The following is a 43203-nucleotide window of genomic DNA, read 5'->3' as shown; positions in this document are numbered from 1 at the left end:
ATGGAGGATTAGCTCAGTTGGGAGAGCGTCTGCCTTACAAGCAGAGGGTCACAGGTTCGAGCCCTGTATCCTCCATTGAGCCGTTAGCTCAGTCGGTAGAGCATCTGACTTTTAATCAGAGGGTCGACAGTTCGAGCCTGTCACGGCTCATTTTTTCCTTTTTTCCATTAGTTTCTGATCTGCGGGTGTGGCGGAACTGGCAGACGCGCTAGATTTAGGTTCTAGTGGTTTATACCGTGGGGGTTCGAGTCCCTTCACCCGCATCACGCCGACTTAGCTCAGCTGGCAGAGCACCTGTCTTGTAAACAGGGGGTCGGAGGTTCGAACCCTCTAGTCGGCAGTAATATCAGTTTCATGCGGAAGTAGTTCAGTGGTAGAACGCCACCTTGCCATGGTGGAGGTCGCGGGTTCGAATCCCGTCTTCCGCTTTTGCGAGCCGCCGGGATGGCGAAACTGGTAGACGCACAGGACTTAAAATCCTGCGGTAAGTGATTACCGTGTCGGTTCGAACCCGACTCTCGGCATGAATATTTTGCACCCATAGCGCAATTGGATAGAGTGTCTGACTACGAATCAGAAGGTTGTAGGTTCGACTCCTACTGGGTGCATTCCGGGTCACCGGAGAGAACTATGCGGAAGTAGTTCAGTGGTAGAACGCCACCTTGCCATGGTGGAGGTCGCGGGTTCGAATCCCGTCTTCCGCTTCATCGGGAAGTAGCTCAGCTTGGTAGAGCACTACGTTCGGGACGTAGGGGTCGCAAGTTCGAATCTTGTTTTCCCGATCGTCGAACTGACGTCAATGACGTCAGTTTTTTTGATTCTCATTTGAGTGCAGCGTTATGTGAAAAACGTCTCTTGGCGAGGTTGCTGGTAATTCTGGTGATATCCAGTATAATTAAAGTCAAGATTAGTCAAAGTCAAAGGGGTGAGGCGAATGCAAGGTCAGAATATTTCTGATGTGATCGAGCATTATTTGAAAGCCATGCTGGGGTCGACGCGCCAGGTGGAAATCAGTCGCGCAGAAATTGCTCAGCAGTTCAATTGTGTGCCATCACAGATCAATTATGTGATCAAAACGCGTTTTACCCCGCAACGCGGTTATGTCGTGGAAAGCAAGCGTGGCGGCGGGGGCTACATCCGCATTTTGAAAGTGCACTTGCGCGATGATCAGGATTTGCTGGCGATGATGGTGGCCAATATGCCACCAGCCATCCGCGAGCGAGATGCGCAGGTGTTGATCCAGCAGCTGTATGATGCTGATGTGATCGACCGCCAAGAAGGCAATATGATGCTGACGGTGCTGAGCCACCACACCTTGCAGCAAGGCGATCGCCAAGCCGAAGATGAGCTGCGGTCGCGATTGCTGCTTGCTTTTCTTGCCAGTTTGCGGTATGAAAGATAGAACTTAGATGGGATTTCCCATTTTGGCCAAATGGCCGCCAAAGGAGTGTGCTTATGGACAACCTATTTACCCCAAGTGCAAAAAACGTGTTACTGATCGCGCAGGAGCAGGCGAAGTACTTCCATCACCATGCTGTGGGCACAGAACACTTGCTGATGGCGCTGGTGATCGAGCAAGAAGGCATCGCCGGGAAGACGCTGCGGCAATTGGGCATTACTGAAGAAGACATTCATGACGAAATCGAACGCTTCACCGGTTATGGTACCGTTGATGCGGGGCAGGCGGCTGATAGTTATTTGCCGTACTCGCCCAAGGGCAAAGAGATTTTGAGCTTTGCCGGTGACGAAGCCAAGCGGCTCGGCGCGCTGAAAATCGGCACCGAGCACATTTTGCTAGGGCTACTGCGCGAAGACGACATTCTGGCGGCTCGCATTTTGCAAAACCTGGAATTGAGTCTGGCCAAGGTGCGGCAGTTGGTGCTCAAGAAAATGGGGATCACCGAATCAGCGGCTAAGCATCGCAGCGGCGCCCAGCGGCAGGCCAAGCCGGCCAGCCAAGGCACGCCGACTCTGGACAACCTGGCTCGGGATTTGACCCAGCTGGCCCGGGAAAACAAAATGGATCCTGTAGTTGGCCGGGACAAGGAAGTCCGGCGGTTGATCCAGATTCTGGCTCGGCGCACCAAGAATAACCCGGTGTTAATTGGCGAACCTGGGGTGGGTAAAACCGCCATTGCTGAAGGCTTCGCCGAAAAAATCGTCGCCGGTCAAGTACCGGCCGACATGCAAAACAAGCGGCTCATGGCTTTGGATATGGGCTCCTTGGTGGCGGGGACCAAATACCGGGGTGAATTCGAAGATCGCCTGAAAAAGGTGATCGACGAAATTTACGCTGATGGCAATGTCATTCTCTTTATCGATGAATTGCACACCTTAATTGGGGCCGGTGGGGCAGAAGGTGCCATTGATGCCAGCAACATCTTGAAGCCCGCTTTGGCGCGCGGTGAGTTGCAGCTGATTGGGGCCACGACCTTGGATGAATACCAAAAGTACATCGAAAAGGACGCCGCGTTGGAACGCCGCTTTGCTACCATCCAAATCAACGAGCCAAGTCAGGCGGAAGCCGAAGAAATCTTGCGCGGGTTGCGGCCGCGGTATGAAGCCCACCATGGCGTGACGATTACTGATGAGGCGCTGCATGAGGCCGTCACCCTGTCTTCCCGGTATATTTCTAGCCGGTTCCTGCCAGATAAGGCGATTGACTTGATTGACGAAAGTGCGGCCAAGGTGCGGCTGGATGAATCGGATAAGCCAACCAAAGCTGACAAGCTGCAAAAACAGTTGCGGGAAACTGTGCAAGCGAAAGATGATGCCATCATGCATCAGGACTTCGAAGCGGCCGCGACCATCCGCGAAAAGGAGCAAAAGCTCCGGGCTAAACTCGAAGCGTCGCCAGAACCTGTGAATGAAAATGGCGTCCGCACCGATGTCAAAGTCACGCCGGAAGACGTAGCCGCAGTGGTTTCACAGTGGACTGGGGTGCCGGTCACCCAGCTGCAAAAGAAGGAAAGTGAACGCCTCGTCAACCTGGAAAAGGTGCTGCATGAACGCGTCGTGGGCCAGGAAGAAGCAGTTTCTGCCGTGTCCCGTGCCATTCGCCGGGCCCGCAGCGGGTTGAAAGATCCCACGCGGCCAATCGGCTCCTTTATGTTCCTCGGCCCTACTGGGGTCGGGAAAACCGAGCTGGCGAAGGCCTTGGCTGAGGCCATGTTCGGGTCCGAAGACGCGATGATTCGCGTGGACATGTCTGAGTACATGGAGAAATACAGCACCAGCCGCCTGATTGGGGCGGCCCCAGGTTATGTGGGCTACGATGAAGGCGGTCAGCTGACAGAAAAGGTTCGCAACAAGCCGTACTCCGTGGTGCTGCTGGATGAAGTGGAAAAGGCGCATCCGGATGTCTTCAACATTTTGCTGCAGGTGCTGGATGATGGCTTCCTGACGGATTCCAAAGGCCGCCGGGTTGATTTCCGCAACACGATTTTGATTATGACGTCGAACATCGGCGCTACGGCGCTGCGCGATGACAAGAGCGTCGGGTTCGGCGCGCAAGCCGCCAGCCAGGACTTCGCTTCGATGCAAAGTCGGATGCTGGAAGAACTTAAGCGGGCGTTCCGGCCAGAGTTCTTGAACCGAATCGACGAAACGGTGGTCTTCCACAGCTTAACGGCGCCAGAACTGCACGAAATCGTGAAGATCATGGCCAAACAGGTGCTGCACCGCCTGAGTGATCAAGACGTGACCGTCAAGATTACGCCGGCTGGCATCAACGCCGTGGCGAAAGCCGGGTTTGATCCGGAATACGGTGCCCGGCCAATTCGCCGGGCGCTGCAGCGGGACGTCGAAGATCAGCTCAGTGAACTGCTGCTGACCGGGCAAGCCGGCGCCGGCGATACCATCACCATCGGGGCCACCAAAGGCAAGCTGACGTTCCATGTGAAGAAGGCGGCCCAACCAGAGGCGCCGGTGCACGCCTAGCAGCGCTTGACATTTAAATTGAACGGCAGTATAGTTAATGCAATTGCATTTCGGTTAGGACATCAGTTGCGGCGATCTATTGTCCGTTGCAACGCATAAAAAAACGCAAAAGTAGCAGAGGGATTTAAACTTTCTACTTTTCGTTTTTTTTTGCTCAAAATGTTCGTCAACCACCGATTGTAATTTTAATTTAACCGTCGTTACGTTTTTTTTACAATCAAGATGGCCGAAAAATCCAATGAGGGGTGAACAATTTGGCAGGACACGCAGGACATTTAGTGAATTACGGTAAGCATCGCACTCGCCGTTCCTATTCCCGCATTAAAGAAGTACTCGATCTGCCTAACTTGATCGAGATTCAGACCAATTCCTATCAATGGTTCCTAGACGAAGGGCTCAAGGAAATGTTCGATGACATTATGCCAATCGAAGACTTCCAAGGGAAACTGTCACTGGAATACGTTGACTATCAGCTGCTGGAACCAAAGTACACGGTGGAGGAAGCGCGCCAGCATGACGCCAACTATTCCGCACCGCTGCACGTGACGCTGCGTTTGACCAATCACGAGACTGGTGAAATCAAGTCGCAAGACGTCTTCTTTGGTGACTTCCCACTGATGACCAAGCAAGGGACCTTTATCATCAACGGGGCCGAGCGGGTTATCGTTTCCCAACTGGTGCGCTCGCCTGGGGTTTACTACAACAGTGAAACCGATAAGAACTCCCGTGTGACCTATGGCACCACGGTGATTCCTAACCGCGGCGCTTGGCTGGAATACGAAACCGACGCCAAGGACTTGGCGTATGTCCGCATCGACCGCACCCGGAAGATTCCAATGACCGAACTGGTGCGCGCGCTGGGCTTTGGCGCGGACCAAGACATTCTCGACATTTTTGGCGACAACGATTCCTTGATGTTGACGCTGGAAAAAGACGTCCACAAGAACACTGATGACTCGCGCACCGATGAATCCTTGAAGGACATTTACGAACGGCTACGTCCTGGCGAACCGAAGACCGCTGATTCGTCGCGTTCCTTGCTGTACGCGCGGTTCTTCGATCCAAAGCGCTATGACATGGCGAATGTTGGTCGCTACAAGGTCAACAAGAAACTGAGCCTGAAGACCCGCCTGTTGGGCCAGACCCTGGCAGAAACGTTGGCTGACCCTGATACGGGTGAAGTCATCGTGCAAAAAGGCACCAAAATCGACCGGCACATCATGGAAACCTTAGGCGGCTTTTTGGACCGCGACGATTTCAAGACCGTTACCTTCCAGCCTTCTGACCAAGGCGTGGTGACCGATCCGATGACGGTGCAAGTGATCAAGGTTTACTCCCAGGTCAACCCAGAAAAGGAAATCAAGTTGATTGGCAATGGCCACATTGACAAGAAGACCAAGCACTTGACCCCAGCCGACATCATTGCGTCCATGAACTACTTCTTGAACTTGCAAGAAGGCCTGGGCGCCACTGATGATATCGACCACTTGGGCAACCGCCGGATTCGTTCCGTCGGTGAATTGCTGCAAAACCAGTTCCGGATCGGCTTGTCCCGGATGGAGCGGGTGGTGCGTGAACGGATGTCGATTCAAGACACCGCCACCATCACACCACAGCAGTTGATCAACATTCGGCCGGTGGTGGCTTCCATTAAGGAATTCTTCGGCAGTTCCCAGCTGTCACAGTTCATGGATCAGACTAACCCACTGGGCGAATTAACCCATAAGCGGCGTCTGTCTGCCCTTGGACCTGGTGGTTTGACCCGTGACCGGGCCGGTTATGAAGTGCGTGACGTGCACTACACGCATTACGGCCGGATGTGTCCGATTGAAACCCCAGAAGGCCCGAACATCGGGCTGATCAACAGTCTGGCTTCCTACGCGGTGGTTAACCCTTATGGTTTCATCGAGACCCCATATCGCCGTGTTTCTTGGACTGACCATAAAGTCACGAACAAAATCGACTATTTGACTGCCGATGAAGAAGATAACTATGTGGTTGCACAGGCCAACGCCAAGCTGAACGATGATGGCTCTTTTGCTGAAGATGCCATTTTGGCCCGGGCGAAGGATGTCAACATTGAAACCACACCAGAACACATCGACTACATGGACGTTTCGCCTAAGCAGGTAGTTGCGGTCGCAACGGCTTGCATTCCGTTCTTGGAAAACGATGACTCCAACCGGGCCCTCATGGGTGCGAACATGCAGCGTCAGGCGGTGCCTTTGATCAACCCGCATGCCCCACTGATTGGGACCGGGATGGAATACAAGGCCGCCCATGACTCTGGGATTGCCGTTTTGGCTGAACATGCAGGGACTGTTGATTACGTGGATGCGAAAACCATTCGCATTCGCCGCGACGATGGCGCCGTGGACAAGTACTCCCTGATGAAGTTCCGCCGGTCTAACGCCGGTAAGAACTACAACCAGCGGCCAATTGTCCGCATTGGCGATAAAGTCGATGAAGACGAAATCATTGCCGATGGCCCAGCTATGGAAAATGGCGAACTGGCTTTGGGGCAAAACCCAGTCATCGCCTTCATGACTTGGAACATGTACAACTACGAAGACGCGATTGTGCTTTCTGAAAAGCTGGTGCGTGATGATGCCTACACCTCGATTCATATTGAAGAATACGAATCCGAAGCGCGTGACACCAAGCTCGGACCGGAAGAAATCACCCGTGAAATTCCGAACGTCGGCGAAGACGCATTGAAGGACTTGGATGAATTCGGGATCGTGCGCATCGGGGCGGAAGTCCGCGATGGCGATATCCTGGTCGGCAAGGTCACGCCTAAAGGGGTCACCGAGCTGTCTGCTGAAGAGCGTCTGTTGCATGCCATTTTCGGGGAAAAGGCGCGTGAAGTACGTGATACCTCACTGCGGGTTCCTCATGGCGGCGGCGGGATCATTCAAGACGTCAAAATCTTCACGCGTGAAGCCGGCGATGAATTGTCCCCAGGCGTTAACATGATGGTCCGCGTTTACATCACCCAGAAGCGTAAGATTCAGGTCGGTGATAAGATGTCTGGTCGTCACGGGAACAAAGGGACCGTTTCGGTGGTTGTGCCTGAAGAAGATATGCCATTCCTGCCTGATGGGACCCCGGTTGACATTTTGCTGTCACCCATGGGTGTGCCATCACGTATGAACATCGGTCAGGTGCTGGAATTGCACTTGGGGATGGCGGCCCGCAAACTGGGTATTCACATTGCCACCCCAGTCTTTGACGGGGCCAATGATGACGACCTGTGGGCCACCATTAAAGAAGCCGGTATGGCCAGCGATGGCAAGTCCGTGCTTTATGATGGTCGCACTGGGGAACCATTTGAAAATCGTGTTTCTGTCGGGGTCATGTACTACCTGAAACTGGCTCACATGGTTGACGATAAGATCCATGCTCGTTCCATTGGACCTTACTCCTTGGTTACGCAGCAGCCACTGGGTGGTAAAGCCCAGTTCGGTGGCCAGCGCTTCGGGGAAATGGAAGTTTGGGCCCTTGAAGCTTATGGGGCGGCTTACACCTTGCAAGAAATCTTAACCTACAAGTCAGATGACGTGGTGGGCCGGGTCAAGACCTACGAAGCCATTGTCAAAGGCGAACAGATTCCACAACCAGGCGTGCCAGAATCATTCCGCGTGTTGGTCAAGGAACTGCAAGCCTTGGGTCTGGACATGAAAGTGCTCGACCAAGACAAGAACGAAATCGAACTGCGCGACATGGACGATGACGACGATGACGTTGTTTCCGTTGATGCTTTGGCGAAATTCGCCCAGCAGCAAGAAGAAAAGAAGGCGCAAGAAGCAGCCACCGCTGCCACGAACGCTAACTCGACCGACGATACTAACAAATAGGAGGTTAGCCCTTTGATTGATGTCAATAAATTTGAAAGCATGCAAATCGGCCTGGCCTCGCCTGACAAAATTCGCAGCTGGTCCTACGGGGAAGTTAAAAAGCCCGAAACGATCAACTACCGGACGCTGAAGCCAGAGCGAGATGGGCTGTTTGACGAACGCATCTTCGGGCCAACCAAGGACTGGGAATGTGCCTGCGGGAAGTACAAGCGGATCCGCTATAAAGGCATCGTTTGCGACCGCTGCGGGGTTGAAGTCACGCGCTCCAAGGTGCGCCGCGAACGCATGGGCCACATCGAATTAGCCGCGCCAGTTTCTCATATCTGGTACTTCAAAGGCATTCCAAGCCGGATGGGTCTGGTTTTGGACATGTCACCACGGGCCCTCGAAGAAGTGATCTACTTCGCTTCTTACGTTGTGATTGACCCAGGCGACACTGCCTTGGAGAAGAAGCAACTGCTGACCGAACGCGAATACCGTGAAAAGCGGGACGAATACGGCCAGGGCTTCAATGCCAAAATGGGGGCCGAAGCGGTTAAGGAATTGCTACAGCAAGTCGACCTCGCCAAAGAAGTCGCTGAGCTGAAGGAAGACCTGAAGTCCGCGCAAGGCCAAAAGCGCACGCGCGCCATTCGCCGGTTGGACATCTTGGATGCCTTCCTGGTTTCTGGCAACGACCCGGCTTGGATGGTTATGGATACTATTCCCGTCATTCCACCGGATCTGCGGCCAATGGTTCAGCTTGAAGGTGGCCGGTTTGCCACTTCTGACCTGAACGATTTGTACCGCCGCGTCATCAACCGTAACAACCGGTTGAAGCGCCTGCTTGACCTCAATGCGCCAAGCATCATTGTGCAAAACGAAAAGCGGATGCTGCAGGAAGCCGTTGACGCCTTGATCGACAACGGCCGCCGTGGCCGTCCGGTCACCGGGCCAGGCAATCGTCCTTTGAAGTCTTTGAGCCACATGCTCAAAGGGAAGCAGGGCCGGTTCCGTCAGAATTTGCTCGGTAAGCGGGTTGACTATTCCGGTCGTTCCGTTATCGACGTTATGCCGACGTTGAAGTTCTATCAATGTGGTTTGCCGCGGCCAATGGCTTTGGAATTATTCAAGCCATTTGTCATGCATGAATTGGTGGCGCGCGGGCTGGCTAGCAACATCAAGAATGCCCGCCGCAAAATTGACCGTGAAGATGAAGACATCTGGGATGTGCTCGAAGATGTCATCAAGGAACGGCCAGTGCTGCTGAACCGCGCCCCTACGCTTCACCGCCTGGGGATTCAGGCTTTTGAACCGGTGTTGGTTGATGGTAAGTCCATCCGCCTGCACCCGCTGGTTTGTGAAGCCTACAACGCCGACTTTGATGGGGACCAGATGGCGATTCACGTGCCACTGTCCGATGAAGCCCAAGCCGAAGCGCGCCTTTTGATGCTGGCGGCGCACCACATCTTGGCGCCTCGTGATGGTAAGCCAATCGTTACGCCTTCTCAGGATATCGTTTTGGGTAACTACTACCTGACGATGGAACAAAAAGGCCGCGAAGGCGAAGGCATGATCTTCAAGGATGCTAACGAAGTGCTGATGGCGCTGCAAAATGGCTATGTCCACTTGCACAGCCGCATCGGCTTGGCGGTGGCTTCCTTGCCAGAAAAGCCATTCACCGATGACCAGCGTCACCAGATCATGGTCACCACGGTTGGCCGTGTGATCTTTAACCAGATCATGCCGGCAGACTTCCCGTATCTGAACGTGGCCACGCAAGACAATATCGTCAATGGCGTGCCAGATCGCTTCTTCTTGAAGCCAGGTGAGGATATCCATGCTTACCTGCAAGATGCCCCAATTAACGAACCGTTCAAGAAGGGCTTCTTGTCTGACATCATTGCTGAAGTCTTCAAGACGTACAAAGTGCAGCGGACCTCTGATCTGCTGGATGACATGAAGACCTTGGGTTACACCCAGGCCACGAACTCCGGGATCACCGTTGGGGTGGCCGACGTGCCTGAACTGGCCGAAAAGCCAGCCATCGTTGATGCGGCCCACAAGAAGGTTGCCACTGTGTCCAAGCAGTTCCGCCGTGGGTTGATTACCGACCAGGAACGCCATGATCGGGTCATCTCGATTTGGAACGACGCCAAAGACGAAATTCAGCAAAAGCTGATCGACGCCTTTGACCCGAATAACCCAATCTCCATGATGAGTGATTCCGGGGCGCGTGGTAACATCTCAAACTTTACTCAGCTTGCCGGGATGCGTGGCCTGATGGCGGCGCCAAACGGTGGGATGATGGAAGTGCCAGTGCTGTCGAACTTCCGTGAAGGCTTGTCCGTTATGGAAATGTTCATGTCCACTCACGGGGCCCGTAAAGGGATGACCGATACCGCCCTGAAGACGGCCGATTCAGGTTACCTGACCCGGCGGCTGGTGGATGTGGCGCAGGATGTCATTGTCCGCGAAGAAGACTGTGGCACCGATCGCGGTTTGGTCGTTTCGGCCATTCGCGAAGGGAACGAAATGATTGAACCGCTGTACGACCGCTTAGTTGGCCGTTACGCGCAAAAGTCAGTTGTTAACCCTGAAACCGGTGACGTCATTGTCAAGAAGAACGAAATGATCGATGAAGATAAGGCGCAAGCTGTCGTTGATGCCGGCGTCCAAACTGTCACCATCCGCTCCATCTTCACCTGCAACACCCGTCATGGGGTTTGCCAAAAGTGCTACGGCCGCAACTTGGCCACTGGCGAACAGGTTGAAGTCGGCGAAGCCGTTGGGACCGTGGCTGCGCAGTCAATCGGCGAACCTGGTACCCAGCTGACCATGCGTAACTTCCATACCGGCGGTGTTGCCGGCGGCGAAGATATCACGCAAGGGCTGCCTCGTGTTCAGGAAATCTTTGAAGCCCGTAATCCTAAAGGGCTGGCGGTCATCAGTGAAGTTGACGGGACGATTTCGGCCATCGATGAAAATCCGGCTGAACACAGCCGTGAAATCACCGTTGAAGGCCAAACCGATACCCGGACTTACAGCGTGCCATACGCTTCATCGGTTGCCGTTGCTGAAGGCGACCATGTTGATCGCGGCGGCCGTTTGACCGGGGGCTCAATTGATCCTAAGCAGTTGATCAAGGTGCAAGACGTCTTGACCACCGAAAACTATCTGCTGGCGGAAGTCCAGAAAGTTTATCGGATGCAGGGGGTTGAAATCGGCGATAAGCATATCGAAGTGATGGTTCGGCAGATGCTGCGCAAGATCCGCGTCATGGATCCAGGCGACACTGACATTTTGCCAGGGACCTTGCTGGACATTGCGGACTTCAAGGATCGCAACCAGCAGACCTTGATTGCCGGTGGGATTCCTGCTACTGGTCGCCCAGTACTGCTGGGGATCACCAAGGCATCGCTGGAAACCAACAGTTTCTTGTCGGCCGCTTCCTTCCAGGAAACCACTCGGGTCCTCACGGATGCTTCCATCCGCGGGAAGAACGATCCGCTGGTCGGCTTGAAGGAAAATGTCATCATCGGGAAGATCATTCCTGCTGGGACTGGGATGGCCACCTACCGTCACATGGAACCCAAGACGGTCGGCACCGTTTCCGACAGCGTCTACTCCATCTCTGATCTTGAAAAGAAGATGAAGGAAGAAGACGCCGCTAACGCAGAGCCAAAGCAAGATTAAGCACGAAAAGGAGCCGGTTGGGCATTTTGCCCAGCCGGCTTTTTTGATTCAGGCTGTGGAGGTAAGCCGTACTTAGCCGGACAGATAGCTTAGCATCAGGCATTGCCGCTGAAAGCGGCGATGCCTGATGTGTAGCTAGCTGCTCCGGCGTTGGCTTACCGCAACGCAACTACAACAGGCTGCGAAGGTCGGTGGTTTTTGCTCGATGAGTAGCCTAGCTCTGAGCATTGCCGGCGTTTTTTGCCGGTGACGCTCAGAGCGTAGCTACTCGCTCGAGCGTTGCCGACCTGAGCGCAATTATAACAGGCAGCGGAGGGTGGCCAACCGTAGCGCATCTGCGCTGGCTGTGAGGGCTGGTAACCACACGTAATGCACCGATCAACTCACAATCACCATCAGCAAATACGCTAGCTGCAGATCCACCAGAAAGGGGATGGTTCCTGGCCGCACTAGCCCGTGTCCTACCCCAATCACGCAAGCCATCAGCACGAACACCAAACTCGCCAGCGCCGGCATGCCTAAAGTCAGCGCACTAATGGCGAGGACATCGGCGCTGCCAAGCCCCTGGGTAACAATGCTCAAGCCAGATAAAGCGACTAGCCAGCCAAGCCCCACCAACCAATGCGACGGGGTGGTTAAAGCGACAAGCAAACACCAGCCGTCAAACCCAAGGGCCGGGACGGTTTGACTTTGCCAATCGCTCAAGGCAAAATACGCGAGCCCCGCCAGCGCTAACAGCTGCGAAGGGGCCAGTAGCACTGCTGCCGCCAGCAGGCCCAGTTGATACAGTAATTGCCAGCGCGTCGGCCGCAAACTGATTAGGCCCAGCACAGCCACCGCCACTATGATAGAATGAACCACATGCCATCACCTCTATCACCAGATTTCGCCAAGGCGTGAAAATACTGGTGCAAACGCCGGAAAGACGCTTGACAGAGGCGGGCAGCGGATAGTACACTGTTTAAGGTTGTTTTTTCCAGTTAATTCGGGTTTGCCCGGACGTCGAACTGGTTAAATACCATTTCGCCGCCGGGCCGGCCATTTTTTATTCGCAAAAAAGAACCGCCTGGATGTGTGGACTTAGAAGATGAATTACCCAAGTATCAGGAAGGAGGAACCTTAGAATGCCAACCATTAACCAATTGGTACGCCAAGGTCGTAAAAGTAATGTAACGAAGTCCGATTCACCTGCTTTGAACTTCGGTTACAACAGTAAGAAGAAGTCACTGACGAACAATCCCGCTCCTCAAAAGCGTGGGGTTGCCACTCGTGTCGGCACCATGACCCCAAAGAAGCCTAACTCCGCGCTGCGTAAGTACGCTCGTGTTCGCTTGTCGAACCTGATCGAAGTTACCGCTTATATCCCTGGGATCGGCCACAACTTGCAGGAACACTCGGTTGTTTTGATCCGTGGGGGCCGTGTTAAGGACTTACCTGGTGTGCGTTATCACATCATCCGTGGGACCCTCGATACCGCCGGTGTTGACGGCCGGATGCAAAGCCGCTCCAAGTACGGTACAAAGCGTCCTAAGAAGTAGTCAGATAATCCCCGCTTTGTGCGGTATTTAGGAATAAGGAGGCAATCAGCATGCCACGTAAAGGCAATGTTTCAAAACGCGATGTTTTACCTGATCCAGTTTACAACTCTAAGCTGGTTACCCGCTTGATCAACCACCTGATGGTTGATGGTAAGCGCGGTAAGGCTCAAACCATTTTGTATGATGCATTCGACATCATCAAGAAGGAAACCGGCAACGAACCTTTGGAAGTCTTCGAACAGGCCATGAAGAACGTTATGCCTGTCCTCGAAGTTAAGGCTCGTCGGATCGGTGGGTCGAACTACCAAGTGCCAATCGAAGTCCGGCCAGACCGGCGGACGACGTTGGGCCTTCGTTGGATCGTTCAGTATTCCCGTCAACGCGGTGAACACAAGATGGACGATCGCTTGGCTCGTGAAATCATGGATGCTGCCAACAACACTGGTGCAGCTGTGAAGAAGCGCGAAGATACGCACAAGATGGCAGATGCCAACCGTGCGTTCGCACACTATCGTTGGTAAGAAGGTTGGCTATTATATCCGTCACTTGGCATATAGTAGCCAATTGTTTTACCTAAAACTTTTAGATAATCGATCAACAATGAGAGGAGTTATTTTTTCACATGGCCAACAAGCGTGAATTTCCGCTGGACCGGACCCGCAACATCGGGATCATGGCCCACATCGATGCTGGTAAGACCACGACGACTGAGCGGATTCTTTACTACACCGGTAAAATCCACAAGATCGGCGAAACCCATGATGGGGCTTCCCAAATGGACTGGATGGCGCAGGAACAAGAACGTGGGATTACCATCACGTCCGCTGCGACGACTGCCTTTTGGAAGGACAACCGGATTAACATCATCGATACCCCAGGGCACGTGGACTTCACTATGGAAGTTGAACGTTCCCTGCGTGTCCTTGATGGTGCCATCACCGTCTTAGATGCTCAGTCTGGGGTGGAACCTCAGACCGAAAACGTTTGGCGTCAGGCATCCACTTACAGCGTGCCGCGGATCGTTTTTGTTAACAAAATGGACAAGATCGGGGCCGACTTCAAGTACTCCGTGAAGACCCTGCATGATCGTTTGGGTGCTAACGCCCATGCGGTTCAGCTGCCAATCGGTGCTGAAGACAACTTCGAAGGCATTATCGACCTGATCGAAATGAAGGCCGACTTGTACGACGAAGATGACTTGGGGACGAAGTGGGATGTCGTTGACATTCCCGACGACTACAAGGAAGAAGCCGAAGCAGCTCGTGCTGACCTGATCGAAGCCGTGGCTGACGTCGATGACGGCATCATGGACAAGTACCTTGAAGGCGAAGAAATCAGCAACGATGAAATCAAGGCGGCCATCCGTAAGGCGACCATCGCCCTTGAATTCTTCCCAGTGCTGGCTGGTTCTGCGTTCAAGAACAAAGGGGTTCAGATGCTGCTGGATGCGGTGGTTGACTACCTGCCATCACCACTGGACGTTAAGCCATACAACGCCCAAGATCCAGAAACTGGCGAAGCGGTTGAACTGCGCGCCGGCGACGATCAAGACTTCGCTGCCTTGGCCTTCAAGATCGCTACCGACCCCTTTGTCGGTCGTTTGACCTACATCCGGGTTTACAGTGGGACTTTGGAAGCTGGTTCATACGTCTTGAACGCTTCCAAGGACAACCGTGAACGTGTCGGCCGGCTGCTGCAAATGCACTCCAATCACCGTGAAGAAATCCCAGAAGTCTTTTCTGGTGATATCGCTGCGGCGATCGGGCTCAAGAACACCACGACTGGGGATTCACTCACAGCCGTTAACCACCCATTGATTCTTGAATCCCTCGAAGTGCCAGAACCGGTTATCCAGGTTTCCATCGAGCCAGACTCCAAGGAAGACCAGGACAAGCTGGATATCGCTTTGCAGAAGCTGTCTGAAGAAGACCCAACCTTCCAAGCTGAAACCAACCCTGAAACTGGCGAAACTTTGATCGCCGGCATGGGCGAATTGCACTTGGATATCATGGTTGACCGGATGAAGCGTGAATTTAAGGTTGCCGCTAAGATTGGTGAACCTCAAGTGGCTTACCGTGAAACCTTCACCAAGACCGCTTCCGCTGAAGGGCGCTTTGTTCGCCAGTCAGGTGGTAAAGGTCAATATGGTGACGTTTGGGTTGAATTTACCCCGAACGAAGAAGGCAAAGGCTTCGAATTCGAAGATGCCATTGTTGGTGGGGTAGTGCCACGTGAATACATCCCAGCTGTAGAACAAGGCCTGAAAGAAGCAATGGCCAATGGTGTGCTTGCGGGCTACCCATTGATCGACGTGAAGGCCAAGCTTTACGATGGTTCTTACCACGAAGTCGATTCTTCTGAAGCGGCCTTTAAGGTTGCGGCTTCCCTGGCGTTGCGCAATGCGGTTAAGGATGCCGGTGCGGTAATTCTCGAACCAATCATGCACGTTGAAGTGGTTGCCCCAGAAGAATACCTTGGCGATGTCATGGGTCAAATCAACTCTCGTCGTGGGAACGTTGAAGGCATGGAACAGCGTGGTAATGCGCAGCTGGTCAATGCTAAGGTACCGCTGGCCGAAATGTTCGGTTATGCGACGACCTTGCGTTCCGCGACCCAGGGCCGTGGGACCTTCACGATGACCTTCGATCACTACACTGCAGTGCCGAAGTCCATCCAAGCCGAGATCATCAAGAAAAACGGCGGCGAAGCTTAATTCGCTACTGGAAGCCACGCCTCGTGCGTGGCTTTTTTGTCTGCTCGTTCAAAAAGAGGGCCTGATCAGTTTTGTCTTGATCAGGCCCCCTTTTGCGTAGAGGGTTGCGCTCACTAAGCTAACGTGGCATTGAGGACAGTTTTGAAATGATTGAGTGCCCATTCCTGGCCGCCTGGCGTGAAGGTGGCCACGGCGTCTTGGTGGATGGTGAGGGGATAATTGAGGTTATACGCGTCGACAGCAGTGTGCAGCACACAGATATCGGTGCAGACCCCGACGAGATGAAGCTCATCGACCTGCCGTTCGCGCAGCCACAGATCCAGTGGCGTACCAGCGAAGCTTGAATAGCGCGTTTTATCGAACAACGTCACCTTCGCATCAGTCTGGTGGGCCGTATACCAAGGGGCCAGTGCCCCGTAAAGTTCGCGCCCCCAAGTGCCACGCACGTTATGGGGCGGGTAGAGCTTGGTTTCGGGGTGATAGGGGTCACCTGGGGTGTGCACATCGGTGGGCAGATACACAAAGTCGCCGGCCTCAGCGAACTGGTCGGCAAGCGCCACGATGCGCTGTTCAATTAGTTGGGCAGGCTTGCCGGCAGTTAAGGCGCCGGTGGCTGCGACGAAATCATTGGTGTAGTCGATAATTAGAAGGGCTTTTGCCATGAGGAACCTCCTTAGGGATTTAGGTTAACTGTAGAAGGTTCGCTGCAAGGTGTCAAGACAGTTCACTTGCCATGAAAACAAGGCGGGTGAATGTGCGGGGATGAGCGAGCAAAAGCCGTTATAGCAATCTTTGTTGCGCCAGCTTTTTTGAAAAAGCCGCCGAAAAGTCTTGTGTTAAACCGCGCTTTTTTGTATACTATCAAGAGTGCTGTGTAAACCGAAGGGGTTACTATGCACTTCTGACTCAAGCTGAGTCAGGGTAGCGTGGATGTGAGAGGTTGCGACACGCCCGGCCGCTTTGCCACGGGGGCGCGACGGGAATTTTCACGGAGCTAGTCTACTAACTGATAATGGACGAAGGAGGTTACACAATGGCAAAACAAAAGATTCGGATCCGGCTTAAGGCTTACGAACACCGGATTCTAGATCAATCAGCAGATAAGATCGTTGAAACTGCAAAGCGCACAGGTGCTGCAATTTCTGGCCCGATCCCTCTGCCAACGGAACGGACCATCTACACGGTGCTGCGTTCCCCGCATAAGTACAAGGATTCTCGGGAACAGTTCGAAATGCGCACACACAAGCGCCTGATCGATATCGTTAACCCGACCCCAAAAACTGTTGACGCTTTGATGAAGCTCGACTTGCCGAGCGGCGTCGACATTGAAATCAAATTATAATCTATAGGAAATTGGAGGTGTACCCATGGCACGTAAAGGAATCTTAGGTAAGAAAATTGGCATGACGCAGGTCTTCACCGAAAACGGCGAACTGGTCCCAGTTACCGTGATCGACGTCACCCCTAACGTTGTCCTGCAAGTTAAGACCGTTGAATCAGACGGCTACGAAGCAGTTCAACTGGGCTACGGCGACAAGCGTGAAGTACTTAGCAACAAGCCAAGCGTCGGTCACGCCAAGAAGGCGGACACGACCCCTAAGCGCTTCATTAAGGAAATCCGTGATGTAGCGCTTAGTGACTATGAAGTTGGCAAGACTGTTTCTGCTGACGAATTTGCAGCTGGCGACATCGTGGACGTCACCGGTACTTCCAAAGGGCATGGTTACCAAGGTAACATCAAGAAGGACGGTCAGTCCCGTGGCCCTATGGCTCACGGTTCTCGTTACCACCGTCGTCCTGGTTCTCTTGGGGCAATCATCAACAAAGTCTTCAAGGGTAAGAAATTGCCTGGGCGGATGGGTAACCATACGCGCACGATGCAAAACTTGACTGTTGTTTCCACCGATTTGGACCACAATGTGATCTTGATCAAGGGCAATGTCCCAGGGGCCAACAAGTCATTCGTTACAATTCGTTCCGCTGTTAAGTCAGCGGCTAAATAACACGAAGGGAGGACATTAACTAATGGCAAACGTTACTTTATTCAAGCAAGATGGCACAGAAAACGGCACCGTTGATCTGAACGATGCAATCTGGGCAATCGAACCCAACGATAACGCCGTGTTTGACGCAGTGCTGATGCAACGCGCTTCCCTTCGTCAAGGTACTCACGCCGTTAAGAACCGTTCCGCCGTTTCCGGCGGCGGTAAGAAGCCATGGCGCCAAAAGGGTACTGGTCGTGCCCGCCAAGGCTCCATCCGTAGCCCACAATGGCGCGGCGGTGGTGTGGTCTTTGGCCCAACGCCTCGTTCCTATAGCTACCGAATCAACAAGAAGGTTAGCCGCTTAGCAATCAAATCAGCGCTTTCCCAGAAAGTGCTGGACAAGGAATTAGTTGTGGTCGACGCTTTGAGCTTTGACCAACCTAAAACCAAGGACTTTGCAGCTGCGCTGGCTTCCTTGAAGATTGAAGAAAAGGCCTTGATCGTCCTTGAAGACGGCAATGACAATGCAGCTTTGGCTGCCCGCAACTTGCCGAATGTCAAGACGATCGTCGCAGATGGCATCAACGTCTTGGATGTTGTGAACTACAACAAACTGATCTTGACCCAATCTGCGCTTCAAAAGATTGAGGAGGTGCTCGCATAATGGCAGCAGCACGCGACATCATTTTACGCCCGATCGTCACCGAGCAATCAATGGCTGACATGGACAACAAGAAGTACACCTTCGAAGTTGCTCGTGATGCCGAAAAGACCGCTGTCCGTCGCGCCGTTGAAGAAATCTTCGACGTGAAGGTCGCTAAGGTCAACATTGCCAACGTTCGCGGCAAAAAGAAGCGCCAAGGTAACTACGTGGGCTACACCCGCAAGCGCCGGAAGGCCATCGTTACTTTGACCGCCGATTCAAACGAAATCAAGATTTTTGAAGACTAGCTTCAAAATTTTCAGATAGGAGGAAACAAGCGTGGGCATTATTAAATACAAACCAACGTCAAACGGCCGGCGGAACATGTCTGGTTCGGATTTCGCTGAAATCACCAAGACCAAGCCGGAAAAGACGCTCCTTGAAAGTCAAAGCCACACTGCTGGCCGTAATGCACAAGGTCACATCACTGTGCGTCACCGCGGCGGTGGTCACAAGCAGTTCTACCGCACCATCGACTTCAAGCGTCAAAAAGATGACGTGGTCGCAACGGTTAAGGCCATCGAATACGATCCTAACCGCACGGCTAACATTGCACTGCTTCACTATGAAGATGGGGTTAAGAGTTACATCTTGGCACCTAAGGGTCTGAACGTTGGCGACAAGATCGTTTCTGGCGATAGCGTCGACATCAAGCCCGGCAATGCAATGCCACTGAAGAACATTCCTGATGGGACCACCATCCACAACATCGAACTCAAGCCTGGTAAAGGCGGCCAGCTGGCTCGCTCTGCCGGTGCTTCCGCTCAACTGCTGGGTAAAAACGATGATGGCAAATACGTCACCGTTCGTCTGGCTTCCGGTGAAGTGCGCATGATCCTTTCGGTCAACCGCGCCACGATTGGTGCTGTCGGCAATGAACAACACGAACTGATCAGCATTGGTAAAGCTGGCCGCAAGCGCTGGTTGGGCTTCCGTTCAACCGTCCGTGGGTCAGTTATGAACCCTAACGATCACCCGCATGGTGGTGGTGAAGGTAAAGCCCCAATCGGTCGTCCATCACCTCTTTCTCCATGGGGTAAGAAGACCTTGGGTAAGAAGACGCGTGATCACAAGGCTAAGTCCGAGAAGTTCATCGTCCGTCACCGTAAGAACAAGTAAACTCACCATTGAATTACACCGTATAAAGGAGGTCACACAATGGGTCGCAGTCTTAAAAAAGGACCTTTCGCCGATGCTCATCTGATGAAGAAAATCGATGCTCAGGCTGACAGCGAAAAGAAGACCGTCATCAAGACATGGTCTCGTCGTTCTACCATTTTCCCTAGTTTCATTGGTTACACCATCGCCGTATACGATGGCCGCAAGCATGTCCCAGTTTTCATTTCTGAAGATATGGTCGGCCACAAGCTTGGTGAATTCGTTCCGACACGGACCTTCCGGGGTCACGCCAAGGACGACAAAAAGTCAGCAGCACGCTAAGAAAGGAGCATATAATTCATGGCTGAAGAAATTACGTCTGCAACAGCGACGGCAAAAACAGTTCGGATTACTGCTCGCAAAGCGCGTCTGGTAATCGACTTGATCCGCGGCCGCGAAGTCGCAGAAGCATTAGCAATCTTGGACTTCACGCCACGCGCGGGTTCTCCAATCATTGAAAAAGTTCTGAAGTCTGCCATTGCAAACGCAGAACATAACTTTGACTTAGATGCCCAAAACCTTTACGTCAAGGAAGCGTTCGTTAACGAAGGCCCAACCTTGAAGCGGTTCCGTCCGCGTGCTAAGGGTTCTGCATCACCAATCAACAAGCGCACCTCACACATCACCGTGACGGTCGCTGAGAAAGAAACAAAGGAGGGATAAAGCGTGGGTCAGAAAATCAATCCAATCGGTTTCCGTGTTGGCGTCATCCGTGACTGGGAATCCAAATGGTACGCTGAAAAAGACTTTGCAAGCTACCTTCACGAAGACATTGAAATCCGTAAATTCATCAACAAGAAGCTCGCGGACGCATCTGTTTCGACCATTGAGATCGAACGGGCCGCAAACCGCGTGAACATCTCCATCCACACCGCAAAACCTGGTATGGTCATCGGTAAAGGTGGCGTCCAAGTTGAAAGCTTGCGTAAGGAATTGAACGACCTGACAGGCCGCAAAGTCCACATCAACATCGTGGAAATCAAGAAGCCTGATCTCGACGCTAAGCTGGTCGGCGAAAGCATCGCCCAGCAGCTTGAACAACGTGTGGCTTTCCGCCGCGCGATGAAGCAAGCCATGCAGCGTAGCATGCGCGCTGGTGCCAAGGGGATCAAGACCCAGGCGGCTGGCCGTTTGAACGGTGCCGACATTGCGCGTCGTGAACACTATGCTGAAGGCACCGTGCCTTTGCACACCTTGCGGGCCGATATCGACTACGCATGGGAAGAAGCTCGGACCACTTACGGTCAGATCGGGATCAAGACCTGGATCTACCGCGGTGAAGTTTTGCCTGACAAGCCAAATCGTCAGAATGCGAAAGGAGGGAAATAATCCATGTTAGTACCTAAGCGTGTAAAGCACCGTCGCGAATTCCGTGGGAAGATGCGCGGCGCAGCCAAGGGCGGCAAGGAAGTTTCCTTCGGTGAATTCGGGCTGCAAGCCTTGGAATCACACTGGATCTCTAACCGTCAGATTGAAGCGGCTCGTATTGCCATGACGCGTTACATGAAGCGTGGCGGGAAAGTTTGGATCCGCATTTTCCCTCAAAAGTCTTACACATCTAAGGGCGTCGGCGTCCGGATGGGTAACGGGAAAGGTGCACCATCCGGCTGGGTCGCAGTTGTTAAACGCGAAAAAGTGATGTTTGAAGTCGGCGGCGTTCCGGAAGCAGTTGCACGCGAAGCTTTGCGCCTTGCGTCCAACAAACTCCCTGTCCGCACCAAGATCGTGACTCGCGAGGAAGTAGGTGAGCAATCTAATGAAGGCTAAGGATATTTCAGCATTAACCACAGAGGAAATGCTCGACAAAGAAAAGCAGTACAAGGAAGAGCTCTTCAACCTGCGCTTCCAACAAGCTACTGGCCAAATGGAAAACACTGCTCGCTTGAAGCAAGTGCGGAAGAACATCGCACGGATCAAAACGGTCCTTCGGCAGCAAGCGCTCAATAAATAAGCGGAAAGGAGACAATCACCTTGGAAGAACGTAATTCTCGTAAAGTTTATCAAGGTCGCGTCGTTTCAGACAAAATGGATAAGACCATTACCGTCGAAATCAACACGACAAAGACGCACCCCGTCTACGGCAAGCGTGTGAAGTACTCGAAGAAGTTCTACGCACATGACGAAGACAACGTTGCTAAAGTCGGCGATCTTGTTCAGATCATGGAAACTCGTCCAATGTCTCGCAACAAGCGTTTCCGTTTATTGAACGTTGTCGAAAAGGCAGTTCGTATTTAATCCAAATACGTGTGAAAGGAGGACCAACCCGTGATTCAACAAGAAAGTCGTCTTAAAGTAGCAGACAACTCTGGTGCCCGCGAGCTCCTGGTGATCAAAGTCCTTGGCGGTTCATACCGTAAGACTGGTAACATCGGTGACATCGTTGTGGCAACTGTCAAACAGGCTACACCAGGTGGCGTTGTCAAGGCACATGAAGTCGTTAAGGCTGTTATCGTGCGCACGAAGTCTGGTGCTCGCCGTACTGATGGTTCATACATCAAGTTTGACGAGAACGCTGCAGTCATCATCAACGCAGACAAGAGCCCTCGGGGGACTCGTATCTTTGGACCAGTCGCACGCGAACTGCGTGACGGCGATTTCATGAAGATCGTTTCCTTAGCGCCTGAAGTCCTTTAACATTCTGACCAAATAGGAGGTGCGACATGAAAATCAAAACTGGTGATAAGGTTCGGGTCATGCGTGGTAAAGACGCCGGCAAAGAAGGCACAGTAACGAAAGTCTTGCTTAAGGCAGACAAGGTTATTGTCGAAGGCGTCAACATGATCAAGAAACACCAAAAGCCGAATAACGACTACCCACAAGGTGGCGTTGTCGACAAAGAAGCAGCCATTGCCGTTTCTAACGTAATGCTGCTGGATCCAGAAACCAACAAGCCAACGCGCGTCGGCGCCGAGATCAAAGATGGCAAGAAGATTCGCATTGCCAAAAAGTCCGGCAAAGAATTAACCGCTGCGGCACCAAAAACCGACGGAAAGGAGGACTAATTCCAGATGGCTAATCGTTTACAAGAACGTTTTAACAAAGAAATCGCGCCAGCGATGGTTAAGAAGTTTGACTACAAGAGCACCATGCAGACCCCGCACGTTGAAAAAATCGTGCTGAACATGGGTGTCGGTGATGCAACGCAAAACGCCAAGAACCTGGACGAAGCCGTTGCTGAATTGGCATTGATTGCCGGTCAGCAGCCACTGATCACCAAGGCCAAGAAGAGTATCGCGAACTTCCGCCTGCGTGAAGGCATGTCCATCGGCGCCAAGGTGACCTTGCGCGGCGAACGCATGTATGACTTCCTGGACAAGCTGATCAACGTCTCCTTGCCGCGGGTGCGTGACTTCCACGGTATTTCTGCGAAGTCCTTCGACGGCCGAGGCAACTACACCTTGGGCCTTAAGGAACAGGTTATCTTCCCAGAAATCGATTATGACAAGGTTAACCGCGTGCGCGGTTTGGACATTGTTATTGTCACCACTGCAAACACGGATGAAGAAGGGCGCGAGTTGCTCAGTCAACTCGGCATGCCTTTCGCAAAATAAGGAGGGTCACACTTGGCTAAGAAGTCTATGATCGTGAAAAACAGTCGGCCTGCAAAGTACGCAGTGCAAGAATACACACGCTGCCAACGTTGTGGTCGTCCACATTCAGTTTACCGTAAGTTCAAACTCTGCCGGATTTGCCTTCGTGAATTAGCTCATGCCGGTCAAATTCCTGGTATGCGCAAAGCTAGCTGGTAAATCGAAACCCAGTCAAAGGAGGTTAAATCAATGGTCTTGACCGATCCAATCGCAGATTACTTGACCCGCATTCGTAACGCCAACATGGTGCGTCACGAATCTCTGGTCGTACCTGCATCAAAGATGAAAATCAACATTTCCGAGATTCTCAAGCGCGAAGGTTTCATTCGCGACTATGAAGTGATCGAAGACGACAAGCAAGGCGTGATCCGTCTGTTCCTGAAATACGGGAAGAACAACGAACGCGTCATTGCCGGCTTGAAGCGCATTTCCAAGCCAGGCTTGCGCTCTTACGTGAAGGCAGATGCTGTGCCGAAGGTCTTGAACGGCCTGGGCATTGCCATCCTGTCGACTCCGGAAGGTGTCATCACGGATAAAGAAGCACGCGCCAAGAACGTCGGCGGCGAAGTTCTCGCCTACGTCTGGTAATCAATTTAAACAAAAGGAGGTGCAACTGTGAGTCGTATTGGTTATAAAACAATCACCGTGCCTGCAGGTGTGACCGTCACCAAGGATGGCGACAACATCACCGTTAAGGGCCCCAAGGGCGAATTGACTCGTGCTTTTGCCCCTGAGATCGAAATGAAGCAAGAAGGTACTGAAATTTCTTTCAGCCGCCCAGATGACTCGTTCAAGGCATTGCATGGTACCATGCGCGCTAACTTGAACAACATGGTCGTTGGTGTGACCGAAGGCTACGTCAAGCAATTGAAGCTTGTCGGGGTCGGCTACCGTGCGCAAAAGCAAGGCGAAAAGCTGGTCTTGAACGTCGGCTACTCTCACCCAGTTGAGATGCAAGCACCAAAAGGCGTTTCGATTGACGTGCCAAGCAACACCGAAATCAACGTCAGCGGCATTTCCAAGCAGGTCGTCGGCCAATTCGCTGCCGAAATCCGCGCGGTCCGCAGCCCAGAACCTTATAAAGGTAAAGGGATTCGTTACGTCGACGAATACGTTCGGCGTAAGGAAGGTAAGACTGGTAAGTAGTCTTACCAAGCTGCAACTAGGTAACTGGCTGCGGCAATTGTATCTGGGCCTTTTCGGGCCCGTTAACGCAGTCTATTAAAGGAGTGAACATTGTGATTTCAAAGCCAGATAAAAACAAAACTCGGCAACGGCGTCACGCGCGCGTCCGGGGTAAGATTTCTGGTACGAGCGAGCGCCCACGCTTGAACATTTTCCGTTCTAACAAAAACATCTACGCGCAATTAATTGATGACGTAGCGGGTGTGACGCTAGCAAGTGCCTCCACTCTTGATAAAGAAGTTTCTGCTGATGACAACAAGACTGAGCAAGCAAAGGCAGTTGGCGCATTGGTTGCCAAGCGTGCCGTTGCTGCTGGTCACAAAGTAGTGGTCTTTGACCGTGGTGGTTATCTCTATCATGGTCGCGTGCAAGCTTTAGCTGAAGCCGCACGTGAAAACGGCCTTGAATTCTAATCAAAGGAGGATAACCAACACATGGCATCATACATTGATCCAAACCAACTAGACTTGGAAGACCGCGTTGTGTCGATCAACCGGGTCACCAAAGTTGTCAAAGGTGGCCGTCGTCTGCGTTTTGCAACGATTGCGATCGTCGGCGACAAGCATGGTCACGTCGGCTTTGGGACCGGTAAGGCGCAGGAAGTGCCTGAAGCGATTCGCAAAGCGGTTGAAGACGCGAAGAAGAACCTGATCGAAGTGCCGATCGTTGGCACCACGATCCCTCATGATGTGATCGGTCACTTCGGCGCTGGTGAAGTTCTGCTTAAGCCAGCCGTTGAAGGGTCCGGGGTCGCAGCCGGCGGCGCCGTTCGTGCCGTTATGGAATTGGCTGGGATTGCTGATGTGACCTCCAAGTCACTCGGCCGTAACACCCCAATCAACATGATTCGCGCAACGATGGACGGCTTGACCCAGCTCAAGACGGCTCAAGAAGTTGCTGACTTGCGCGGCGTGTCCGTTTCTCACTTACAAGAACAAGACTAGGAGGGCACATAATGGCTCAGTTAAAAATTACTCTGACTCGCAGTGCTGCTCACCGGTTGCCTAAGCAACGCAAAATTGTGAAGGAACTCGGTCTTGGTCGGGTGAACAGCTCTGTTGTAAAGCCTGACAACGCAGCCACTCGGGGTGCGATTTTCCAGATTTCTCACTTAGTTTCCGTTGAGGAAGTTAAGGACTAAAAACACTAAAGAAACGGAGGTGCCTAACGTATGAAGTTGCATGAATTAAAGCCTAACGACGGTGCACGTTCAAGCCGTAAGCGACTCGGCCGCGGAACTTCCAGCGGTCAAGGTAAGACGGCTGGTAAAGGGACGAAGGGTCAATTAGCTCGGCAAGGCGGCAAGACCCGGCTTGGGTTCGAAGGTGGCCAGATGCCACTGTTCCGGCGCATGCCAAAACGTGGGTTCAAGAACATCAACCGTAAAGTCTTTGCCGTGATCAACGTGCAAGACCTGAACCGGTTCGATGATGGGACCGAAGTAACCCCAACCGTGCTGGTTGAATCCGGCTTGGTTAAGAACGAAAAGGACGGCATCAAGTTGCTTGCGAACGGCAAGCTCGACAAGAAGCTGACCGTTAAAGTCAACAAGGCTTCCGAAGCTGCTAAGAGCGCAGTTGAAGCAGCAGGCGGTTCGCTTGAGGTGATGTAATGCTGAAAACCCTCGTTAACGCATTCAAAGTCAAAGACATCCGCAACAAGATTCTTTTTACTTTAGGCGTTTTATTGGTTTATCGTCTAGGGGCGCAAATCGCAGTACCGGGGGTCAACGCCAAAGCGTTGACACAGGTCGGCTCGACCGGCTTGATCTCCTTGCTGGACACCGTCAGTGGTGGTGGATTAGCGAACTATTCGATCTTCTCAATGGGGGTCTCACCGTACATTACGGCACAAATTGTGGTCCAGTTATTACAAATGGACATTGTGCCGAAATTCGTTGAATGGAGCAAACAAGGTGAAGTTGGTCGGCGCAAGCTGAACCAAGTCACCCGCTATTTGACCATCTTCCTCGGTTTCTTCCAAGCCGTCGGGATTACTGCTGGCTTCCAGCAGCTATCCGCGTTGGGGTTGGTGAAAAACCCAACCGTCCAGACTTACGTGGTCATCGGCATTATCTTAACCGGTGGCACGATGCTGCTCACTTGGATGGGTGAACAGATCACTGACAAAGGGATCGGTAATGGCGTGTCCATGATCATCTTTGCTGGGATCATTGCCCGCCTCCCAAGCGGCATTCAGCAATTGTGGCAAGACAACATCGCCAACAACAATGCCAGTGATCGCTGGCAAGGGGTGTTGTTCCTGGTTGCATTGGCCATCATCTTGGTGCTGGTCATCACGTTTGTTACCTGGGTCCAACAAGCGAACCGGAAGATTCCGATTCAATATACACGCCGCGTGACGGCAGCCGGTAGCAATTCCTACCTGCCGCTCAAGGTTAACGTTGCCGGGGTTATTCCGGTAATCTTCGCATCGTCCTTCATCATCACGCCGCAAACCATTTTGATGGCTTTTGCGAACAAGTTCCAAGATGCCGGGTGGTATAACGCCTTGACGAGCGTCTTCAACATGCAAAAGCCGGCCGGGACAGCCTTGTACACGATTTTGATCGTCTTGTTCACGTTCTTCTATGCTTTCGTCCAGGTTAACCCGGAAAAGGTACAGGAAAACTTGATCAAGCAAGGCAGTTACATTCCTGGGGTTTGGCCAGGGAAAGAAACCGAAAAGTATCTTTCTGGCTTGCTGATGCGCTTGTCCACAGTTGGGGCGTTGTTCCTCGGCTTCGTGGCCTTGCTACCACAGCTGGCGGCCAACATTTGGGGTCTGCCACAATCAATCGGTCTGGGCGGGACAAGTCTTCTCATCGTGGTCATGACTGCGATTGAACTGGTCCGCCAGTTGGATGGGTTGTTGATGAAGCGGGAATACGTCGGGTTTATCCGCGACGATCTCGTGAAGGACTAGTGTCATATTAATAGGAGGAAGCAACGTGAATCTCATTTTAATGGGACTTCCAGGTGCAGGTAAAGGGACCCAGGCGGAACGCATTGAAGACGCCTATCCCGTTGCCCACATCAGTACGGGGGACATGTTCCGCGCCGCGATGGCTGCTGGCACCGAAATGGGCAAGCAAGCCAAAGCATTTATCGACAAGGGTCAACTGGTACCTGACGAAGTCGTTGATGGCATCGTCAAGGACCGCCTTGGTGAGAAGGATACCGATGAAGGCTATATGCTGGATGGGTTCCCACGGACCATTGCACAAGCTGAAGCACTTGAAACCATCACCAAAACATTGGCCAAGCCGATCGACGCGGTGATCAATATTGACGTTAAGCCGGATGTCCTGGTTGAACGCTTATCTGGCCGCTACATTTGCAAAAACTGTGGCGCCACCTACCATAAGCTGTACAACCCGACCAAGGTGGCTGACACCTGTGATCGTTGTGGTCACCACGAGTTCTTCCAGCGTGATGATGACAAGCCGGAAACCGTGAAAAACCGGTTGAAGGTGAACATCGAAATGAACACGCCGCTGCTTGATTTTTACGATCAGCGGCACCTGTTGTTCAACGTCAACGGCGACCAAGACATCGATCTGGTTTTCGCCGAGATCAAAAAGATCCTGGAGACGATCGCCCAGTAATCGTCTTTTGGCCACGGCCTGACTGTTTTCAAAGTGGTCGAATTATGTTACAATATCGCGGTATGCGCTGAGGCCAGATGTGGCTTCAACGTTTTCGCGTGTGATCCAAACAATTAGGAGGAATATATTTCGTGGCAAAAGACGATGTGATCGAAATTCAGGGCACCGTGGTCGATACTTTACCGAACGCGATGTTCAAAGTCGAGCTTGAAAATGGCGCGACGATTCTTGCGCATGTGTCAGGGAAGATTCGGATGCACTACATCCGCATTTTGCCTGGGGATCGTGTGACTGTAGAACTGTCGCCATATGATCTGACTAAAGGCCGGATCACGTACCGTTTCAAGTAATTTGCCAGAGTGCATGCATTCTGCAAGCACGTTTCCAAGAGGAGGCTACTAATCATGAAAGTACGTCCATCTGTTAAAAAGATGTGCGAGCACTGCAAGGTCATCCGCCGCAAAGGCCGCGTCATGATCATCTGCTCTGCTAACCCGAAACACAAGCAACGCCAAGGTTCATAATTCACTAAAATAGGAGGTGTCATCATATGGCTCGTATCGCAGGTGTTGACTTACCACGTGGTAAGCAAATCGTCATTGCGCTGACCTACATTTTTGGGATCGGCAACACGACCGCCAAGAAGATTCTGAAAGAAGCAGGCGTTCCTGAAGACGTCCGCGAAGAAGACTTGACTCCCGACCAGGAAGACAAGATCCGTGCAGCCGTCGACAACGTTAAAGTTGAAGGCGATCTGCGCCGTGAAGTTAGCCTGAACATCAAGCGGCTTCAAGAAATCGGCTCATACCGTGGCATGCGTCACCGTCGCGGTCTGCCTGTTCGTGGTCAAAACACCAAGAACAACGCCCGGACCCGTAAAGGTAAGAAGATTACCATCGCCGGGAAGAAGAAATAATTAAAAAGGAGGTAAGTATCGATGGCTGTAAGAAAAACCACACGCAAGCGCCGTGTTCGTAAGAACATTGAAAGTGGCGTTGCGCACATCCACTCAACGTTCAACAACACGTTGGTCATGATCACAGATCCTCGCGGTAACGCGATTGCTTGGTCTTCTGCTGGTGCCCTCGGTTTCAAAGGCTCCCGTAAGTCCACGCCATTTGCTGCGCAAATGGCTGCTGAAGCGGCGGCTAAGGAATCCATGGAACATGGCATGAAGTCTGTTGAAGTTGCTGTCAAGGGCCCAGGTTCCGGTCGTGAAGCTGCGATTCGTTCGCTCCAGGCAACTGGTCTTGAAGTGACCGCGATCCGCGATGTGACCCCAGTGCCTCATAACGGTTCTCGTCCTCCGAAGCGTCGTCGTGTGTAATTGTTTACCCTATTTTGGCAACGCTTGGTCGCCAAAATTGCGGCAAACCGCACCGGTTTGCCACGTGCTGGGAAACAAGGTTCACTTCTCGTTTTGAAAGGGGTACAGACTAGATGATCGAATTTGAAAAGCCGAACATCACAAAGGTTGACGAAAGCACCAACTACGGCAAGTTTGTGGTCGAACCGCTAGAACGCGGCTACGGCACCACATTGGGCAACTCGCTGCGGCGGATTCTGCTCTCTTCTTTGCCAGGTGCTGCGGTTTCTAACATCCAAATCGATGGCGTGCTCCATGAGTTCTCCACGATTGACGGGGTGCTGGAAGACGTTACGCAGATCATCCTGAACATCAAGAAGCTTGCTTTGAAGATGCATTCGGATGAAGATAAGACCGTCGAGATCGACGTTGAAGGTCCGGCTACCGTGACCGCCGCCGATATCGTCACAGACAGTGATGTTGAGGTATTGAACCCCGAACAGTACATTTGTACCGTTGCCGAAGGGGGCCACTTCCATGTCCGCATGACCGTTCGTACGGGTCGCGGCTACGTGGCTGCAGATCAAAACAAGACCGAAAACATGCCGATCGGTGTGCTCCCAATCGACTCGATTTTTACCCCAATTAGCCGGGTCAATTATCAAGTTGAAAGCACCCGTGTCGGTCGCCGGAATGACTTCGATAAGCTGACGTTGGATGTTTGGACGAACGGTTCGATCTCTCCGCGTGAAGCCATCAGCTTGGCGGCTAAGATTTTGACCGAACACCTCGACATTTTTGTTAACTTGACTGATGAAGCCAAGAACGCCGAGATCATGGTCGAAAAAGAAGAGACCCACAAGGAAAAGATGCTCGAGATGACCATCGAAGAGCTCGACTTGTCTGTCCGTTCTTACAACTGCTTGAAGCGTGCTGGTATCAACACGGTTCAGGAGTTAACCAACAAGACCGAAGCCGATATGATGAAAGTACGGAACTTGGGCCGCAAGTCGCTTGAAGAAGTTAAAAACAAGCTGTCTGATCTGGGTCTGAGCCTACGTAAGGAAGACTAATACACAAAAGGAGGCCAATCCATGAGTTACCGGAAATTAGGGCGCACAAGCTCACAACGTAAAGCGTTGCTGCGCGACTTGACGACGGATCTGATCGTGAATGAACGTATCACCACGACCGAAGCCCGCGCCAAGGAAATTCGTTCCACCTTTGATAAGATGGTCACACTGGGCAAGCGTGGCGATCTCCATGCTCGTCGTCAGGCGGCTGCATTCCTTCGCAACAAGATTGCTGACGTGAAGGAAGACGGTGACAGTGTTGTTGTTCAGTCTGCTTTGCAGAAACTGTTCAGTGATGTTGCCCCACGTTATGCTGAACGCAACGGTGGCTACACCCGCATTTTGAAGATGGGTGCTCGCCGCGGTGATGGCGCACAACTGGTGATTATCGAAATGGTTTAAACCATTTGATGAACCGAATTTCAAAACCGAATCGACCCTAGTGGCCGATTCACTTTGATCATTTGATCGATGGAGCGTTACGATGTTGGCTACCGATGGGTATGGACATTTGTCCCAGGGGCAACCCTGCCGAGTCTAGCTTGCGAGCACCGGGCAACCGGTGTCTCCATCTCAAATGATTTTTTTGTACATAGAAAAGGCTGGGGCAGCTGCCTCAGCTTTTTTAGTGGCCGAACGTTTGCAGGCCCAGCGAGCAGCGTTAAAATATGGTATCATGATTGACAGTTGTGATTGTTTGCAAACCGCTCAAGGAGGCTGCGCTGTGGCTTTGATCGACATCGAACATCTGAATTTTGCTTATCCGGATCAAACCAAACCGGCCTTGCGCGATGTTTCGCTGCAGGTGAACGCCGGGGAGTGGGTGGCCATCATTGGCCATAACGGCTCTGGTAAAAGTACTTTAGCCAAGAATATTAATGGGCTGTTGGCGCCGGCTTCAGGGCAGGTGACGGTGGCGGGATTGCCATTAACTGAAGCCAACGTCTGGGCGATTCGCGAAAAAGTTGGCATTGTGTTCCAAAATCCCGATAATCAGTTCGTCGGGGCCACGGTCCAGGATGATGTGGCCTTTGGCTTGGAAAACCGAGCAGTGCCGCGATCAGAAATGGTCACGCGGGTTCACGATGCCCTGGCCCAAGTGAACATGTTGGACTTTGCCACGCGGGAGCCGGCGCGCCTTTCTGGTGGCCAAAAACAGCGGGTGGCGATCGCAGGCATCATTGCCCAGCGGCCCGAGATCATTATTTTGGATGAAGCCACCTCGATGCTGGATCCGGCAGGGCGGGCCGAAGTGCTGGCCTTGATTCAACAACTGCGGGCGCAAACCAATATGACCGTGCTGTCGATTACTCATGATGTCGACGAAGCGGCCTCGGCGGACCGGGTCGTGCTGTTAAACGATGGTGAAATTGTGGAGTCGGGCACGCCGGCCGAGATTTTTACCCATGGCGAGGAACTGCTCGCGTTGGGGTTAGATGTGCCTTATCCAGAGCGGCTTAAGGCCGCATTACGTCGCGCCGGCGCCACGATGCCGAAGGATTATCTTGATGAAGAAGGGCTGGTGAACTACCTGTGGACATTACATTCGACCATGTAAACTTTACCTATCAGGCAGGGACCCCCTTTGCTGGTGATGGGCTCAAGGATGTCTCGGTGACCATCAAGGATGGCAGTTACACTGCCATCATCGGCCACACTGGTAGCGGGAAAAGCACCTTGTTGCAACACCTGAATGCTTTACTCAAACCCACCAGTGGCACCGTCACGATTGGCGATTTCAAAATCACCAATGAAACCTCCAACAAAAACCTCAAGCCGTTGCGGCAAAAAGTCGGCATGGTCTTCCAATTCGCGGAAAATCAGCTGTTTGAACAAACCGTGGCCAAAGATATTGCCTTTGGGCCGAAGAACTTTGGCGTCAGTGATGAAGAAGCCTTGAAGTTAGCGGCTCAAATGGTCAAGCTGGTGGGCTTGCCGGATTCCGTGCTGGAACAGTCCCCGTTTGATTTGTCAGGCGGCCAAATGCGCCGGGTGGCGATTGCCGGCGTGCTGGCGATGCAGCCAGAGGTGTTGGTCCTGGATGAACCGACTGCCGGGCTGGATCCAGCAGGGCGCAATGAAATGATGGCGATGTTTCAAAAGCTCCATGAAACCCAAGGCCTGACCATTGTGCTGGTGACGCATTTGATGGACGATGTTGCTGACTTTGCGGACCAGGTGCTGGTGATGGACCAAGGCCAGCTGATCAAAACTGGCAGTCCCCGGACGATTTTTGCCGACCCGGCGTGGCTGACGGCGCACCAGTTGGGCTTACCGAAAACGGCCCAAATGGCGCAAGCATTAACAGCCAAAGGGTTCCAGTTTGACCCGCAGCCGCTGACCACCGAAGAACTCGCGCAGCAGCTGCTGCCGCAAATCGGAGGTGGCGCCCATGACTAAGCTGCTGCTCGGGCGCTATTTGCCTGGCGATTCCTGGGTGCACCGCTTAGACCCGCGCACCAAGTTAATGGCCAGTTTTTACTACATTGGCATTATCTTTCTGGCCAATAACTGGCAATCCTATTTGCTGATGTTCGTGGCCACGATGGTGATGGTGGCCCTGTCCAAAATCAAGCTCGGTTTCTTCTTGCGCGGCGTGCGCCCAATGATCTGGCTGATTTTGTTCACGGTCGCCTTGCAGATCTTCTTTACCAAAGGCGGCACGGTGTATTGGTCCTGGGGCTGGCTGGCGATTACCCAGTATGGCCTGACCAACGGGGCATTCATCTTCATGCGCTTCGTGCTGATTATTTTCGTGTCGACGCTGTTGACGTTGACCACCCAGCCCCTGTCCTTAGCGGATGCAGTGGAATCGCTGCTCAAGCCCTTGCGCCGAATCGGCGTGCCGGTGACTGAGCTGGCACTGGTGCTCCAGATTGCCTTGCGCTTTGTGCCGACCTTGATGGATCAAACCACCAAGATCATGAATGCGCAGCGCGCGCGAGGCGTCGATTTTGGCTCGGGCAACTTGTTCCAGCAGATGAAGGCGGTGGTGCCGCTGCTGATTCCGTTGTTCGTGGATAGCTTCGGCATTGCTGAAGATTTGGCGACGGCGATGGATGCGCGCGGGTATCAAGGCGGCGATGGTCGGACCAAGTTCCGGATTTTGCAGTATCACCAGCCCGATATTGTGGCGGGCCTGGCGATGGTGCTTCTGACCGTGGGCCTTGTGTTCTTAAGAGCTTGATCATTTCGACGTGAGGGGCAGCCCTCACGTCTTTTTAGAGGGAAAAATAATGACACATTACAAATTAACCTTGGCCTATGACGGCACCAAGTTTGCGGGCTATCAAATTCAGCCGCGCCAGCGTACGGTGCAAGGCGTCCTAGAGAAAGCATTAGGCAAAATGGCCAAGGTCGATCATATCCATGTTGATGGTTCTGGCCGCACTGATTCTGGTGTGCATGCCTTGGGGCAGGTGATTTCGTTTGATTACCCGGGTAATATTCCCGAACGCTCAATGATGCTGGCGATGAATTCCCTGATGCCGCTGGACGTGGAAATTCTGAAAGCGGAAATTGTGCCTGCGACTTTCCATGCCCGGTACAGTGCCAAGGGTAAGCGCTATGTGTACCGCGTGGCCCGGGGCCGGTTCACCGATCCCTTCAACCGCCTGTATACCGGGCACTATCCGTATCCGCTTGATTTAGACCGCATTCGTGAGGCCTTGAAAGATGTGGTGGGTACCCATGACTTTACCAGCTTTGCCGCCAGCGGTGGCGTGATTGAAGACAAGGTGCGCACCATCTATGAAGCCACGGTCCAGGATGACCCGGCGCACAATGAAATCCGCTTTGAGTTTTACGGCAATGGCTTTTTGTACAACATGGTGCGCATTCTGGTAGCGACGCTGCTGGAGATCGGCAACGGGCGGCGGGCTGTCCATGATTTTCAGCGCCTGTATCAGGTCAAAGACCGCCAGCAAGCCCGCGGCACCGCGCCGGCGTCAGGCCTTTATCTGAAGGAAGTCTATTACTAGCCAGCAGTTTGCTATTGACAAGACACCCCTCATCCGGCAAAATAAGTTCCATCAGCGCTAGTGTCTTGACACCAGCGTTTTTTGATTAAAAGGGGGATTTTTGCTGATGGAAACAACCAAACCGGCAGGGCTTATGGCCCATGCGCGTTTGATTACTGGGGTCGGGGTGGCCTGGCTGTTTGATGCCATGGATGTGGGGATGCTTTCGTTCGTGATTGCGGCAGTGCATGAAGAGTGGCAGCTGAATCCAGTGCAAATGGGCTGGATCGGCAGTATCGGTAGCGTTGGCATGGCAATCGGGGCAATCGTCTTCGGCATGTTGGCGGACCGGATCGGCCGCAAAACCGTGCTGATCGTCACGCTCTTGATTTTTTCACTGGGGTCAGCCTTATCCGCGCTGGCCACGGGGTACGCGTTTTTCATGGTGCTGCGGCTCTTGATTGGCATGGGGCTGGGCGGGGAGTTGCCAGTGGCGTCGACGCTGGTGTCGGAAAGCGTGGCGTCTGAGCACCGCGGCCGCAGTGTGGTGCTACTGGAAAGCTTTTGGGCAGCTGGGTGGCTGCTGGCGGCGCTACTGTCGTATTTCGTGATTCCGCACTGGGGCTGGCGGGTCGCCATGGTGATTACCGGCCTAGCCGCTGTCTATGCGTTTTATTTTCGGGAAGGAATTAAAGAATCGCCGGTGTACTTAGCGAAAAATGTCCAAGCTAAACCGCGCTTTTGGCCCACCTTCTTGAAGTTGTGGCGGCCACCGTATCGCCGGGCGACGCTCATGCTGTGGGTGGTGTGGTTCATGGTGGTCTTTTCCTACTATGGCATGTTCCTGTGGCTGCCCAGCGTCATGGTGCTGAAGGGCTTTTCCCTGATTAATTCTTTCGGCTATGTGCTCGTGATGACGCTGGCCCAGCTGCCGGGTTACTTCGTGGCGGCATGGCTGATTGAAAAATGGGGCCGTAAACCGGTGCTGGGCGGCTTCTTGTTCGGCACGGCGCTGGCAGCGTTAGGCTTTGGGCTGGCGACGAGTTTGCCGATGCTGCTGATTTCCGGCATGTTGCTGTCGTTCTTCAACCTTGGGGCGTGGGGCGCTTTGTACGCGTATTCGCCAGAGCAATACCCGAGTGTCATTCGCAGCAGCGGTTCTGGCTTGTCGGCTGGCATTGGTCGTATCGGGGGGATTGTCGGGCCACTGTTGGTGGGCACGATGATTGGCCACGGGGCCGCATTGCCGGTGATTTTTGGTATCTTCACAGCCGCAATTTTAATTGCGGTGGTGGCCGTCTTCGTTTTGGGCCAGGAGACCATGGGCAAACCACTCGACTAAATGGCCACTGGTGATCGGTGAAACACCTCGCTGATGCTTTTTCTGAAATCGATGCCCTTGGAAGATTGACTTTCAAGGGTATTTTTGATAGATTAGTACCTGGTATTGTTTGCCCCACATAAGCCCCGGAAACTTATAGGTGTCAAACAGCACAGAATATTGGAGGAAACAAATCGTGCGTACAACATTTATGGCTAAGCCAGATGAAATCGAACGTAAATGGGTCCTGATCGACGCGACTGATATCAGTCTTGGTCGTCTGGCCTCAGTTGTTGCGACCGTGTTACGCGGTAAGAACAAGCCAACCTACACCCCTCATACTGACGTTGGTGACAACGTGATTGTGATCAATGCAGGCAAGCTGAAGCTTACCGGCCGCAAGGCGACCGACAAGATCTACTATCACCACAGTCAACATCCAGGTGGTTTGAAGCATGAAGTTGCGGGTGACCTGCTGAAGGACAACCCAACTCGCTTGGTCGAATACGCCGTTAAGAAGATGCTGCCAACCAAGAACACGCTTGGTCACCAGCAATTCTTGAAGCTTCACGTGTATGCAGGTGAGGAACACCCACACACCGCGCAGAAGCCGGAAGTACTCGACATCACGAACCTAATTTAAGGAGGACACAACTGTGGCAGAAGTAGCATACAGCGGCACAGGTCGCCGCAAAAATTCGGTTGCCCGGGTCCGCTTGGTTCCTGGCACCGGTAAGATTACGATGAACGGCAAAGACGTTCACGATTACCTTCCATACGAAAACTTGATCCTCGATTTGACCCAGCCATTCGGTATCACCGAAACGACTGGCGCCTACGATGTTCTGGTTAACGTTAACGGCGGCGGTTTCACCGGCCAGGCCGGCGCAACCCGTCACGGCATCGCTCGTGCATTGCTCAATGTAGACCCGGACTTCCGCGGCCCACTGAAGCGTGCCGGCATGCTCACCCGTGACCCACGGATGAAGGAACGTAAGAAGTACGGTCTCAAAAAGGCCCGGAAAGCATCTCAATTTAGCAAACGCTAATATCGAGAAAGTCAAATGTTCAGAAACGCTGTTATGGCGGCGTTTCGGGCAGCTATCGCGAACAGAACGGGTACGCCTCAAATGGGGCGTACCTGTTTTTTTACCCTTCAAAATGTACGGATTGTGTCATGCTTTTTTGGAAGGTGCCTGTTGGTCCATTTTAAGATGACGGATTCAACCTTGCCTTACGTTCATATATCCGTGGGTTTCACCGGGATTGAATGAACTTGTTTTCATCAGCAATCGCCTTTTCGCGTGCCTCTGCGAGGCGAGCGGCGAACTTATCATGTACGTCCAGATCAATGATGTCTGGAGTATTTACATAAATTCTTGTGGTCTTGATATTGCCATGGGTCAGCGCTTCTGAAATCTCTTGGATTCCGGCACCACCTTGGCGAGCCAACGTTGCGAAAGTGTGCCGCAACTTGTGTGGCGTCGCCCGTACCAATCGGTCAGCATGGCGCTTGTAGATAGAATTCATGCGGTAGTTGAGATAGTCCGCATGGAGTGGTTGATTGATACCTCCTCGGAAATTTGTATAGGTGAATAGGAACTGATCGGGACCACTCTTGATCCCGACATTGCCTAATTGCTGGTCTTGCTTTTCTTGCCACTCCTTCAACATAGGAATCAGGAATGGCGGAATCACGTGCGATGTTTCCTTGCCGGTCTTTGTTGTCCCAAGCTTGCCCGACTTTTTCAGCGCCTGAATGATTAAGACATTACCCTCACGGAGATCAACGTGCTTCCATTGCAACCCATAGGATTCAGCCTTGCGATCACCGAGATTGAGCGTTATAAGGAAGAGGAGATAATCCTCGAACTTCAGCTTACCAACCTCACAGTCTACCTTAGCACAGTCTAACCATGCGATCAGTTGATCGGCGGTCAGGTACTCACCGAGCGCTTTTCGACGTTCGGCCAGACGTTTTTGCTTGGGGCTACTGATTTGTCGCAGTGGCTTCTCCATGCGGTTGACATCGATGTACTCCGCAATCTCGGCCGTGTCAAACATTTGGTTAACGTAAGACTTAACGGTGCGAATATTTGCGTACTTCTCCGACATGATAGTCAGTTCTTGCATGACGAACATCGGGTTGAGATTCAGATAATTCATCGAATACTCGCCAAACATTGGGTTCAAGTGTAGCCGGAAAATCTTCGCGGTGTTGTCTTGGGTTTCTTCAGACGGGATCGTCCGAGAGCGACCAGATGCACCAGCCACGTACAGAGGCCACCAGATCTTTTTATAGAAATCTTTGAACAGTATCTCGCCGTTCTTGCTGATCGTACCCGCATTCAGCTTACGTTCAGCATCTCTTATCTGCTTTTTGACCATCTTCTCAAGCGTTGTCGCTTCGAGCTTGGTTGAAACAGTCTTGCGGTAACGAGCTTCATCAGTACCGAGGACTGTACGAATATCTTTGGGGTAGAACACCTCCACCTTGTAACTGCCTGTGGTTGTTTTAGTAATTGCCATTATATTTGCCTCCTGTTTGAGAGCGGACTCCGAAGCAAGACGCAAAGCTACAACGACATATTACCATCTCTCCATGCGAGTTTGCACCCACTGATCGATAGCAACACGATCGTAACGGACAGTTCCACAGACGTTGATCCGTGGTAGCCCTAGGCGTAGCCACTTGTCTAGCGTGTTGTTTGAAATTTTGAGATAGGCACAAACTTCTTTCTTCATCAGATAGCGTTCCCGTTGTACCGCGTCGTTTTGAGCCTTTTCGACTGCCTCGGTGAAAAGGGTTGAAAGGGCCTGACGAATGGCGATAACGTGATTGTCATCTAATGGGAAGTCCAGACCATCATGGGTAGCTATTGCTTCGATGTTGTGTCGCTCCTTTCTGTGAGCACTGCCTTCTACATAACTTCAATGCTTCCATCATTCAGCCCGGGTCCGACCGGCTATCGAGGATCTCAATGAGAGCCTCTCTCCCTCGTTTCGTCAGGGTGACGTGCAAGTATCCGGCTCACTGGGTAAATCGCTCGCTCGTGAGAGGTCATGGCGTTGTGGAGCCTTCGTTGCTGAATGATGCTATTCAATTGTCAAAGGACTAAGAGGGCAAAAGAAAATCCCGCCTCTGCATATACAGACAGCAGAAGCGGGTCGAAATGAAACCATTTGTTGAAGAAAGTTGAAAAAATTTTATTTCGCAAATTGCAAGAACAAGTTAGCCACCTAACCCGAGCTGGAGTGTGACAGCCTGTTATCTATGAAGTTGGTGGGTTAGCCGGCGGCGGCCGCCTTGGCGGTCCGGCACCGGACCCGGACAGATTCGGCATTGAACCGTTCTGTCGGGGTCTGGTACTTCAGGATGAGGCGTGGGAGGTTGTTGATCCTGTGCGCAGCCTCCGCCACCTCCTGTGGGCTTACAGCGTCCAGCGACGTGCCTTTGGGGAAGTCCCGCCGGAGCACTCGGTTGTGGGCCTCGTTGGTTCCGCGCTCACTGGAGCGATATGGATGGGCGTAGTACACGTCGGCCACACCATCGAGTACGCGCGACAGATCTGCGAACTCTGAGCCATTGTCAGCCGTGATGGTCTTGATGACGTCACCATGGTCCTTGACGATTGCGTGCATGGCATGGTTGACCGAGTCCGCATCACGGCTATCAATCAGGCGCACAAATTGGAAGCGAGTCTTGCGCTCAATCAGCGTCATCAGCACGCTTTCCTGGCCATTGCGCTTGCCAACCACGGTGTCTAGCTCGAAATTGCCGAACTCCTTGCGATTGTCGACGCGCTTAGGCCTTTCGTCGATACTGCGCCCTGTCAGCATACGTTTGAACTTGTGATTAGCCTTGTGCTTCACGCGCTGGCCGGTCTTCTCAAGCAGATCGATGTTCCTCACTTCCAGCAGCTGCGCCTCGATGTAATTGTAAAGCGTCGCCGTACAGACCATCTCGTCGGGCAAGTACAACCCCTCAGCCTTGGCCCGGCCAACCGCCGCGTCAGGTGACCAACCGTCCTCGCGAAAGTGGGTCGTGAAGTAGGCGATGAAGTCCTGGATCTTCTCGAGTTTACGCGGGCGATGGCTGAGTTGGCGGTTCTAAGGTAAAGCGCTTATTCATAGGTTCTCTTCCTCATAGGGCTGATACTCGGTGATCAGAGCCTCCGACCGTTTGGTCTGACCGGCTAGTAGGACATCGTGGATATCGATGTCGGTCTGTAAGCCTCCTTAAGCGTTGGGAAAGATTTCGGAAACGAAGTTCTAATAAGCGGTGATAGCCAGACCCGTTTAACGGGTGCTCTCTGGTCGTTAGAATAATGGTCGTAGAAGAAAATGCTTAATGGCCTTAAATAGCGGGTCACCAAGCACCACTAGTGATCATGAGCATCAGTATAAGTACAGGTGAATGACATATTAGGCACGTACAGCCAGCTGAGCTAGTAGCTTCATCACGTCAGACCGTGGCACGGAGTTTGCACGCTATTGCGAACTTGGCCAAGAGCTAGGGCTAAAGTCGTCTTTCTCAATTTACATGTCCCACAACAGCGCAGCACCAATGGGAATATTACAGGTTTGATTCGTAAGTACTCTTTAATAAGGAACCCATTTAGACCAGTGCATAGTGCATCACCATTTTCGTTGAACAACTGAATAATCGACCACGCAAGGTTTTTACACTGGAAGACACCCTCTGAAAAAGTCGACCAAGGCAAAAAGTTGCACTTGCTAAAGTTCTTTATAGTGGTATAGCTCTATGCCATGTTGGATAGTAGTCACATGGTCGAAGCCATCCCAGTCTACGCTAAGGGCGTTGATTGAGAGCAGGCTGCACCGCCTGAACCTGATCAGCTGTGATAGTTTTGACGGATTTGCTCTTAGGAAATTACTCCCGAATAGTCCGATGACATTCTCATTAGGTCCTCACTCTCAAGACAAATATGGACGAGCGAAGAAGGTTTTGGTGTCAACTTGGCTCAAGGCGCCAAGCTCAGATTCATTATCGAATGTAATCGTCTTGAATTCCTTCGTGCCACAGTCATCAATAGCGTCTTGAAGTGCTGCGCAGCAAGTCTCCGCGCGATAGTTCGGTATCTTCATGATGATTTCGGTTCTGGAGTAACGTCCGGTGAGGGTCATTAAGACTGGCTGGCGTGTGAGCGCTTACCCTTGACGACCAGACTCTCGACCTCCTTCTCAATGCCCGGCGCCAGAACGCTTAGAACGACCTAGGACCGCTCTTCTTTCGAGTCTCCAGGCTTACGCTTGTTCATGCGAGCATGATGTTTCCCAGGATGCTTCTACTCCTCGATGCAACTTTATTGGGGGAGAGCGAAGGACAGTTACAATACGATTTAGTAAGTCTGGTTTTGAGCCATGGTGACATACAACATGAGGTTCTTGAAATTCACTTCCTGAAAAGACGGACTTAATAATGGAAATAACCTCCTTATAAAACTACTCGTCGTGCTGTTTGCCTGTCGATGAGAAGGAAGTAAAGATCCTACGGAATACGATTTTGGCATTAAATTCACTCTTTGTGAATTAATCGATGCTCAAAGCAAACGATAGTATTATAGTTCTCCTGTATACCTTTGAATGTTATAGAGCTTTCTAAATATTCTGGAGCTGGCGTTAAATATATACTAGAGTGAAATTATTGTGGAACATTATGATTCGAAATATAGTAACTATTTACTGGCAGCCGTTTATTGCACAAAATTAACTGATAGTGTTATCAGACTATTGCTACTGAACTTTATCATCTGGTTAAAGTATTCCGCCCAGGAGCCAAAACTATTGTTAACCAGCTGCTGGACAATCCGAAAGGTTTCGTTAGTAGCGGGATGAGAACCAAGGTCGTGAGTCTCTGATCGCAATCTTTTTTGCTGAAGTAGGCCCTTGGTTTCAAGAGCACGATTGGAGGCCAGGTAGTCAGCTTGCATTGATTCTTCAGTAACACCCAAAGCGCCTTCAACCATCATAGCAGCGACACCTGTGCGATCCTTGCCGGCGGTGCAGTGGATGAGAATTGCCCCATCGTCTTCAGTGCGACTCAACAGAAGGTCAAACATGTCACGGTAGGCGGCTAGGGCATGTGAATCGGTCAACATCTTCTTGTAGATATGAGCGATGGGGTCTTCTGGTTTCGCAAATCGGCGCTTGAGGCGTTGACCAAAGCTGGCGTGATCGGCGAAGGGAAAGACGGGGAGTTGATAGTAACTCATGCCATCTGCCAATTGGTCAGGGCGGCGCTTGACTTCATCGTCAGAGCGCAAGTCAATGACGGTTTTGACCTGATATTGGTCGCGAAGCTGCTCTGCCTCAGCGTGGGTGAGGTGGCTGAGATCGCCAGAGCGGAACAATTTGTTAGGCTTGATGGTGCGGCCATCAGCGGTCGGATAACCGGCAAGGCTACGCAGGTTGATGGCGTTGGGGAGTGGAACGAGTTGATTTGCTGTCATGATGACCTCCAGGACAGGATCGCGTGAGTGACAAAAAAGCGCCCCTTCCGTTCGAAGTGGCGCATGGTGGTTTAATATGCTTGGTTGGGCATGAAGATGACCTTTACCGTTCGAAACAAAATTATAATATCATTTAAGATGCTCCGGTGGGTAATGTACTGCAGGTCCAGATTGACCATCTGACTGAAGCTGAGCGCATTACGTCCAGAGACCTGCCACAGGCCGGTGCAGCCAGGCGTGACCAGCAAGCGTTGCTTGTCATAGTCACTGTATTCCACATACTCGCGCGGCAGGCAAGGCCGTGGGCCTACCAGGCTCATATCGCCGCGCAGGACATTATAGAGCTGAGGCAGCTCATCCAGGCTAGTTTTACGGATGAAGCGCCCGATACGCGTGACGCGCGGATCATGTTTCATTTTAAACATGGTGCCATCGATTTCGTTTTTATCGACAAGCTTAGCCAGCTGTTTTTCCGCGTCTACCCCCATAGAGCGGAATTTGTACATGCGAAACCTAGAACCGTCTTTACCGATCCGAATCTGTGAAAAAAAGACAGGCCCACGATCATCAACCTTGATCAAAATCGCGAGTAAAAGAAAAAGCGGCGACAGAATCACCAAAGCTAATCCACTAGCAATGAAGTCGAAGCTGCGTTTAAGAGTCAAATAAACGTGCTGGTTGGCCAGCACGTCTTGGTCGATCGTCGCGCTTCTCACCACTGCATGTTGTTTCTTCTCTGGATAATTTTCCATAGAGCCCTAGAACCCCCAAATTTTAAACAAATGGTTCAACACCCTACTTACATCTTATAAGTTTAACATAAACTTTCCTGGATGAAAGAACGTTTTGCTGAGAGTGTCAAGAATTTTGTGTAAATGAGTAACTCTTATTTGCATGATTAAATGACCAATTTCAAAACATCGATTCTAATGTATCCTGGCACTGTTTAAATCCACGATGAGACTTGCCAAAGTTCTTTTCGTTGTAGGCCAACACCTGTGTGACTAAGAAACGATCTAACGCGTCTTCATTTGGAAATTGTTCCCTCAATTTTCAAGTCAAGTGCAACGATGATAACGAATTCTTGATAGTGGTCTAGGCTGTTACGCCATGCATCGGTA

At 52.2% G+C, this 43203-nt stretch carries 48 protein-coding genes, 9 tRNA genes and 2 pseudogenes; 52 read left to right on the top strand and 7 right to left on the bottom strand.

The genetic code is table 11. From position 1 onward, the window contains the following. Window positions 1–2 precede the first annotated feature (2 nt). From JUF11_RS11400 to rpoC, 13 genes are all read left to right on the top strand, one after another. Window positions 3–75 (top strand) — tRNA-Val (locus JUF11_RS11400). Window positions 76–77: 2 nt separating this feature from the next. Then, window positions 78–150: transfer RNA gene (locus JUF11_RS11395), tRNA-Lys, on the top strand. Window positions 151–181: 31 nt separating this feature from the next. Next, window positions 182–263, top strand: a tRNA-Leu gene (locus JUF11_RS11390). Window positions 264–267: 4 nt separating this feature from the next. Then, window positions 268–340 (top strand) — tRNA-Thr (locus JUF11_RS11385). Between the two features lie 16 nt (window positions 341–356). After that, window positions 357–428: transfer RNA gene (locus tag JUF11_RS11380), tRNA-Gly, on the top strand. A gap of 10 nt (window positions 429–438) precedes the next feature. After that, window positions 439–524 (top strand) — tRNA-Leu (locus JUF11_RS11375). A gap of 10 nt (window positions 525–534) precedes the next feature. Then, window positions 535–608, top strand: a tRNA-Arg gene (locus JUF11_RS11370). Window positions 609–632: 24 nt separating this feature from the next. Continuing rightward, window positions 633–704 (top strand) — tRNA-Gly (locus JUF11_RS11365). A gap of 4 nt (window positions 705–708) precedes the next feature. After that, window positions 709–782: transfer RNA gene (locus JUF11_RS11360), tRNA-Pro, on the top strand. A gap of 152 nt (window positions 783–934) precedes the next feature. Further along, entirely contained in the window at window positions 935–1402 is a 468-nt protein-coding gene (locus tag JUF11_RS11355; RefSeq protein WP_204119682.1) for a CtsR family transcriptional regulator, read from the top strand. 53 nt (window positions 1403–1455) lie between these two features. Beyond that, window positions 1456–3939, top strand: a complete 2484-nt coding sequence (locus JUF11_RS11350) for an ATP-dependent Clp protease ATP-binding subunit (RefSeq protein WP_204119681.1) — start codon at window positions 1456–1458, stop codon at window positions 3937–3939. A 245-nt stretch (window positions 3940–4184) separates the two neighbouring features. Further along, entirely contained in the window at window positions 4185–7796 is a 3612-nt protein-coding gene (rpoB, locus tag JUF11_RS11345) for a DNA-directed RNA polymerase subunit beta (protein WP_308439943.1), read from the top strand. A 12-nt stretch (window positions 7797–7808) separates the two neighbouring features. Next, the gene (rpoC, locus tag JUF11_RS11340; protein WP_204119680.1) at window positions 7809–11471 is read left to right on the top strand and encodes a DNA-directed RNA polymerase subunit beta'; all 3663 of its coding nucleotides are present in this window, start codon (window positions 7809–7811) and stop codon (window positions 11469–11471) included. Window positions 11472–11849: 378 nt separating this feature from the next. Here the strand turns inward: rpoC and JUF11_RS11335 are convergent, their stop codons facing one another. Beyond that, window positions 11850–12332 carry a hypothetical protein gene (locus JUF11_RS11335; RefSeq protein ID WP_204119679.1) on the bottom strand — a complete coding sequence of 161 codons (483 nt, stop codon included), beginning with the start codon at window positions 12330–12332 and terminating at the stop codon, window positions 11850–11852. A 263-nt stretch (window positions 12333–12595) separates the two neighbouring features. On the opposite strand from JUF11_RS11335, the gene rpsL reads away from it, so the two are divergent. From rpsL to fusA, 3 genes are all read left to right on the top strand, one after another. Next, a complete protein-coding gene (gene rpsL / locus JUF11_RS11330) occupies window positions 12596–13009 on the top strand; it encodes a 30S ribosomal protein S12 (RefSeq protein ID WP_125582083.1) in 414 nt (137 codons plus the stop codon). Between the two features lie 50 nt (window positions 13010–13059). Beyond that, window positions 13060–13530, top strand: coding sequence for a 30S ribosomal protein S7 (gene rpsG / locus JUF11_RS11325; protein WP_125582081.1), 471 nt, complete (start codon window positions 13060–13062; stop codon window positions 13528–13530). Window positions 13531–13631: 101 nt separating this feature from the next. Then, a complete protein-coding gene (gene fusA / locus JUF11_RS11320; RefSeq protein ID WP_125582079.1) occupies window positions 13632–15722 on the top strand; it encodes an elongation factor G in 2091 nt (696 codons plus the stop codon). 113 nt (window positions 15723–15835) lie between these two features. Here fusA and JUF11_RS11315 read toward each other — a convergent pair whose 3' ends face one another. Continuing rightward, on the bottom strand, window positions 15836–16384 hold the full coding sequence (locus tag JUF11_RS11315) for a cysteine hydrolase family protein (RefSeq protein WP_204119678.1): 549 nt from the start codon (window positions 16382–16384) through the stop codon (window positions 15836–15838). A gap of 371 nt (window positions 16385–16755) precedes the next feature. On the opposite strand from JUF11_RS11315, the gene rpsJ reads away from it, so the two are divergent. The 36 genes from rpsJ (at window position 16756) to rpsI (ending at window position 36658) form a co-directional block, all read left to right on the top strand. After that, window positions 16756–17064, top strand: a complete 309-nt coding sequence (gene rpsJ / locus JUF11_RS11310; protein ID WP_125582075.1) for a 30S ribosomal protein S10 — start codon at window positions 16756–16758, stop codon at window positions 17062–17064. Window positions 17065–17089: 25 nt separating this feature from the next. Beyond that, window positions 17090–17725 carry a 50S ribosomal protein L3 gene (rplC, locus tag JUF11_RS11305; protein ID WP_125582073.1) on the top strand — a complete coding sequence of 212 codons (636 nt, stop codon included), beginning with the start codon at window positions 17090–17092 and terminating at the stop codon, window positions 17723–17725. Window positions 17726–17747: 22 nt separating this feature from the next. Further along, window positions 17748–18371 (top strand): 50S ribosomal protein L4, encoded by a 624-nt coding sequence (gene rplD, locus JUF11_RS11300; protein ID WP_125582071.1) that lies wholly within the window; start codon window positions 17748–17750, stop codon window positions 18369–18371. After that, window positions 18371–18658, top strand: coding sequence for a 50S ribosomal protein L23 (gene rplW, locus JUF11_RS11295; protein ID WP_125582069.1), 288 nt, complete (start codon window positions 18371–18373; stop codon window positions 18656–18658). Before rplD ends, rplW begins: the two co-directional genes overlap by 1 nt. 31 nt (window positions 18659–18689) lie before the next feature. Further along, a complete protein-coding gene (rplB, locus tag JUF11_RS11290; RefSeq protein WP_125582067.1) occupies window positions 18690–19529 on the top strand; it encodes a 50S ribosomal protein L2 in 840 nt (279 codons plus the stop codon). A 39-nt stretch (window positions 19530–19568) separates the two neighbouring features. Further along, window positions 19569–19850, top strand: a complete 282-nt coding sequence (rpsS, locus tag JUF11_RS11285; RefSeq protein ID WP_125582065.1) for a 30S ribosomal protein S19 — start codon at window positions 19569–19571, stop codon at window positions 19848–19850. An 18-nt stretch (window positions 19851–19868) separates the two neighbouring features. Then, window positions 19869–20231, top strand: coding sequence for a 50S ribosomal protein L22 (gene rplV, locus JUF11_RS11280; RefSeq protein ID WP_125582063.1), 363 nt, complete (start codon window positions 19869–19871; stop codon window positions 20229–20231). A gap of 3 nt (window positions 20232–20234) precedes the next feature. After that, a complete protein-coding gene (gene rpsC / locus JUF11_RS11275; protein ID WP_125582061.1) occupies window positions 20235–20897 on the top strand; it encodes a 30S ribosomal protein S3 in 663 nt (220 codons plus the stop codon). Between the two features lie 3 nt (window positions 20898–20900). Beyond that, a complete protein-coding gene (gene rplP / locus JUF11_RS11270) occupies window positions 20901–21335 on the top strand; it encodes a 50S ribosomal protein L16 (protein ID WP_125582059.1) in 435 nt (144 codons plus the stop codon). Then, a complete protein-coding gene (gene rpmC, locus JUF11_RS11265; protein ID WP_125582100.1) occupies window positions 21325–21519 on the top strand; it encodes a 50S ribosomal protein L29 in 195 nt (64 codons plus the stop codon). The genes rplP and rpmC overlap by 11 nt, the downstream gene beginning before the upstream one ends. 20 nt (window positions 21520–21539) lie before the next feature. Beyond that, a complete protein-coding gene (gene rpsQ / locus JUF11_RS11260) occupies window positions 21540–21803 on the top strand; it encodes a 30S ribosomal protein S17 (protein ID WP_125582057.1) in 264 nt (87 codons plus the stop codon). 30 nt (window positions 21804–21833) lie between these two features. After that, window positions 21834–22202, top strand: coding sequence for a 50S ribosomal protein L14 (gene rplN, locus JUF11_RS11255; RefSeq protein ID WP_125582055.1), 369 nt, complete (start codon window positions 21834–21836; stop codon window positions 22200–22202). A gap of 26 nt (window positions 22203–22228) precedes the next feature. Continuing rightward, a complete protein-coding gene (gene rplX, locus JUF11_RS11250) occupies window positions 22229–22570 on the top strand; it encodes a 50S ribosomal protein L24 (RefSeq protein WP_125582053.1) in 342 nt (113 codons plus the stop codon). Between the two features lie 6 nt (window positions 22571–22576). Continuing rightward, window positions 22577–23119 (top strand): 50S ribosomal protein L5, encoded by a 543-nt coding sequence (gene rplE, locus JUF11_RS11245; RefSeq protein ID WP_125582051.1) that lies wholly within the window; start codon window positions 22577–22579, stop codon window positions 23117–23119. A 12-nt stretch (window positions 23120–23131) separates the two neighbouring features. After that, window positions 23132–23317 carry a type Z 30S ribosomal protein S14 gene (locus tag JUF11_RS11240; protein ID WP_125582049.1) on the top strand — a complete coding sequence of 62 codons (186 nt, stop codon included), beginning with the start codon at window positions 23132–23134 and terminating at the stop codon, window positions 23315–23317. 30 nt (window positions 23318–23347) lie between these two features. Continuing rightward, on the top strand, window positions 23348–23746 hold the full coding sequence (gene rpsH, locus JUF11_RS11235; RefSeq protein WP_125582047.1) for a 30S ribosomal protein S8: 399 nt from the start codon (window positions 23348–23350) through the stop codon (window positions 23744–23746). 27 nt (window positions 23747–23773) lie between these two features. Further along, window positions 23774–24304, top strand: coding sequence for a 50S ribosomal protein L6 (gene rplF, locus JUF11_RS11230; RefSeq protein ID WP_125582045.1), 531 nt, complete (start codon window positions 23774–23776; stop codon window positions 24302–24304). A 92-nt stretch (window positions 24305–24396) separates the two neighbouring features. Then, window positions 24397–24756 carry a 50S ribosomal protein L18 gene (rplR, locus tag JUF11_RS11225; RefSeq protein WP_125582043.1) on the top strand — a complete coding sequence of 120 codons (360 nt, stop codon included), beginning with the start codon at window positions 24397–24399 and terminating at the stop codon, window positions 24754–24756. Window positions 24757–24777: 21 nt separating this feature from the next. Further along, window positions 24778–25287, top strand: a complete 510-nt coding sequence (gene rpsE, locus JUF11_RS11220) for a 30S ribosomal protein S5 (protein ID WP_125582041.1) — start codon at window positions 24778–24780, stop codon at window positions 25285–25287. 11 nt (window positions 25288–25298) lie between these two features. Next, on the top strand, window positions 25299–25484 hold the full coding sequence (gene rpmD, locus JUF11_RS11215; RefSeq protein WP_125582039.1) for a 50S ribosomal protein L30: 186 nt from the start codon (window positions 25299–25301) through the stop codon (window positions 25482–25484). Between the two features lie 30 nt (window positions 25485–25514). Further along, window positions 25515–25955, top strand: coding sequence for a 50S ribosomal protein L15 (gene rplO, locus JUF11_RS11210; RefSeq protein WP_125582037.1), 441 nt, complete (start codon window positions 25515–25517; stop codon window positions 25953–25955). Continuing rightward, entirely contained in the window at window positions 25955–27268 is a 1314-nt protein-coding gene (secY, locus tag JUF11_RS11205; RefSeq protein WP_204119677.1) for a preprotein translocase subunit SecY, read from the top strand. The genes rplO and secY overlap by 1 nt, the downstream gene beginning before the upstream one ends. A 25-nt stretch (window positions 27269–27293) precedes the next feature. After that, the gene (locus JUF11_RS11200; RefSeq protein ID WP_204119676.1) at window positions 27294–27950 is read left to right on the top strand and encodes an adenylate kinase; all 657 of its coding nucleotides are present in this window, start codon (window positions 27294–27296) and stop codon (window positions 27948–27950) included. Window positions 27951–28081: 131 nt separating this feature from the next. Continuing rightward, window positions 28082–28300 (top strand): translation initiation factor IF-1, encoded by a 219-nt coding sequence (gene infA, locus JUF11_RS11195; protein ID WP_054717703.1) that lies wholly within the window; start codon window positions 28082–28084, stop codon window positions 28298–28300. A gap of 54 nt (window positions 28301–28354) precedes the next feature. Then, window positions 28355–28474, top strand: coding sequence for a 50S ribosomal protein L36 (gene rpmJ, locus JUF11_RS11190; RefSeq protein WP_125582031.1), 120 nt, complete (start codon window positions 28355–28357; stop codon window positions 28472–28474). Window positions 28475–28500: 26 nt separating this feature from the next. Beyond that, window positions 28501–28866: a 30S ribosomal protein S13 gene (gene rpsM, locus JUF11_RS11185; RefSeq protein WP_125582029.1), complete on the top strand. Its 366-nt coding sequence runs from the start codon at window positions 28501–28503 to the stop codon at window positions 28864–28866. A gap of 21 nt (window positions 28867–28887) precedes the next feature. Beyond that, entirely contained in the window at window positions 28888–29277 is a 390-nt protein-coding gene (gene rpsK, locus JUF11_RS11180) for a 30S ribosomal protein S11 (protein WP_125582027.1), read from the top strand. A gap of 113 nt (window positions 29278–29390) precedes the next feature. Next, window positions 29391–30329: a DNA-directed RNA polymerase subunit alpha gene (locus JUF11_RS11175; protein WP_125582025.1), complete on the top strand. Its 939-nt coding sequence runs from the start codon at window positions 29391–29393 to the stop codon at window positions 30327–30329. Window positions 30330–30350: 21 nt separating this feature from the next. Beyond that, complete coding sequence (gene rplQ, locus JUF11_RS11170; protein ID WP_204119675.1) at window positions 30351–30731, top strand: 50S ribosomal protein L17; 381 nt, start codon at window positions 30351–30353, stop codon at window positions 30729–30731. A 322-nt stretch (window positions 30732–31053) separates the two neighbouring features. After that, window positions 31054–31887: an energy-coupling factor ABC transporter ATP-binding protein gene (locus tag JUF11_RS11165; protein ID WP_236000575.1), complete on the top strand. Its 834-nt coding sequence runs from the start codon at window positions 31054–31056 to the stop codon at window positions 31885–31887. Beyond that, the gene (locus JUF11_RS11160) at window positions 31863–32729 is read left to right on the top strand and encodes an energy-coupling factor ABC transporter ATP-binding protein (protein ID WP_204119674.1); all 867 of its coding nucleotides are present in this window, start codon (window positions 31863–31865) and stop codon (window positions 32727–32729) included. Before JUF11_RS11165 ends, JUF11_RS11160 begins: the two co-directional genes overlap by 25 nt. Continuing rightward, window positions 32722–33516 carry an energy-coupling factor transporter transmembrane component T family protein gene (locus JUF11_RS11155; RefSeq protein WP_125582016.1) on the top strand — a complete coding sequence of 265 codons (795 nt, stop codon included), beginning with the start codon at window positions 32722–32724 and terminating at the stop codon, window positions 33514–33516. Before JUF11_RS11160 ends, JUF11_RS11155 begins: the two co-directional genes overlap by 8 nt. 49 nt (window positions 33517–33565) lie before the next feature. Beyond that, window positions 33566–34309 carry a tRNA pseudouridine(38-40) synthase TruA gene (gene truA, locus JUF11_RS11150; protein WP_204119673.1) on the top strand — a complete coding sequence of 248 codons (744 nt, stop codon included), beginning with the start codon at window positions 33566–33568 and terminating at the stop codon, window positions 34307–34309. Between the two features lie 106 nt (window positions 34310–34415). Then, a complete protein-coding gene (locus tag JUF11_RS11145) occupies window positions 34416–35630 on the top strand; it encodes an MFS transporter (RefSeq protein WP_204119672.1) in 1215 nt (404 codons plus the stop codon). Between the two features lie 175 nt (window positions 35631–35805). Further along, entirely contained in the window at window positions 35806–36252 is a 447-nt protein-coding gene (rplM, locus tag JUF11_RS11140; RefSeq protein WP_125582010.1) for a 50S ribosomal protein L13, read from the top strand. A gap of 13 nt (window positions 36253–36265) precedes the next feature. Then, complete coding sequence (gene rpsI, locus JUF11_RS11135; protein WP_125582008.1) at window positions 36266–36658, top strand: 30S ribosomal protein S9; 393 nt, start codon at window positions 36266–36268, stop codon at window positions 36656–36658. 208 nt (window positions 36659–36866) lie between these two features. Here the strand turns inward: rpsI and JUF11_RS11130 are convergent, their stop codons facing one another. The 5 genes and pseudogenes from JUF11_RS11130 to JUF11_RS13220 all read right to left on the bottom strand — a co-directional run. Then, the gene (locus JUF11_RS11130; RefSeq protein WP_204119671.1) at window positions 36867–38138 is read right to left on the bottom strand and encodes a site-specific integrase; all 1272 of its coding nucleotides are present in this window, start codon (window positions 38136–38138) and stop codon (window positions 36867–36869) included. Window positions 38139–38897: 759 nt separating this feature from the next. Then, window positions 38898–39719, bottom strand: a pseudogene (locus tag JUF11_RS11120) (IS30 family transposase); the annotation flags it as partial. A 1607-nt stretch (window positions 39720–41326) separates the two neighbouring features. Next, window positions 41327–42082: a tyrosine-protein phosphatase gene (locus JUF11_RS11115; protein ID WP_146995665.1), complete on the bottom strand. Its 756-nt coding sequence runs from the start codon at window positions 42080–42082 to the stop codon at window positions 41327–41329. Between the two features lie 71 nt (window positions 42083–42153). Further along, window positions 42154–42834: a sugar transferase gene (locus tag JUF11_RS11110; protein ID WP_204119670.1), complete on the bottom strand. Its 681-nt coding sequence runs from the start codon at window positions 42832–42834 to the stop codon at window positions 42154–42156. A gap of 160 nt (window positions 42835–42994) precedes the next feature. Beyond that, window positions 42995–43129, bottom strand: a pseudogene (locus tag JUF11_RS13220) (IS256 family transposase); the annotation flags it as partial. Window positions 43130–43203: the final 74 nt, after the last annotated feature.

The organism is Lacticaseibacillus suilingensis (genome assembly GCF_016861845.1).
GTDB lineage: Bacteria > Bacillota > Bacilli > Lactobacillales > Lactobacillaceae > Lacticaseibacillus > Lacticaseibacillus suilingensis.
The sequence above is the reverse complement of the archived record's forward strand: the minus strand, read 5'-3'. Positions and strand labels throughout refer to the sequence as shown.

Excerpts from the sequence above, each read along its gene's own strand:
- JUF11_RS11350 (WP_204119681.1), top strand. The coding sequence starts at position 1,456 with ATGGACAACCTATTTACCCCAAGTGCAAAAAACGTGTTACTGATCGCG.
- rplE (WP_125582051.1), top strand. The coding sequence starts at position 22,577 with ATGGCTAATCGTTTACAAGAACGTTTTAACAAAGAAATCGCGCCAGCG.
- rpsG (WP_125582081.1), top strand. The coding sequence starts at position 13,060 with ATGCCACGTAAAGGCAATGTTTCAAAACGCGATGTTTTACCTGATCCA.
- truA (WP_204119673.1), top strand. The coding sequence starts at position 33,566 with ATGACACATTACAAATTAACCTTGGCCTATGACGGCACCAAGTTTGCG.
- JUF11_RS11110 (WP_204119670.1), bottom strand. The coding sequence starts at position 42,834 with ATGGAAAATTATCCAGAGAAGAAACAACATGCAGTGGTGAGAAGCGCG.
- rpsK (WP_125582027.1), top strand. The coding sequence starts at position 28,888 with ATGGCTGTAAGAAAAACCACACGCAAGCGCCGTGTTCGTAAGAACATT.
- rplW (WP_125582069.1), top strand. The coding sequence starts at position 18,371 with ATGGCAGCAGCACGCGACATCATTTTACGCCCGATCGTCACCGAGCAA.
- rpmJ (WP_125582031.1), top strand. The coding sequence starts at position 28,355 with ATGAAAGTACGTCCATCTGTTAAAAAGATGTGCGAGCACTGCAAGGTC.
- rpsL (WP_125582083.1), top strand. The coding sequence starts at position 12,596 with ATGCCAACCATTAACCAATTGGTACGCCAAGGTCGTAAAAGTAATGTA.
- JUF11_RS11175 (WP_125582025.1), top strand. The coding sequence starts at position 29,391 with ATGATCGAATTTGAAAAGCCGAACATCACAAAGGTTGACGAAAGCACC.
- rpsJ (WP_125582075.1), top strand. The coding sequence starts at position 16,756 with ATGGCAAAACAAAAGATTCGGATCCGGCTTAAGGCTTACGAACACCGG.
- JUF11_RS11315 (WP_204119678.1), bottom strand. The coding sequence starts at position 16,384 with ATGGCAAAAGCCCTTCTAATTATCGACTACACCAATGATTTCGTCGCA.
- rplV (WP_125582063.1), top strand. The coding sequence starts at position 19,869 with ATGGCTGAAGAAATTACGTCTGCAACAGCGACGGCAAAAACAGTTCGG.
- rplD (WP_125582071.1), top strand. The coding sequence starts at position 17,748 with ATGGCAAACGTTACTTTATTCAAGCAAGATGGCACAGAAAACGGCACC.
- JUF11_RS11355 (WP_204119682.1), top strand. The coding sequence starts at position 935 with ATGCAAGGTCAGAATATTTCTGATGTGATCGAGCATTATTTGAAAGCC.
- secY (WP_204119677.1), top strand. The coding sequence starts at position 25,955 with ATGCTGAAAACCCTCGTTAACGCATTCAAAGTCAAAGACATCCGCAAC.
- fusA (WP_125582079.1), top strand. The coding sequence starts at position 13,632 with ATGGCCAACAAGCGTGAATTTCCGCTGGACCGGACCCGCAACATCGGG.
- rplQ (WP_204119675.1), top strand. The coding sequence starts at position 30,351 with ATGAGTTACCGGAAATTAGGGCGCACAAGCTCACAACGTAAAGCGTTG.
- rpsM (WP_125582029.1), top strand. The coding sequence starts at position 28,501 with ATGGCTCGTATCGCAGGTGTTGACTTACCACGTGGTAAGCAAATCGTC.
- rpsS (WP_125582065.1), top strand. The coding sequence starts at position 19,569 with ATGGGTCGCAGTCTTAAAAAAGGACCTTTCGCCGATGCTCATCTGATG.
- rplC (WP_125582073.1), top strand. The coding sequence starts at position 17,090 with ATGGCACGTAAAGGAATCTTAGGTAAGAAAATTGGCATGACGCAGGTC.
- rpmC (WP_125582100.1), top strand. The coding sequence starts at position 21,325 with ATGAAGGCTAAGGATATTTCAGCATTAACCACAGAGGAAATGCTCGAC.
- JUF11_RS11155 (WP_125582016.1), top strand. The coding sequence starts at position 32,722 with ATGACTAAGCTGCTGCTCGGGCGCTATTTGCCTGGCGATTCCTGGGTG.
- JUF11_RS11145 (WP_204119672.1), top strand. The coding sequence starts at position 34,416 with ATGGAAACAACCAAACCGGCAGGGCTTATGGCCCATGCGCGTTTGATT.
- rplO (WP_125582037.1), top strand. The coding sequence starts at position 25,515 with ATGAAGTTGCATGAATTAAAGCCTAACGACGGTGCACGTTCAAGCCGT.
- rplP (WP_125582059.1), top strand. The coding sequence starts at position 20,901 with ATGTTAGTACCTAAGCGTGTAAAGCACCGTCGCGAATTCCGTGGGAAG.
- JUF11_RS11115 (WP_146995665.1), bottom strand. The coding sequence starts at position 42,082 with ATGACAGCAAATCAACTCGTTCCACTCCCCAACGCCATCAACCTGCGT.
- rpsH (WP_125582047.1), top strand. The coding sequence starts at position 23,348 with ATGGTCTTGACCGATCCAATCGCAGATTACTTGACCCGCATTCGTAAC.
- rpmD (WP_125582039.1), top strand. The coding sequence starts at position 25,299 with ATGGCTCAGTTAAAAATTACTCTGACTCGCAGTGCTGCTCACCGGTTG.
- JUF11_RS11130 (WP_204119671.1), bottom strand. The coding sequence starts at position 38,138 with ATGGCAATTACTAAAACAACCACAGGCAGTTACAAGGTGGAGGTGTTC.
- rpsE (WP_125582041.1), top strand. The coding sequence starts at position 24,778 with ATGGCATCATACATTGATCCAAACCAACTAGACTTGGAAGACCGCGTT.
- rplX (WP_125582053.1), top strand. The coding sequence starts at position 22,229 with ATGAAAATCAAAACTGGTGATAAGGTTCGGGTCATGCGTGGTAAAGAC.